The following is a 57,671-nucleotide window of genomic DNA, read 5'->3' as shown; positions in this document are numbered from 1 at the left end:
TGCCCCGGACCTCGCGAGCGGGCCTTCGAGGGTCGCTCCGGGAGCCGTCGACGGGCCGTCCCCGGCCGCTGCGGCCATGGCGGAGGACCCCGGCAGGCCCGAAGGGGCGGACGGGCCCCTGCCGGGCGCGCGCGGCGGCCGGTCCGCGGCGGCGAGCGCCGTCATCGTCGACCAGCCCCGCGCGACGGTGCGGCTCGCCGGCTGCTGCACACCCGTGCCGCCGGACGAGATCACCGCGTTCGCCGTCCGCGGGGGAGTGGTGACCGTGCACCGCGTCGAGTGCGACACGGTGACCCGCATGACGGGCGCGGGGCGTCCCGAGGTCGGCGTGCGCTGGGGCGAGACCGCCGCGTGCCGTGTCACGCTGCTCGCCGAATCGTTCGGCCGTCCCCGTCTGCTCGCGGACCTGACCGAGGCCATCGCCCTGGAAGGCGTCGAGATCATCTCCGCGACCGTGGCCCCGCCGACCCAGCAGCGCGTCCACCACACCTACACCCTGCAACTCCCCGACGCGGCCCGCCTGCCCGCCCTCATGCGGGCGATGCGCAACGTCCCGGGCGTCTACGACGTCAGCCGCGCCCAGCTGCAGCCACAGCCTCAGCCGCCGGGGAGCTGAGCCGGGACGGGGCGGGGGCGCGGGCGCGCCAGGGAGCCGAAGCGGGACGGAGCGGGGCGAAGCGGGACGGAGCGGATGCGCTCCGGGGCCGGGTCGGGCGCCACCCCGTCCGCAACTTGGAGGGCCCCGTTCGGGTGGGCCGGGCGCGCGTCGTCGCCGTACCACCGCCGGGCGCTGATAGCCGTGGGTGCATGCCGCGCACTCTCCGTCACCGTCCCACGCGTCGCCTGAAGGCGACCGTTCTCGCGTCCGCCGTCTCCGTCTGCCTCCTCGGCGCGAGCGCCCCGCCCACTCCGCTCGGCGTCGGCGACCGGCTCTTCCCGTACCTGGGCAACCCGGGCTACGACGTCGCGTCGTACGACCTCTCCTTCGCCTACTCCGGCGACAACGGCAAGCCGCTCCAGGCCGTCACCACCATCGACGCCCGCGTGACGAGGACGCTGCGGGGCGTGAACCTCGACTTCGGGCACGGCAAGGTCTCCTCCGTGGAGGTCGACGGCCGGCCGGCCACGTTCACCACCGCCGGCGAGGATCTCGTCGTCACCCCGAAGGCCCCGCTGCCCGAGCACAGCCTGACCCGGATCACCGTGCACCACACCAGTGATCCCGGGCCGGCGAAGGGCCGCGACGGCGGCTGGGTGCGCACCACGGACGGCCTCGCCCTGGCCAACCAGGCCGACGCCGCGCACCTGGTGTTCCCGTGCAACGACCACCCCTCCGACAAGGCGATGTTCACCATCCGGGTCACCGCCCCGGAGGGGTACACGGCCGTCGCCAACGGCCTGCCGGAGGGTGTCGCCCGTTCCGGCGGCCGGGCCACCTGGACGTACCGCACCCGGCACCCCATGGCCACCGAACTGGCCCAGGTCTCCATCGGCCGCTCCACCGTGCTGCACCGCACCGGCCCGCACGGTCTGCCCGTCCGCGACGTCGTCCCCAGCAAGGACCGCAAGGCGCTCGAACCGTGGCTCGACAGGACCCCGGACCAGATCGCCTGGATGGAGAGCAAGGTCGGACGCTACCCCTTCGAGACGTACGGCCTGCTCATGGCCTCGGCCACCACCGGTTTCGAACTCGAGACACAGACCCTCTCTCTCTTCGAGAGAGATCTGTTCACCGATCCCGCCTACCCGAAGTGGTACGTGGAGTCGGTCATGGTGCACGAGCTGGCCCACCAGTGGTTCGGCGACAGCGTCACCCCGCGCGCCTGGTCCGACCTGTGGCTCAACGAGGGGCACGCCACCTGGTACGAGGCCCTGTACGCCGAGGAGAAGGCGCACAAGTCCATGGAGGTCCGGATGAAGGCCGCCTACGGGGCCTCCGACCAGTGGCGCGCGGCCGGGGGCCCGCCCGCGCTGCCCAAGCCGCCGGGGGCCGGCCAGAAGACCGGGATCTTCCGCGCGAACGTCTACGACGGGGCGGCCCTCGTCCTGTACGCGCTGCGTCAGCAGATCGGCGAGGCGGCGTTCGAGCGCCTGGAGCGCGCCTGGGTGCGCGGCAACCGGGACTCCACGGCGACCACGGCCGACTTCGTGCGGCTGGCCTCGGACGTCGCCGGACGCGACCTGAGCGGCTTCTTCAAGGCCTGGCTGTACGGTGCGAAGACCCCGCCGATGCCGGGTCACCCGGACTGGAAGCCGGCCCCGCGGCAGAAGTACGCGCCGCGGACGCTGAAGCGGTGACGGCGGCAGGTCACTCCGATTGCCGCGGACGGTGAGAAGGCATGTGCCGACCGGTGAGGAGGCGGCCGCCGCGGCGGAGAAATAACACCATGACGAGACGGGCCGTCCCGTGCGACCATCTTCGCGTCGGCACGGCACGGTGCACGGGGAATCTCCCGGGGCACTCGTGCGTTGACAGCAGTGACGGAACCGCCGCGGACAGCCCGTCGGACTCCTCCGCGGCCCCGTCACCGCACCACGGATTCCCAACGACGTAAGGACCCAATGACCTCCTCTTCTTCCTCTTCCCAGGCCACCAAGCGCCTCGCGCACACCTATCCCGAAGGTCTTCGGGCCGATGCCCTGATGGAAGAGGACGTCGCCTGGAGCCACGGGATCGACGGAGAGCGGGACGGCGACCAGTTCGACCGCTCCGAGCGCGCGGCCCTGCGCCGTGTCGCGGGCCTCTCCACCGAGCTCGAGGACGTCACCGAGGTCGAGTACCGTCAGCTCCGCCTGGAGCGGGTCGTCCTCGTCGGCGTCTGGACCTCGGGGACCGTGCAGGACGCGGAGAACTCGCTGGCCGAGCTCGCCGCCCTCGCGGAGACCGCCGGCGCGATCGTGCTGGACGGCGTGATCCAGCGCCGCGACAAGCCGGACGCGGCCACCTACATCGGCTCCGGCAAGGCCGACGAACTGCGCGACATCGTCCTGGAGACGGGCGCGGACACCGTCATCTGCGACGGTGAGCTGAGCCCCGGTCAGCTGATCCACCTCGAGGACGTCGTCAAGGTCAAGGTCATCGACCGTACGGCCCTGATCCTGGACATCTTCGCCCAGCACGCCAAGTCCCGGGAGGGCAAGGCGCAGGTGGCGCTGGCGCAGATGCAGTACATGCTGCCGAGGCTGCGCGGCTGGGGTCAGTCCCTGTCCCGCCAGATGGGCGGCGGCAGCGGCGGCCTCGCCACCCGTGGCCCCGGTGAGACCAAGATCGAGACGGACCGGCGCCGGATCCGCGAGAAGATGGCGAAGATGCGCCGGGAGATCGCGGACATGAAGACCGGCCGCGAGATCAAGCGCCAGGAGCGCCGCCGCCACAAGGTGCCCTCCGTCGCCATCGCGGGTTACACCAACGCCGGCAAGTCATCGCTGCTCAACCGCCTCACCGGCGCGGGCGTCCTGGTCGAGAACGCGCTGTTCGCGACCCTGGACCCGACCGTGCGCCGGGCCGAGACCCCGAGCGGGCGGCTGTACACGCTGGCCGACACCGTCGGATTCGTCCGGCACCTGCCCCACCACCTGGTCGAGGCGTTCCGCTCCACGATGGAGGAGGTCGGTGACTCCGACCTGATCCTGCACGTCGTGGACGGCTCACACCCGAACCCGGAGGAGCAGCTGGCCGCCGTGCGCGAGGTGATCAGGGACGTCGGCGCCACCGACGTGCCCGAGATCGTCGTGATCAACAAGGCGGACGCGGCCGACCCGCTGGTGCTCCAGCGGCTGCTGCGGATCGAGAAGCACTCGATCGCCGTCTCGGCCCGCACCGGCCGGGGCATCGCCGAGCTGCGCGCCCTGATCGACAACGAGCTGCCCCGCCCGTCCGTCGAGATCGAGGCGCTCGTGCCGTACACCCACGGCAAGCTGGTCGCGCGCGCCCACACCGAGGGCGAGGTGATCTCCGAGGAGCACACCGCGGAGGGCACCCTGCTCAAGGCCCGGGTGCACGAGGAGCTCGCCGCGGACCTGGCGCCGTACGTGCCGGCGGCCGCGCTCTGAGCCGTCCGGCTCCTAACGCACAGCACAACAGCACGAGGGCCCGCCCCCTGCGACAGGGGGCGGGCCGCCCTCGTCATGCCGCCGGCGTCACCGGCCGCCGTACGTCCTGCTCATGTTCTGGTACAGCGCCTCGGCGCCCCGGCCCAGCTGCGGGCCCGCGAGCCAGGTGTTGTCGGACGGGCCGATCGAGGTGTTGGAGACCAGCTCCGTCTTCCCGCCCACCACGCGGAACCAGCCGCCGCCGGACGAGCCACCGGTCATGGTGCAGCCGATCCGGTACATCGTCGGCAGGGACGGGCTGAGCGAGAACCGGCCCGGCCGGTCCAGGCACCGGAACATCTTCAGACCGTTGTACGGCGGGGCGGCCGGGTAGCCCCAGGCGCCCATCGTGGTGACCTCGGTGGCCGACGGCGCGGAGAAGTCCACGTCCAGCGCGGCCCCGACGGTCTCCTCCAGCGACTTCGAACCGGACTCCGGCTTCACGTGCAGCACGGCGTAGTCGTACGCGGCGCCCGCGCCGCCCGTCTCCGAGCCGCCCTGGATCCACTGGTTCGAGGTCGAGGCCCAGTCGGCCCACCAGGCGCCGTACGGGGCGACCTCGGACGGGCCCGCGTCGCTCAGCTCGGACGCGGACTCGCCGAGGTCGTTGTAGGCCGGGACGAACGCGATGTTGCGGTACCAGCCGCCGCCCTGGCCCGCGTGCACACAGTGGCCCGCCGTCCACACCAGGTTGGACTTGCCCGGGTGGTTGACGTCCTTGACGACCGTGCCGGAGCAGACCATCGAACCCTCGGGCGAGTCGAAGAAGACCTTGCCCACCGGAGCGGCGTGCTCGTGGTACGGGGTCTTCTCGGCCTGGGCCTGGACGGGTTGCGGCGCCGGGTCGCTGACGCCCTGGTCGGCGGCGGCGTCCTTGGTGGAGACCGTCTTGTTGGCCTCCTTGGCGGACTTCATCCGCTCGGGCTTCCACAGCCCCTTGATCACCGGGTTGACGAAGTCCTTGGCGGCGCTGAGCCACTTGTCCTTGTCCCAGTCCTTCCAGCCGCCCTTCTGCCACTGGTCGACATCGATCCCGTGCTCCTTGAGCCGGTCCGCGATGTCGGCCGGGACGTGGACCTTGCCGTCGCCGCCACCGCTGCCATCATCGACGGCCTGCGAAGCGGTGGCGCCCGGCTTGCCGCTCGCATCGTCCTTGCCCGAGTCGTCGCAGGCGGTCGCGGTGAGCGTCAGGGTCGCGGCCAGGGCGGTGGCGGCGAGGACGGCGCGCCGGCGTCCGTGCCGGAGCGCGGACGGCGTACGTGTGGAACGCATGGTGCGGAGAACCCCCGTTGGTTCGGTTGCCTGCCGCGCGCGCCGTGCCTGACGGCCGCGCGGGTTGTCGGTGAACGTCGTTGATGTCATGCGCCCGTTGGTGTCATGCGCTTGTCAGGACTGCATCGGCGCTGATCCCCGTGCGGTGTGCACCGGAACCGGCCGGGCGCGACATCCCACTATGCACGTGCGGATGAGGGCGAACGGCGGTGGGCTGGTGAAGGTTTCTGTCGAACACCCCACCGCCGTCGGCGAATCCCCCGGCTTCGCCGGGCGCTTCTCACTGCTAGGCGCGTTTCTCACTGCCCGGCGAACTTCTCACTGCCTGGCGCGCTTCTCACTGCCCGGCGAACTTCTTGCTGACCGAGTCGTACACGCCCTTGGCCACCGGACCCAGCCGCGGACCGGCCAGCCAGCCCGCCGTCACCGGGCCGATCGAGGTGTTGGACACCAGTGCGGGCTTGCCGTCCGTGCCCCTCTCGACCCATCCGCCCCCGGACGAACCACCGGTCATGGTGCAGCCGATGCGGTACATCGTCGGGTCGGAGGCCTTGACCGACAGCCGTCCCGGCTTGTCCTGGCACTGGTACAGCAGTTGTCCGTCGTACGGCGGCGCGGCCGGGTAGCCGGTCGCGGTGATGCTCTCCACCTTCGGCACGGCCGGGGCATCGAAGTTCACCGGCAGCGCCGAACCGACGGTCTCCTCCAGCGACTTGCCGCTGCCGCCCTTCTCCGGCGTCACATGCATGACGGCGTAGTCGTACGACGCGCCCTGCCCGCCGGTCGCACCGCCCTGCTCGATCCACTGGTCGGAGGTCTGCGCCCAGTCGACCCACCACACACCGTAGGGAGCGACCTCCTCCCGGGTGGCGTTCTGCAACTGGGCCGCGCTTTTGCCCGCGTTGTTGTACGACGGGACGAAGGCGATGTTGCGGTACCAGCCGCCCTTCTTGCAGGCGTGCACACAGTGACCGGCCGTCCACACCATGTCGGACTTGCCCGGGTGGGCCGGATCCTCGACCACCGTCGCCGAGCAGACCATCGTGCCCTCGGGGGAGTCGAAGAAGAGCTTGCCCGCCGTCGCGGCGTTGTTGTGGTACGGCGGCGCCACCGCCTGGGCCTTCACCGGCGCCGGGGTCGGGTCGGTGACACCCTGGTCACCGGAGATGTCGTTGTCGTCGACACCCTTGTCCGGATCCTCGGCCCGGCGCATGCGGTCCGGGTCCCACAGCCCCTGGATGATCGGGTTGATGAAGTCGTTGGCCTCGCGCAGCCAGTCGTCCTTGTCCCAGTTCTTCCAGGCCCCGTTCTTCCACTTGTCGAGGTCGATCCCGTGCTCCTTGAGCTTGTTGCGGATGTCGTCCGGGATCTTGATCTTGCCGTCACCCCCCGAACCGCCCGCGTCGTCGGCGCTCGCGGAGGGCTTGCCGTCCGCGTGGGTGTCGTCCCCGTTGCAGCCGGTGGCGGTGAGCGCCAAGGCCGAGACCAGAGCGAGGGCGGCCAGCGCCGGGGAGCCCGGACGCCGGGCGCTCCCCCTTCGGCGAGCGGTGACGGACGGGCGTATGGGTCGCATGCTCTGACTCCCCCTGGTGTGACGGGACTTGCTGGTGCCGCCGTGGCCCCCGCAGCCACCCCGAGCCGACGGGCCGAGGGCGTGCGCGCTCACAGCGGTGCGGAACGGCACCACACACTATGCGCTCGCTGTGGGGGACTGCCGACGGAACGGCAACGGTTCCGTCACGGCAAGGATCTTGAAGCAACCCGTAACCCTGTGAGCGATTGGCGGTTGTAACGGTGAGGGGCCTGCTGTCCAGGCCCGGGCCCCTGCGCCGACGGTGGGCGACTCGCCGCCGACAGCGCCGATCACAGCGCCGATCACAGCGCCGACCGGCAGGTCGCAGGCGGCAGCGGGACGACGCCTTGCGGCAGTTGGGAGGCGGGGCCCTCGGGACAGGTGGAGGCCGACGCCTTGGGACAGCGGGAGGACAGGGAGCCGTGACCGTGACGGAGTCTGCGCCCGGGGGGTCTGGGCCACGTGGGCCTGGCCCACGGGGGTCTGGATCACGGGGGTCTGGACCACGGGGGTCTGGACCACGGGGGTCTGGGCCCGGTGGGAGTGCTTCTGGGGAGTGTGCGCCTGCCGGGAGTTCGCCTGCGGGGGCGCACGCCCTGCACGAGGGGATCCTGCGGCGCCAGTCGGCGCGCGAGTCGGCGGCCCGCACCTACGCGCGCGCTCTGCCGATCGTTCCGGTCCGGGCGCGCGGGCTCACCATCGAGGGCGCGGACGGCCGCCGCTATCTGGACTGTCTCTCGGGCGCGGGCACCCTCGCCCTCGGGCACAACCATCCCGTCGTCCTCGAGGCCGTTCGCAAGGTCCTCGACTCCGGCGCACCGCTGCACGCCCTCGACCTGGCCACACCGGTCAAGGACGCCTTCGTCGACGAACTGTTCCGCACCCTGCCCGCCGGGCTCGCCGACCACGCGCGCGTGCAGTTCTGCGGCCCGGCCGGGACGGACGCGGTGGAAGCCGCCTTCAAACTCGTCCGGGCCGCCACCGGCCGCGCCGGGATCATGGCGTTCGCGGGCGCCTACCACGGGATGACCGCCGGAGCGCTCGCCGCCTCCGGACACGCTCCTGACGTCCGGGTCGCCCGGCTGCCCTACCCGCAGGACTACCGCTGCCCCTTCGGCGTCGGCGGCCCCCGCGGAGCCGAACTCGCGGCCCGCTGGACGGAATCCGTACTGGACGACCCCAGGTCGGGGGTGCCCCTGCCCGCCGCGATGATCCTCGAACCGGTGCAGGGGGAGGGCGGGGTGATTCCCGCGCCGGACGACTGGATGCGGCGGATGCGGCGGCTCACCGCGGAGCGCTCCGTTCCGCTGATCGCCGACGAGATCCAGACCGGGGTCGGCCGCACGGGCGCGTTCTGGGGGGTCGAACACAGTGGGGTGACACCGGATGTGATGGTGCTGTCCAAGGCCATCGGCGGCAGTCTGCCGCTGGCCGTCGTGGTCTACCGCGACGACCTCGACGTCTGGGAACCGGGCGCCCACGCGGGAACCTTCCGCGGCAACCAACTCGCCATGGCCGCAGGCACGGCCACCCTTGCCCATGTCCGCGAGAACCGCCTCGCCGAACGCGCCGCGACCCTGGGCTCCCACATGCTCTCCCAACTCGGCGCACTGGCCGATGCGTACCCGTGCATCGGCGAGGTACGGGGGCGGGGTCTGATGATCGGCCTGGAACTCGTGGACCCGGCCGGCACCGCTGCCGAAGACGACGTCACACCACCGACGCTCGGAGCCCGCGTGCCCAGACCCGCGGCCCCCGAACTCGCGGCCGAGGTCCAGCGGGAATGCCTGCGCCGGGGCCTCATCGTCGAACTCGGCGGCCGGCATGCGAGCGTCGTACGACTCCTGCCCCCGCTGACGATCACCGACGAGCAGTCGGCTGCCGTGCTCGACCGGCTGGCGGACGCGGTCGAAGCGGCGGTCCGGACACATACCGACCGTGACCGCCGGACCGGGCCACCCCGGCGACAGCGACGATCCTCCGGACGCGCGGCGGGAGCGGGATAGCGCCGTCGGGCCGCCCGAGCCGCCGGACTGCCGAGTCGCGGTGTCGCGACGGCGAGCAGGTCGGCGGGCCTGTCGGCCAGGGCAGCCGGTCGGCGGAGCCGTTTGGTGGGCCAGAGCAACTGACTGGCCAGAGCAACTGGCGGGCCGGAGCAGCCGGTCGGCCGAGGCAGCCGGTCGGCCGAGGCAGCCGTCCAGCGAGCGAGCGCCTCGGCTGGCTTTCCGGGCGAGTAGGTCACGCGGAGGCGGCCGGAGCTCCCCGAGCCCGAAGCCGGACGAGCCCGAACCGGACGAACCCGGACCGGACGAACCCGAACCGGACGAACCCGGACCGGACGAACCCGAACTGAATGAGCCCGGACCGGATGAGACCGGATCGCACGAAGCCATCCCGTCCGATCCGGGTCCGAGGCCGGTCCGGGCGGGGCGGGTCGGGACACGGCGGGGCGGCCGGACCGATCTCGGCCGTATCGGGAGAACCCGGGGGGAGAGGAGGACCGGCGCGCCCCCGGAGGACAGGGGGCTTCGGCTCCCCGGCCCCGCACCACCCGAGCCCTCGCCACCTGAGCTTCACACCATCCGAACCCCCCACCATTTGAACCCCACACCGTCCGACCCGCGGACGCGGCCCCGGACCCGAGTCCCGAAGCCCCGAAGCCCTGAAGCCCCGAACAACGCCCACAAGGAACCCTCTTGAACGCAACCCCGACAACGCACGGTCACCGCTCCGCCTCCCAGGGCGCGACCGAGACGGTCCCCCGCCAACCCCATGGCGCACCCCGCCTTGCGCATCCGGACCGCACGGCCGCGGACCTTCTGGACCATCCCGACCCGCACACAGCCGCCCGAGCCGCAGCCGTGGAGAGCCTCCTGCGCTGCTGGGTACGCGAGACCGGCATCGCCGACCCCGGCAGCGACACCCTGCGCGTCCCGCTCCCGGCCAGCGGTACGGCCCTCCTCGTCCCGGTCCACCACTGGTCGCCGACCGGCTGGCACCGCTTCGGCCTGCCCCGCCTGGCCGGCGCCCCGGCCGCCTCGGCCCCGGCCGATGCCGTCACGGTCGCCACCCTGCTCGCGCGGGAAGCGGTGATCCCACCCGCTGTCCCCGTCGGTGCCCCTCCAGCCGTTCCCGCAGCCGGTGTTCCGCCGGCTGCTCCCGTCGGTGACGAGGCCGTCGATCTCGTCGCCCGTGTAGCCGACTCGGTTCGGCGCACCACCCTCTTTCTCACCGACCGCCGCGAACACCCCGCCGACGGTCCCGACCACTTCCTCTCCGCGGAGCAGGCCCTCGTGCTCGGACACCCACTGCATCCGGCCCCGAAGAGCCGTGAGGGTCTGTCGGAGGCCGAAGCCCGTCCCTTCTCACCGGAGTTGCGAGGCTCCTTCCCCTTGCACTGGATGGCGGTCGCCCCCTCCGTGCTCGCCACCGACTCGGCGTGGACCGAGAGCGGCCGGCCCGTCCCGGCCGACCGGCTCATGGCCCGACTCGCCGGAGCGGACCTGCCGCTGCCCGAGGGGTACGCCCCCCTGCCCCTGCACCCGTGGCAGGCGCGCGACGTCCGGCACCGCCCGGGCACCAGGGCGCTGCTCGACGCGGGACTCCTCCGCGACCTGGGCCCCCACGGACCCTCCTGGCATCCCACCTCCTCCGTACGGACCGTTCACCGCACCGGCGCACCGGCCATGCTCAAACTGTCGCTGGGCCTGCGTATCACCAACTCCCGTCGCGAGAACCTCCGTAAAGAACTGCACCGCGGCGTCGAGGTCCACCGCCTCCTGCGCGGCGGCCTGTCCCAGCGGTGGCGGGCGGCGCACCCCCGCTTCGACATCGTCCGCGACCCGGCCTGGCTGGCCGTCGACGACCAGGACGGCGCCCCCGTGCCGGGGCTGGACGTGATGATCCGGCACAATCCGTTCGGCCCGGCGGACGACGTCTGCTGCATTGCCGGTCTCGTCGCGCCCAGGCCGTATCGCCAGACCGGAGCCGACCCGGTCGTCCGGTCCCGTCTGGCCGACGTCGTCAGGTGCCTCGCCCTGCGCACCGGACGTCCGCGAGACGCCGTCGCCGCCGAGTGGTTCCTGCGCTATCTCGAACAGGTGATCCGTCCGGTGGTGTGGCTCGACGGCGAGGCAGGGATCGCCCTGGAAGCCCATCAGCAGAACACACTGGTGGTGCTGGACGCCGACGGCTGGCCCGCAGGCGGCCGCTACCGCGACAACCAGGGCTACTACTTCCGCGCCTCCCGGCGCGCGGAGCTGGACGCCCTGCTGCCCGGCATCGGTGAGCGCAGCGACACCTTCGTCTCCGACGAGGTCACGGACGAACGCTTCGGCTACTACGTCGCCGTCAACAACGTCTTCGGTCTCATCGGTGCCTTCGGCTCCCAGGGGCTCGCCGGCGAGCGGCTGCTCCTGGCCGCTTTCCGTCGCTTCCTCAGCGCTCTCGCCTCCGGCCCTGCCCGTACCCGCTCCAACCTGCCGGCCCGCCTGCTCGACTCACCGGTCCTGCGCTGCAAGGCCAACCTGCTGACCCGGCTGCACGGCCTCGACGAACTCGTCGGCCCGGTCGACACCCAGTCCGTCTACGTCACCATCGCGAACCCCCTGCACTCCTGAAACGAATCCCTTGCCGAGAGGAGCGCGCCATGTCTCCCTCCGACGCCGGCGCAGCCACCGACCAGGCCCCTGCCACCATCGGTGCCCCCGACCTGGATGCCGAACCGATCCCCGTGGCGGTCGCCACCGCGGCCGACCCGGGCGCGATCGGCGCCGATCTCCGCCCTGGGCCGGCCGAGACGGGCACCGACAGCGAGGACACGCTCGACCTCCACCTGCCCGACGACTTCGTCGCACTCTTCGCGGAGAGGACCGCGGCCGGATCCGCCGTGGACGATCTCCTCGACGGCGTCGGCGACTGGGGTGCCATCGCCACCCCCGTCGGCGCCTTCCAGCTGGTCCCCGTCCAGGTCGAACGGGACCTGCCGGTCATCGTCCGGTGGATGAACGACCCGGCCGTCGCCGAGTACTGGCAGCTGGCCGGACCGCAGAGCATGACCGAGGCCCACCTGCGCGCGCAGCTGGACGGCGACGGACGCAGCGTCCCCTGCCTCGGCCTCCTCCGGGGCACACCGATGAGCTACTGGGAGATCTACCGGGCCGATCTCGACCCGCTGGCCCACCACTATCCCGCCCGGCCGCACGACACCGGTGTCCACCTCCTCATCGGCAGCGTCACCGACCGCGGCCGAGGACTCGGCAGCGCTCTGCTCCGAGCCGTGGCCGACCTGATCCTCGACAAACGCCTCAGCTGTTCCCGCGTCGTGGCGGAACCCGACCTTCGCAACGCACCCTCCGTAGCCGCCTTCCTGACCGCCGGCTTCCGCTTCGCGGCCGAGGTCGACCTGCCCGACAAGCGGGCCGCCCTCGTGATCCGGGACCGGTCCTTGCGGGAGCTGCTGTGATAGTCGGTCGCAGCCCCGTCACAATCAGCAACGTCCGCCGGGCTGGTCCGGTTCCCGTCGCGCAGAACCGATCGAAGAAGCGCGGAACCCCTGGTCCGCGGCTCGACCGCCCGTTTGTCAGTCCCGAGCCGTAGGGTGGTCGCGCTATGACGAAGCCCTCTCTCCCCGAACTCCTGCATGCCGCCGTCGCTGCCGTCGGCGGTGCGGAGCGCCCCGGCCAGGTGACCATGGCCCAAGCCGTCGCGGACGCGGTCGACGACGGCTCGCACCTGCTGGTCCAGGCCGGCACCGGTACCGGTAAGTCGCTCGGTTACCTCGTGCCCGCGCTCGCGCACGGGGAGCGGGTCGTGGTGGCGACGGCCACCCTGGCGTTGCAGCGCCAGCTCGTCGAGCGCGACCTGCCGCGCACGGTCGACGCGCTGCACCCCCTGCTGCGCCGTCGACCGGAGTTCGCCATGCTCAAGGGCCGCTCGAACTACCTGTGTCTGCACCGCCTGCACGAGGGCGTCCCGCAGGACGAGGAGGAGGGCCTGTTCGACCAGTTCGAGGCGGCCGCGCCCACCAGCAAGCTGGGGCAGGACCTGCTGCGGCTGCGCGACTGGGCGGACGAGACCGAGTCCGGTGACCGTGACGACCTCACCCCCGGTGTGTCCGACCGCGCCTGGGGGCAGGTCTCGGTCTCGTCGCGGGAGTGCCTGGGCGCCTCCAAGTGCGCCTACGGCGCCGAGTGCTTCGCCGAGATGGCCCGCGAGCGCGCCAAGCTCGCCGAGGTCGTCGTCACCAACCACGCGCTGCTCGCGATCGACGCCATCGAGGGCGCGCCGGTCCTGCCGCAGCACGAGGTGCTGATCGTCGACGAGGCCCATGAGCTGGTCTCGCGGGTGACCGGTGTCGCCACCGGCGAACTCACGCCGGGGCAGGTCAACCGTGCGGTGCGCCGCGCCGCGAAGCTCGTCAACGAGAAGGCCGCGGATCAGCTGCAGACGGCCGCCGAGGGTTTCGAGCGGCTGATGGAGCTGGCCCTGCCGGGCAGGCTGGAGGAGATCCCCGAGGACCTCGGCTATGCCCTGCTGGCGCTGAGGGACGCGGCGCGCAACGTCATCTCGGCCCTCGGCGCGACGCGCGACAAGTCGGTCCAGGACGAGGACGCGGTCCGCAAGCAGGCGCTGGCCTCCGTGGAGAACGTGCACGACGTGGCGGAGCGGATCACGAACGGCTCCGAGTGGGACGTCGTCTGGTACGAGCGCCACGACCGCTTCGGCGCCTCCCTGCGCGTCGCCCCCATGTCTGTCTCGGGCCTTTTGCGCGAGAAGCTCTTCGCGGATCGCTCCGTCGTCCTGACCTCGGCGACCCTCAAGCTCGGCGGCGACTTCAACGGTGTCGGCGCCTCCCTCGGCCTCGCCCCGGAGGGCACGGAGGGTGATGACGTGCCGCAGTGGAAGGGCGTGGACGTCGGTTCACCCTTCGACTACCGCAAACAGGGCATTCTGTATGTCGCCAAGCACCTGTCGCGCCCCGCGCGGGACGGTGACCGCGGGGACATGCTCGACGAGCTGACGGAACTGATCCAGGCGGCGGGCGGCCGCACACTCGGCCTGTTCTCGTCGATGCGGGCCGCCCAGCTCGCCGCCGAGGAGTTGCGGGCGCGCATCCCCGAGTTCCCGATCCTGCTCCAGGGCGAGGAGACCCTGGGCGAGCTGATCAAGAATTTCGCCGCGGACCCGAGGACGTGCCTGTTCGGCACGCTGTCCCTGTGGCAGGGCGTCGACGTCCCCGGCCCCAGCTGCCAGCTGGTCGTCATGGACAAGATCCCGTTCCCGCGCCCGGACGACCCACTGATGAGCGCCCGCCAGAAGGCGGTCGAGGACGCCGGCGGCAATGGCTTCATGGCGGTCGCCGCGACCCATGCGGCCCTGCTGATGGCCCAGGGCGCCGGCCGTCTCGTCCGCGCCTCCGGGGACCGCGGGGTGGTCGCCGTACTCGATCCGCGGCTGGCCACAGCGCGTTACGGCGGCTATCTGAAGGCATCACTGCCGGACTTCTGGTACACCACCGACCGCAATCAGGTGCGGAAGTCGCTGGCGGCCATCGACGCCGCGGCCCGGCGGGCGGAGGAGGAGCAGCCGGCGGCCGGCTGAGCGCGCACAGCACAGAGCCCCGGAACCGGCGCAGAGGTTCCGGGGCCCGATCAAGGGGCGGGTCGACAGGCCCGCCGCTGCGCTCCTCAGACGCGCCGCAGGACGGCCACCACCTTGCCGAGGATGGTGGCGTCGTCACCCGGGATCGGCTCGTACGCCGCGTTGTGCGGCAGGAGCCAGACATGGCCGTCCTCGCGCTTGAAGCGCTTGACGGTCGCCTCGCCCTCGATCATGGCGGCCACGATGTCGCCGTTCTCGGCGACCTGCTGGCGGCGGACCGTGACCCAGTCGCCGTCACAGATGGCGGCTTCGATCATCGAGTCGCCGACGACCTTCAGGACGAACAGCTCACCGTCGCCGACCAGCTGCCGGGGGAGAGGGAAGACGTCCTCGACCGACTCCTCGGCCAGGATCGGGCCACCGGCGGCGATCCGGCCGACCAGGGGGACGTACGACGCGGCCGGCTTGCCCACCGTGTCGGTGGGCTGCAGCGTGGCGGCCTGGTCCGAGCCACGGACCTCGTAGGCGCGCGGGCGGTGCGGGTCACGGCGCAGAAAACCCTTGCGCTCGAGCGCCATGAGCTGGTGTGCCACCGAGGAGGTGCTGGACAGGCCGACCGCCTGGCCGATCTCCCGCATGGACGGCGGATAGCCGCGCCGCTGCACCGAGTCCCTGATGACCTCGATCACCCGGCGCTGCCGCTCGGTGAGGCCCGAGCTGTCCGCCCGGATGCCTGGAGGTCGGCCCGGAAGGGAGCGCTTGGGTCCCTCGGGATTCGCGGCTTCGTTCATCGCATGCACCGGCTCGAGTCGGCCCTGGGAGCGGTCCTGGGCAGTGATGGTGGCACTGTCTGCGGTGGTGGTCACGTCGTCGGCCCCTCTCGATGGTCTCCCTCCGGCACAACGGTAGTTGCTTTCGAAAGGTTGCGCCAAACACACGTTCGAGTGAAAAAGTGTGGATCACCAGACTTGATCACGTGTCTGGGTGTATGGCCGACGTGGTGCCCGGCGGGCAAAAAGGCCTGTTGCTGTACTCTTCACCGCCGGAGTGCAGACCTTGTGGGTCGCCGCCCCAGTCTGCCATCCGGCGCCTCGTCGACCGAGCGCCGGTTCCCTTCTGCCCGGGAGTCCCACGCGTCCTCCCCGCGGCGCTCACGGTATCTCCCTGGGTCCGCCGGCGATACGGGTGTGCGTCGGCGTGTCCGGCGCCGAGGCGCCGGGGCCGGGACCTCCGCGTGTCCGGCATGGTGCCGCGGGCGCGCCGGTCCGGGCCGTACGCGCGCGACACGCGTAGCGCGGCACGCGACACGCGTGGCGAGCTGGGTGTACGGTCCAGGCCCTACATCTAGTGGTTGGATGGCTACAGCGGCCCACAAGTTGTGGTCCCCGGTCTCCGGGGCCCGGATCATCGCCTATGCTTGGGGCTGCTTCGCGGGGCCCATGAGGCCTGGCGAGGCTATCGAGTCTGCTGTGAGGAGGGTTGGAGTCCATGCACTGCCCCTTCTGCAGGCACCCCGACAGCCGCGTCGTCGACAGCCGTACGACGGACGACGGCACGTCCATCCGCAGGCGCCGCCAGTGCCCCGAGTGCTCCCGACGGTTCACGACCGTGGAGACGTGCTCGCTGATGGTGGTCAAGCGGTCCGGAGTCACCGAGCCGTTCAGTCGTACCAAGGTCATCAACGGCGTGCGCAAGGCGTGCCAGGGACGGCCTGTCACGGAGGACGCGCTCGCGCAGCTCGGCCAGCGGGTCGAGGAGGCGGTGCGCGCGAGCGGATGCGCCGAGGTGGCCGCCCACGAAGTGGGACTGGCCATACTCGGCCCCTTGCAGGAGCTCGACCTCGTCGCCTATCTGCGGTTCGCGTCCGTGTACCGGGCGTTCGACTCGCTCGAGGACTTCGAGGCCGCCATCGCGGAACTCAGGGAAGCCACACGACGCCCCGCCGCGGAGCAGGAGGACGGCGACGGCGCCGTCGCGGGGAGCCAGGAAGACGACCGCGGGCGCGGTGGGACGGCCGAGGTCCCCGTGCCCGCACGTGCCGCCGACTGAGCGGCGGACGGGTCCGGACCGCGTTCCGGGTCCGGCTCGGCGGCGGCGAGGAAGACGGCTGCGGGTGGCGGCGACGCAGGTGCCCGCAGCACCAGACAGAACACCGTGTCTCCGGAACATCGGGGCACTTCAGGGCGTTTTCGCCCGTACAGGGAGGCGGCATGACAGAGACGGCGAGCGGTCCGGCACGAGGTTCCCGAGCCAAGGGCTCCAAGGCGGGGAACAAGGGACTGCACATCGAGCGCGTCCACACCACCCCCGGCGTACACCCGTACGACGAGGTGGCCTGGGAGCGCCGTGACGTCGTCATGACCAACTGGCGCGACGGCTCGATCAACTTCGAGCAGCGTGGCGTCGAGTTCCCCGACTTCTGGTCGGTGAACGCGGTCAACATCGTCACCAGCAAGTACTTCCGCGGTGCCGTCGGCACCCCGCAGCGCGAGACCAGCCTGAAGCAGCTGATCGACCGCATCGTGAAGACGTACCGGAAGGCCGGTGAGGACCACAAGTACTTCGCCTCGCCCGCCGACGCCGAGATCTTCGAGCACGAGCTGGCCTACGCCCTCCTGCACCAGATCTTCAGCTTCAACAGCCCCGTCTGGTTCAACGTCGGCACGCCGCAGCCCCAGCAGGTCTCCGCCTGCTTCATCCTGTCCGTCGACGACTCCATGGAGTCGATCCTCGACTGGTACAAGGAAGAGGGCATGATCTTCAAGGGCGGCTCCGGCGCCGGCCTCAACCTCTCCCGCATCCGCTCCTCCAAGGAGCTGCTCTCCTCCGGCGGCAACGCCTCCGGCCCCGTCTCCTTCATGCGCGGCGCCGACGCCTCCGCCGGCACCATCAAGTCCGGTGGTGCCACCCGCCGCGCCGCCAAGATGGTCATCCTCGACGTCGACCACCCCGACGTGGAGGACTTCATCGAGACCAAGGTCAAGGAGGAGGAGAAGATCCGCGCCCTGCGCGACGCGGGCTTCGACATGGACCTGGGCGGCGACGACATCACCTCCGTCCAGTACCAGAACGCCAACAACTCCGTCCGCGTGAACGACGAGTTCATGAAGGCGGTCGAGCAGGGCGGGAAGTTCGGCCTGCGTGCCCGCATGACCGGCGAGGTCATCGAGGAGATCGAGGCCAAGTCCCTCTTCCGCAAGATGGCCGAGGCCGCCTGGGCCTGCGCCGACCCGGGCATCCAGTACGACGACACGATCAACCACTGGCACACCTGCCCGGAGTCCGGCCGCATCAACGGCTCGAACCCGTGCAGCGAGTACATGCACCTGGACAACACGTCCTGCAACCTCGCCTCGCTGAACCTGATGAAGTTCCTCAAGGACGACGGCAAGGGCAACCAGTCCTTCGACGTCGAGCGCTTCTCCCAGGTCGTCGAGCTGGTCATCACCGCGATGGACATCTCCATCTGCTTCGCGGACTTCCCGACCCAGAAGATCGGCGAGAACACCCGCGCCTTCCGCCAGCTCGGCATCGGCTACGCCAACCTCGGCGCCCTGCTGATGGCGACCGGCCACGCCTACGACTCCGACGGCGGCCGCGCCCTCGCCGGTGCCATCACCTCCCTGATGACCGGCACCGCCTACAAGCGTTCCGCCGAGCTGGCCGCCGTCGTCGGCCCCTACGACGGCTACGCCCGCAACGCCCAGCCGCACCAGCGCGTCATGAAGCAGCACGCCGACGCCAACGCCCGGGCCGTCCGCATGGACGACCTGGACACCCCGGTGTGGGCCGCCGCCACGGAGGCCTGGCAGGACGTGCTGCGTCTCGGCGAGAAGAACGGTTTCCGTAACTCCCAGGCATCCGTCCTCGCCCCCACCGGCACCATCGGCCTGGCCATGTCCTGCGACACCACCGGTGTCGAGCCCGACCTCGCCCTGGTCAAGTTCAAGAAGCTGGTCGGCGGCGGCTCGATGCAGATCGTCAACGGCACCGTGCCGCAGGCCCTGCGCCGCCTGGGCTACCAGGAGGAGCAGATCGAGGCGATCGTCGCCCACATCGCCGAGCACGGCAACGTGATCGACGCCCCCGGCCTCAAGCCCGAGCACTACGAGGTGTTCGACTGCGCCATGGGCGAGCGGGCCATCTCCCCGATGGGCCACGTCCGCATGATGGCCGCCATCCAGCCGTGGATCTCCGGCGCCATCTCCAAGACAGTCAACATGCCGGAGTCGGCGACCGTCGAGGAGGTCGAGGAGATCTACTTCGAGGCCTGGAAGCTGGGCGTCAAGGCGCTGGCGATCTACCGCGACAACTGCAAGGTCGGCCAGCCGCTGTCCGCGAAGAAGAAGGAATCCGAGGAGAAGGCGGAGGCCGCCGAGGAGCCGCAGGCCAAGGTCGAGAAGGTCGTCGAGTACCGCCCGGTCCGCAAGCGCCTTCCCAAGGGCCGTCCCGGGATCACCACCTCCTTCACCGTCGGTGGCGCCGAGGGCTACATGACCGCCAACTCCTACCCGGACGACGGTCTCGGCGAGGTCTTCCTGAAGATGTCCAAGCAGGGCTCGACCCTCGCGGGCATGATGGACGCCTTCTCCATCGCGGTCTCCGTCGGCCTCCAGTACGGCGTGCCCCTGGAGACGTACGTCTCGAAGTTCACCAACATGCGCTTCGAGCCGGCCGGCATGACCGACGACCCGGACGTGCGGATGGCGCAGTCGATCGTCGACTACATCTTCCGCCGTCTGGCGCTGGACTTCCTGCCCTTCGAGACGCGCTCCGCGCTCGGCATCCACTCCGCCGAGGAGCGCCAGCGCCACCTGGAGACCGGCTCCTACGAGCCGATCGACGAGGACGTCGACGTCGAGGGCCTGGCCCAGTCGGCGCCGCGGCAGACCGACCTGAAGGCCGTCGCCGCGCCGAGGCCCGAGGCCGAGGCGGCCAAGCCCGCCCCGAAGCAGGCGCACACCAGCGCCGAGCTGGTGGAGATGCAGCTGGGCATCCAGGCGGACGCCCCGCTCTGCTTCTCCTGCGGCACCAAGATGCAGCGGGCCGGCTCCTGCTACATCTGCGAGGGCTGCGGCTCGACCAGCGGCTGCAGCTGAGTCGGCTGATCTGACGGAAACGTCGTGAGGTAAGGGGCGTCGGCCATGGCCGACGCCCCTTACCCGTGCCTACTCTTACCGGCTGCGACCGCGGCGCACGCGTATCGACTACGACGGACGCGCGCGGCCCATGTGGCGGGTGAACGTCGCCGGATCGTCCTCGAAGCCGTGGACGCCGGGGCGGAAGGCCCAGTCGCCGGACCCGTCCCGCGCGAACTCCGCGACGGTGGCCGCCGTCGCGCCCAGGACACCGCCGAAGTCGTCGTCGGCAAGGACGGTGTACCCCTCACGGATGCGCAGCCCCGGGTTCAGCACGTTCACGAACGTGCGGTGCGCCGTGCGCTGCTGGATCACGACGCCGACCACCACGCGCGCGTACCGCTCGGCGAGCCGGTCGAGCTCCAGCGTCATGACCTCGTCCCAGCCGAAGCCCTGACCGTCCTGGCTGTCCCGGTCGAGGTAGATCGTGCCGTCCGGGGAGCGGCTGTCGAAGTGGACCAGGTACGCCGGAGCGCCGTAGGGGTCGCCGGCCTCGTAGGTGGCGGCCACGAGGTCCAGGTCGGTGGGTGGCGCTCCCGCCGGACTCGGATCCCACCTGAGCGCGACCTCGACCTTGCGGATGCCCTTGCTGAGCCCGCTCACCGGACTCCCCCTTCCCGGTCCTCTTGCGCCCCTTCCTGCCTCAACTTCCGGCTCATGGGCGCTCGTTGTCCATCGTGCCACGCGCGCGGGGCCGCCTGCGCGGGCGCTGTCCCCGCGAGAGCGACCGACGCCACGCCACTGGGCCTTACCATGGCGCGGTGCTGGTCAAGTGGATTCGCTGCACCGTGGTGGACCGCCGCGGCTTCGAGCGGGGGCAGCGGAAGTGGGCGGGGCTTCTGGGGGAGCCGGGGTTTCGGGGGCAGGGGGGTGGCTGGAGCCGGGGCCGGCAAGGGGTGGCGCACATCTTCGCCTTCTGGGAGAGCCGTGCCTTCTACGACTCCTTCATGGCCCGTTCCCACGACCGCCTGGCGGCTGCCCAGGCCGGTACTTTCAAGGAGGCCCAGGTCCGGCTGTTCGACCACCGGTTCGACGTGAAGACCGGGTTCCAACCGCGCTTCACGGACACCGACCTGCTGCGGGTGGCGCTGTGCCGGGTCCACGAGGAGCGGGCCGAGCACTTCACGCTGATGCAGGAGAAGGTCTGGAACCCGGCTATGGCCGGATCGCCCGGCATGGTGCGCGGCCTGTTCGGGGAGGCACCGGGCAGCGAGTTCCTGGTGCTGTCGATGTGGCAGTCGTCCGCCGAGCACGGCAAGTACCGCACGGAGCGTGTGGAACGCCTCGCGCTGCGCGCCCAGACCGAGGCCGACATCGCGGCCCTCACGGGCGACATCGTGGACCTGGAGCCCTCCTGGACCGTGTGATGCGGCGTCTGCGCGCCGCACGGTGCCGTACCAGGGCGGTGGCGCGCCGCACGGTGCCGTACCCGGGGGCGGTGTGCGCCGTGTGTGGCCCATGGTGCACGGTGCGTGTGACGTACGCCGTATGAGGGCCGCTGGAGTCTTCGATCGGCCCTCACCCGATCTAGTGTTCTGGCATGGCACGACCACGGCGCATCGTCCTTGTCCGGCACGGCGAGTCAACGGGCAATGTTGATGACACCGTGTACGAGCGCGAGCCGGATCACGCGCTGGCCCTGACCGAGCGTGGTCGGCAGCAGGCCGAGCAGACGGGCAAGGAGCTGCGCGAGCTGTTCGGACGGGAGCGGGTGAGCGTGTACGTCTCTCCCTATCGCCGCACGCACGAGACCCTCCGTGCCTTCCACCTCGATCCCGATCTCATACGGGTGCGCGAGGAGCCGAGACTGCGCGAGCAGGACTGGGGCAACTGGCAGGATCGCGACGACGTCCGTCTCCAGAAGGCCTACCGGGACGCCTACGGGCACTTCTTCTACCGCTTCGCCCAGGGCGAGTCCGGGGCCGATGTCTACGACCGGGTGGGGAACTTCCTGGAGAGCCTCTTCCGCAGCTTCGAGGCCCCCGACCACCCGCCCAACGTGCTCCTGGTGACCCACGGCCTGGCGATGCGGCTGTTCTGCATGCGGTGGTTCCACTGGACCGTCGCCGAATTCGAGTCGCTGTCCAATCCGGGGAACGGCGAGATGCGGATGCTCGTTCTGGGGGACGACGGCAAGTACACCCTCGACCGTCCGTTCGAGCGGTGGCGGGATCCGGAACCGTACGGGATCACTGGATAGAGTGGCTGAGCAATGACCTTCGACTCCTCTCCCGGCGGGCGCCTGGAGCGCGCCCTGGCCGGCCTGCGCGGACTCTCGGTGGGGGACGCGCTGGGCTCGCAGTTCTTCGTACCGGCGAACTACCCGCTGCTCAAGCGCCGCGAGCTGCCGTCCGGCCCGTGGCAGTGGACGGACGACACCGAGATGGCCTGTTCCGTGGTCGCCGTCCTGGCCGTCCACCACCGAATCGACCAGGACGCCCTGGCCCAGTCCTTCGCCCGGCACCACGACTTCGACCGGGGATACGGTCCCGCGGTCAACCGCCTCCTGCGCCTCGTCCGGGAGGGCGGGGACTGGCGGGAGCTCGCCGCCGCGCTCTTCAAGGGCCAGGGGTCCTGGGGCAACGGCGCCGCGATGCGGATCGCCCCCCTGGGCGCCTGGTACGCGGACGACCCGGAGCAGGCCACCCACCAGGCCGAGATCTCGGCCTACCCCACCCACCAGCATCGAGAGGCCGTGGTGGGTGCCATGGCCGTCGCCGCGGCCGCCGCGCTGGCCGCCGCGGAGAGCAGCCCGCCGAGCGCGGAGGCCCTGCTCGACGGCGTCATCGCCCTCGTGCCGGCCAGGAGCGCCGTCGGCGCGGGCCTGCGCCGCGCCCGCGACATGCTCGACTACGGCGACGCGGCCACGGTCGCGGCCGTCCTCGGCTGCGGTCGGCGCACCACGGCCCACGACACGGTGCCCTTCGCACTCTGGTCGGCCGCGCGGAGCCTCGGGGACTTCGAGGGTGCCTTCTGGACGACCGCCCAGGTCGGCGGGGATGTGGACACCACCTGCGCCATCGTGGGCGGTGTGCTGTCCTCGGCGAAGGCGGGGGCGCCGCCGGCCGAGTGGGAGAGGCGCACGGAGGCGCTGCCCGGCTGGGTGCCGGCCTCGGACTGACCGGACGGGAAACTCTCCGTGTTCACCGGGAACTCTGCGTGACCATCGCCCGTTGTGCCGGCATCGGCTTCGCGTCGCATGGACGTGCCGGTGCCGGTGACGGCTGGGGAGGGGCGCGTGGGGGTGGTCATGCGGTTGTCGTGGGTCCTGGTAGTCGTGCCGTTCGTCGCGGCCGCCGCGGTCGCCGTGGACGGGGGGTGGCGGGTTTCTCCGTTCATCCGTTCCGGCTGCGGGTGGACGCGGCGCGCGGACCGGGCGGGCGGCCTCGGACGTACCCCTGTGCCGTCCGCGGGTGAACGGTCCCGGCCGATCCGCGCCGTCCTCCCGTCAGCCCACTCCGGGACCAGCCGTTCCGGCCAGCGCGGCCAGGTCGCTCTTGCGGACGCGTATGACCAGCCCGGCGGTGACCAGGGCGAGCACGGCCATCGCCGCGGCCGGTACGAACGCGGTCGAGATGCCGTGGGCCAGGACGTCGTGGCCCCATGGAGCGGGCAGCTGATGGCTCTTGGCGAACTGGGCCTTCTGCTCCGGCGAGGCGTCGGCGAGGAACTTCGGCAGTTGCTTCTTGGCCTCGTCCGTGCTGGCCGAGCCGAACACCGTGGTGAGGATGGACAGTCCGAGGGAACCGCCCACCTGCTGGGTCGCGTTGAGCAGGCCGGAGGCGGCGCCCGCCTCGTGCGGGGCGACGCCGGAGACAGCGGTGACCGTGACGGTCACGAAGTTCAGACCCATGCCGGCGCCGAAGACGAGCATCGGCCCGAGCACCCCGCCGAGGTAGGAGCTGTCGGGACTGATGAAGGTCAGCCAGACGAGCCCGACCACCGCCAGCGATGCGCCGGTGAGCATGAACGGCTTGGGGCCGAGCACCGGAAGGAGCCGCTGCGACAGACCCGCACCCACCGCGATGGCGGCGGTGACCGGGAGGAAGGCCAGTCCGGCCTTGATGGGGCTGTAGCCGAGCACGTTCTGCACGAAGAGGACGATGTAGAAGAACATGCCGAACATCGCCGCGGCCAGGCTGAGCATGATGACGTACGTGCCCGACCGGTTGGGGTCGGCGAACATCCTCAGCGGTGTGATCGGCTCCTTGGCGCGCCGCTCGGTGAGCGCGAAGGCAAGCAGGAGGACCACTGCGGTGGCGAAGGACCCGAGTGTCAGGCTGTCCCGCCAGCCCTCCTCCGACGCGCGGATGAAGCCGTAGACGAGAGCGGCCATGCCCGTCGTCGAGGTCAGTGCGCCCGCGATGTCGAAGCGGCCCGGGTGCCGCTCGGACTCGGCGATGTACCGGGGCGTGAGCGCGGCGATCAGTACGCCGATGGGCACATTGACGAACAGCACCCAGCGCCAGTCCAGCCACTCGGTGAGCATGCCGCCGGCGAGCAGGCCGACGGCGCCACCGCCGGCGGAGACGGCCGCGAAGACGCCGAACGCCCGGTTCCGCTCCGGTCCTTCGGGGAACGTGGTCGTGATGAGCGCCAGCGAGGTCGGCGACGCTATCGCGCCGCCCACGCCCTGAAGGGCCCGTGCGGCCAGCAACTGCCACGGCTCCTGGGCGAGTCCGCCCAGCAGGGAGGCGAAGGTGAACAGCAGGATGCCGGTCATGAACACCCGACGGCGTCCGAGGATGTCACCGGCTCGGGCGCCCAGGAGCAGCAGGCCGCCGAAGGTGAGTGTGTACGCGCTGACCACCCAGGTGAGGTCTGTGGTGCTGAACCGGAGCGCGTCTTGAATGTGCGGCAGCGCGATGTTCACAATCGTCGCGTCGAGTACCACCATGAGTTGGCAGGCCGCGATGACGGTGAGCGCGATGCCGGGGTGCCCCTCCCGGCGGGCCGCACCCTGTTTCTGGTCCTGGATCAACTGAGAGGTTGTCACTATGGGTCCCCCACAACAGGCTTAGTGAACGAGGCCGTTCACTACCGCGTCAACGGTAGTGAGTCCCCACTAGTGAACGCAAGCGTTCACTTAGCGGCTCCGTACTGTGGCGTGTCCCCCCGCCACCCCGCACTCCCCGAAAACCCCCGCTCACCGCTCGTTGGAGACGACAGATGGTTACCTCGCGCTGGACGGCCGCCCCCGCTCGGGCCGCCGGGCCTCGTCGGCGCGGCGCCGTACTGGAGCGCGCGATCCTCGACGCCGCGCTGGAACAGCTCGGCACGGTCGGATGGAAAGGCCTCACCATGGAGGGCGTGGCCGCCGGCGCCCAGACCGGGAAGGCCGCCGTCTACCGCCGCTGGCCGTCCAAGGAGGATCTCGTCGCAGACGCCCTCGAAGCCGGACTGCCGCGTGTCGAGGAGGCGCCGGACCTGGGAGGCGTGCGCGAGGACCTGCTGGCCCTCTGCCGGCAGGCTCGTGACGCCATGTTCTCGCGCTCCGGATCGGCGCTACGCGCAGTCATTCACGAATGCGACCCGGATCAGGCGGAGCGCTTCCATGGAGTGATCTTTGACGGGGTCGTGGAGCCGACCATTCAGCTCCTCCGGGAAGTGATCACCCGTGGAATAGGGAGGGGGGAAGTGCGGTCCGACGCCGCGAACGGCTATGTCTTCGACGCCATCCCGGCCATGATGATGTACCGGTCAAAGATGTGCACGAGTGAATGGACGGACCAGGATCTCGAGGACATGATCGACCAGCTGATGGTCCCGCTGCTGCGCCCGGTCGGACCCTGACCGCCGGGTCCCGCGGGCGGTGCGTCCACAGGGGGAAGCCGGGGTGTCGCGGCGGGATCCGGGCGGCGTAGGCTAAGGGCGCCATGCCGTACGAACCACCTACTCACACCGTCGAGCGCTCCCTCCGAGCCACGACCGGAGCGAAGGTCATTGCCGGTGTCGACGAGGTGGGGCGCGGCGCGTGGGCCGGGCCCGTCACCGTCTGCGCGGCGGTCACCGGACTGCGCCGGCCTCCCGTGGGTCTCACCGATTCCAAGCTGCTCACCATCAAGCGACGCACCGAGCTCGACATGGAGCTGCGGAAGTGGGTCACGGCGTACGCCCTCGGGCATGCCTCGCCGGAGGAGATCGACGACCTGGGGATGACGGCCGCACTGCGGCTCGCGGCCCTTCGCGCCCTCGAGGGACTGCCCATCCGGCCGGACGCGGTCATCCTCGACGGGAAGCACGACTACCTCGGTGCCCCTTGGATGGTTCGTACGGTCATCAAGGGCGACCAGTCGTGCGTGGCCGTGGCGGCGGCTTCGGTGATCGCCAAGGTTCACCGCGACAAAATGATGGCCGAACTGGGTGTCGACCATGCAGACTTCGGGTTTGCGGCCAATGCCGGATACCCGTCGCCCGTGCACAGGGCCGCGCTGGAGGAGCGGGGACCCACCCCGTACCACCGGCTGTCGTGGGCGTATCTTGATGCGCTGCCCCGGTGGCGGCACCTCAAGAAGGCCCGCGCCTGGGCAGACGGAGGCGTTCCAGAGATCGAGGGTCAGCTCGGCTTCGACTTCTGACGGTTCTGCTTGCCCCGATGGGCCACCCGCCCACGTGAGCCGCACCAACGTTTGATAAATATCAGCCCATGCCTCTCATTCCCGAGGAGCCTCAGATTCACGAGAGTGCCCAGGGTCCCCGCGTCACTCCGGCCACCGGCCGCACCGCGCCGACCCCCCGTCCCGTACCAGGCCCCCGCCCCGCGGCCCCGCCGCGCCCCGGACGTCCAGGCCCCCTGCGGCCCGCGTCGCCGGTGCAACGTACGCCGCGGGACGTGGCCGCGACCAAGCCCGGGCCCTCGGGTCCGGCTGCCCCCGCCGCCTCGGCGACCCCGCAGATCCAGCTGATCCCCGCCTCGGTCGAGGGTGCGCTCGACGCGGCCGATGAAGCGGTCGACCTGCTTCTCGAGTCGGGTCGCGCCCCCGGAGATGTGCTGGTGATCACCACCGGTGAGCCGCATCCCTGGGCCGCTCATGAGCTGTCCTTCGGCGAAGCGTCCTACTGGGCTCAGCACGACGCCGGTGACGACGTCTTCTACACGGACGCTGCCGCGGCCTCCCGTGCCGCCTCCCGTCCCGTGGTCGTGGTCGCCGTCAACGGCGGTACCGACGTCACCGCCGCCACGGCCCTGCCTCTGGCACACTCCCGGGCCGGCGCGTTGTTGATCGTCTGTGGTGACCCTCAGAAGATCAACTCGGTGCTCGGCGCGGGCGTCTGAGTCGCCTCCGGCGCGTCCGGGTCGCCCGGTCTCCCGTCCGGGGCCGTGCACGGCGACAGCCGTCGCAGTGGGGTCACCACGCGGCGGCTGCTTCGGCGTGCCCGGAAGCGGCGGTGGCTGCCTCGGCAGGGCGTGTCCGGCCACGGAGGGCCTGGGGCGGGCGAGACGTGCGAAGCCGTGCCACCGGGAGCGCTGCCTCGCATGGCTTCATGCCGTCGGCGGCAGCGGCCGGCATCCTCGGCACGCCCCTGCGCGCGGTGCTCGGGCTCGTTGGACGCGGTCGCGTGGGCCGCATGGCTCCGGCGACACCGGTGCCGTACGGCCTCGGATGCCGACGAGCGGCCCCGGAAACCGGAGGCCGACGCACCACGGCGTGTGTTCAGCGAGCCGCCACGCGGCGCAGCACTTCGGACGCGGCGCCCCCGGTGCGGGGCGGCGCGGGCGGTATCACGGTGCTGTCGAAGGGCTCGGGCGCCGAGCCGGCGTTCGGGCGGCGGCCGCCGCGGCCCTCGCCGAGCACCTGCCAGCCGTCCCGGGTCAGCGTGATGTACGCCCCGCAGCGCAGACCGTGCAGGGTGCAGGCGTCACGCAGGCCCCACATCCACGCACCGTCCTCCTCCGTCCAGCGCGCGTCGCCGTCGCGGCAGTAGAGCAGCACGGCGGTCCGCACCGGAGTGCGGCGCCGCAGGTCGTGCGGGATGACCCGGCGCAACTGGGCGAGCAGCGCGTTGCGGAACATCCAGCCGTCGGCGGGCGCCGGACGGCGCACGAACGAGGCGCTCGCGCGCAGCCGCTCGTCGGGGTCGAGGACCGCGACGACGGCGGTGGCCGGTCCGGGAAGGTGCCGGGCGTGCAGTCCGCTGACGACCTCCCGCGGATTGCGCAGCAAAGGGATGCCCGCGGCGGCCCACTCCGCGGGTTCGAGCACGCGATGGGCGGAGGCGGCGGACGTCGACAACGAGGCCGCCGATGAAGGAGCGAATCCGAAGGTCACGTTCCTCCCTTCGGCTACGCGCCCACGCACGGGCGGGGTCGGATTCGGGGGAGCGCACACCGCAGCGGAGCCCTACCGGACCACGGCCGAGCCGTGCGGGGAGCGGACTTCAATTCTTCCTGTCGAACTGGGATGCGGCAACGAGCAATTGGGACCGCCGACCGTTATCGGGTGACCCGTGTCTTATATCCCTACCCCGTGTGTCGTCGCGCGACGCCTGAGCAGCCGGTCCGGCACGCTCGGTACGCGCTCGGTGCGGACTCGGCCCTGACCGGCGAGGACCAGCGACATCACCCCGCCGTGACCGGCGCCGATGGTGTCTTGTGAGCCGGTTGTCACGCGGTGTGAAGTGGCCGATTGTCAGTGGCGTCGGGTTGCATGGGGGCATGGACGATCTGAAGCTCCGCGCCGAAGCCGACACCATCCTCGCCGAACTGGTCGGTCACCCCGGAGCGTCGGCGCGGCTGCGGGAGGATCAGTGGCAGGCGGTGGCGGCTCTGGTGGAGGAGCGCCGCCGCGCTCTGGTCGTGCAGCGCACCGGCTGGGGCAAGTCCGCGGTGTACTTCGTCGCCACCGCGCTGCTGCGCCGGCGTGGATCCGGTCCCACGGTGATCGTCTCACCGCTGCTGGCGCTGATGCGCAATCAGGTCGAGGCGGCGGCGCGGGCCGGTATCCGGGCGCGCACCATCAACTCGGCCAATCCGGAGGAGTGGGAGGCCATTCACGCGGAGGTCGAACGCGGCGAGACCGACGTTCTCCTCGTCAGTCCGGAACGCCTCAATTCGGTGGATTTCCGTGATCAGCTGCTTCCGCGGCTCGCGGCCACGACCGGTCTGCTGGTGGTCGACGAGGCGCACTGCATCTCCGACTGGGGGCACGACTTCCGCCCCGACTACCGCCGGCTGCGGGCGATGCTGGCGGAGCTGCCGGCCGGCGTGCCGGTGCTGGCCACGACGGCGACGGCCAACGCGCGGGTCACCGCGGACGTGGCGGAGCAGTTGGGTACGGGTGCCGGTGAGGCCCTGGTGCTGCGCGGCCCACTGGACAGGGAGAGCCTGCGGCTCGGTGTGGTCCGGCTGCCGGACGCCGCGCACCGCCTGGCGTGGCTGGCCGAGCACCTGGACGAGCTGCCCGGCTCCGGGATCGTCTACGCGCTGACGGTGGCCGCGGCCGAGGAGGCCGCCGCCTATCTGCGGCAGCGCGGCTTCCAGGTGGCCTCCTACACCGGGCGCACGGAGAACGCCGACCGGCTGCAGGCCGAGGCCGATCTGCTGGACAACCGGGTCAAGGCGCTGGTCGCCACGTCGGCGCTCGGAATGGGCTTCGACAAGCCGGACCTGGGTTTCGTGGTGCACCTGGGCTCGCCGTCCTCGCCGATCGCCTACTACCAGCAGGTCGGCCGCGCGGGGCGCGGTGTGAAGCACGCGGATGTGCTGCTGCTGCCGGGCAAGGAGGACGAGGCCATCTGGCGCTACTTCGCCGATACCGCGTTCCCGCCCGAGTCGCAGGTCCGTCAGACCCTCTCGGCCCTCGCCGACGCGGGACGACCGTTGTCCGTGCCGGCTCTGGAGGCTCTCGTCGATCTCCGGCGCACCCGCCTGGAGACCATGCTGAAGGTGCTCGACGTGGACGGCGCCGTCAAGCGCGTGAAAGGCGGCTGGATCTCCACCGGCGAACCATGGGTCTACGACTCCGAGCGGTACGCCCGGGTGGCGCGCCAGCGGGCGGCCGAGCGGCAGGCCATGCGCGACTACGCGAGCTCGACCGGGTGCCGGATGGAGTTCCTGCGGCGGCAACTGGACGACGAGGGGGCTGTCCCGTGCGGCCGTTGCGACAACTGCGCCGGGGCCTGGACCGATTCCTCCGTCTCGCCGGAGGCCCTGGCCGGGGCGGCGAAGGAACTGGATCGCCCGGGGGTGGAGATCGAGCCGCGCCGCATGTGGCCGACGGGCATGGCCGCACTGGGCATCGACCTCAAGGGACGCATCCCGGCCGGTGAGCAGTGCTCCACCGGGCGCGCTCTGGGGCGGCTCTCGGACATCGGCTGGGGCAACCGGCTGCGCCCGCTGCTGGCCGAGGGTGCGCCCGACGGCCCGGTCCCCGACGACGTGCTGCGGGCCGCGGTGGCGGTCCTCGCCGACTGGGCGCGCTCTCCGGGCGGCTGGGCGTCCGGCGCCCCGGACGCCTCGGCGCGGCCGGTAGGGGTCGTCGCCGTGCCGTCCCTGACCCGGCCGCACCTGGTCGATTCTCTTGCGCAGGGCATCGCGTCCATCGGCCGCCTGCCCTTCCTGGGCACCCTGGCGTACACCGCGCCGGGCGGCGCGCACGCGGCACACCGCAGCAACTCCGCCCAACGTCTCAGGGCGCTGTCCGCCGCCTTCACCGTTCCCCAGGACCTGGCTGACGCCCTGGGCAGCTCTTTCGGCCCCGTCCTGCTCGTCGACGACTACACCGACTCGGGCTGGACCCTCGCCGTCGCCGCTCGCCTTCTCCGTCGGGCGGGCAGCGAAGGCGTTCTTCCGCTGGTACTTGCCGCGACTGCCTGAGCCTGCCCGCTTCACCGGGGTTCCAGGCGCGATGAGCCGACTTGATTGATGTGTCCCTGATGGGAGTTATCCACAGGCTTAAGCGGAGATCGGAATTCCGCGAGATCGTCGACGCATGACGAACCACAGCGAAACGACCGGACCTTTCGGAAACGGCGACGTCTCCTACGAAGGCCCCGGCTCCTACGAAGGCCCCGGCCCCGAGCACCAGGTCACCCTGCGCACCCCGGCCGAGCTCGCGGACGCCCTGCCGTATCTGCTCGGGTACCGACCTGAGGACAGCATCGTGCTGGTCGCGCTGCACGACCAGGGCGGGCGCGGCCGGTTCGGTGGCCGTGCCAGGCTCGGCATCCCTCCAAACAGCGACGACTGGCCGTCGGCGGCCCGTCAGCTGGCACAGGGCCTGATCACGGGCGGCGAGCGCCGGGGCGCCAAGCCCGAACAGATGGTCGCGTTCGTGTGCCAGGAACCCTCGGCGGGTGAGTCGGGACGCGAGGTCATGCGGCGGCTGCGGCCGCTGGCCCAGAAACTGCGCACGGAGTGCGGCCGCCTCGACGTTCCGGTGATCGAGGCGCTGTGCGTCTCGGGTGGCCGCTTCTGGTCCTACTGCTGCCCCAACGACAGGTGCTGTCCCGACGAGGGACTGCCCATGGGGCTGCCCGGCACCTCCGTGCTGGCGGCCGCGGCGGCCTACGCCGGAATCCAGGTGCGGGGCAGCCTGCGGGAGTTGCGCGTCAGGCTGCTCCCCTGGGAGACCTCCGCCGCCCGGAGCCAGGAGATCGCACTGGACGCCGCCGGCAGGGCCCTGGTGCCCAGGATCCTCGACGAGGCCGACCGCGCCGCCGTGGCCGAGGAGACGCTGGTGCTCGCCGAATCCGTGATGCGGCGGTTCGCCGAGGCGCCCGCCGCTTCCAGGACCGATGCCGCCGATCTCCGAGACGACCGACTGCTCCAGGACGAGGAAGCCGCCACGTTGATCCTCGGCCTTCAGGACCGCACCACGCGCGACCGCGCCGCCGAGTGGATGGAGGGCGACGAGGCGGGCCCGGCGCTGCGGCTGTGGCGAGCCCTGGCCCGCCGCTGCGTCGGCCCGTACGGCGAACACGCCGCCGCGCCGCTGACCCTCGCGGGCTGGGTGGCCTGGTCCGTCGGTGACGGCATCGAGGCACGGGAGGCCCTGGCGATGGCACTGGGCGCGGACCCCGACTACCTCTTCGCCCGTCTTCTGCACCAGGCCTGCAACGAAGGCCTGGACCCGGAATCGGTCCGCCGCTGCCTGCGCGCGGAGCGCGAGGCGCGGGCGCGGTCCGCTGCCGGAGAGGCCGACGCCGGGAGCTCAAGGCAGGGCACGCTCCAGACGGGCGACGGGGGAGACGGCGACCTGGGAGACAGCGCGGAGACGGTCGGCGCGCGAGGCCTCGACCAGGGAGACAGCGTGACGACGGAAGACACGACGACGGAAGACGCGGCGGAGGACGGAGCGGCGGAGGACGGAGCGGCGGAGGACGGCGCCGGGGAGTACGGGCGCAGCGCGGAAGCCGTCGCCGACCCCGTGGCCCGGCACACCGCGACCGGCACCGGGGCCGGTTGTCCCTCGACGCCGGATGCGTCGCCCTCCCGACCCTCTCGGTCCCGCCTCGAGGGATCGGGCCCGACCCGGCCGAGTGGTGATGCGACGCGCCCGGCGACGGGCCGGACCGACGGCGCACACCCCGGCTCGTCCCGGGAGCCGGGCCGCGTCCGCACGCGTGGCACGGCCAGGGGCGGTACCCGCCGCCGAGGAGTCTGCCGCACGGTCGCCGACCCGCGGCGCGACACCCGTCGGCACGACACATGAGCAGACCGCGGGCGGAGGGGGCCGGAGGACCGGGCAAGTGGCCCTCGACATGCGACCAGCCGCCGTTCGGTCGTCTTCCCGGGCCACGGGCGTGACCCGGACGAGGCGTGGCCCGTTCACCTGAGTGGCGGAGCGCTTGATCAGTACCCTCCGCCGCCTGGTCCCTCGTCCTCCGGACCCCAGGCCCGGCACCGAACACGTCCCAGACCCACTGAGCGCACAGGAAGCCCCCATGCACCAGCCGACTCCGCACCGCACCGCCGGCGACCCCGCGGTTCTCGGCGACCCCGTACCGACCGCCAGGGAAGCGGACCGTCCTCCGTGGCCCCGGACCGACAGCGGCGAACGACGTCCGCCGCCGACGTACCGACGGACCGGGTCGGCGCCGCCGTCGGCTCAGCGCCGTGCCGTGGATCTGCCCTCGACCCACGACGCCATGATCTGCGTGGCCCTGCCCGGGCTGGTGATCTCCACCGCGCAAGGGCAGCTGAGCGGCCGGGGTCTGGAGGGGTTCTACCGTGCGGGCCGGCGCCTGCTCTCCCGCTGCCAGGTCAGGGTCGCCGGGCGCGAGCCGCTGGTGGTCCAGGCCCGGATGACCGCGGCCGACCGCGCCCGCTTCGTCGGCATCCTGCGTGCCTCCCCCGGCACGGGCCCGGACCCGGACGTGGTCGTGGAACGCACGCGTGACGCGGAGGGCGCGGAACGGATCACGCTGCGCAGCGCCTCTCCCCGGCGGCTGCGTCTGCCCCTCGAGGTGGCCCTCGGCACGGACCTGGCGGAGCTGGGCGAGATCGCCTCCGGCCACGCGGGCGGTGAAGTGCCCGCGAGCGTCCGCGGCTCGGGTCTGCGCTGGTCCCGCGCCGGCGCCAGCGCCTCGGTCACCGCCGACCCGCCTCCTGCGGACGCGCTGGCGTCCGGGGGGCTGCTGCGCTGGGAGCTCGAACTTGACCCCGGCGGCACGGCGAGCGTGGAACTGCGCGTACGTCAGGACGGTGCGGGACCGGTCCGGGCGGCCGGTCGCACGGCGACGAGTCCCCTCGCCACCGCACGGGCCATCGGCGACGCCCCGGGAGTGGCGGAACTGCTGCGCACCAGCATCGACGACCTCCAGGCCCTGCTGCTGCGCGATCCGGTGCACCCCGCCGACCTGCACCTGGCGGCAGGGGCGCCCTGGCGGTGCGGTCTCGCCCCGGCCGAGGCGCTCGTCGCGGCCCGCATGGTGCTGCCCCTCGGGACCCGGCTGGCCGCCGGCACGCTCCGAACCCTCGCCCGTACCCAGCACACCGGTGTCGGCCGGCACTCCGGCCTGATTCCCGGGGCCCGGCGGGACGCGGGCCCACACCTTCCGCCCGGCTGCACCGGGACGGAAGCCACCCTGCTCTTCCCGGCCCTCCTCGCCGAAGCCCGCCGCTGGGGACTCGCCGAGCGGGAGACGGAGGGCCTGCTGCCCGCGGCGGAGCGCTGCCTGACCTGGCTGAGCACGGCCGTGGGCGACGGCACGTACCTGTGCGACCCGCTGCCCGGCCAACCGGTCCGCTGCGAGACCCAGGCGCACGCCCATCGCGCGGCCGTGCTCGGGGCCGATCTGCTCGACGCCTTCGGCCGCCCCGGCGCCACAGAGCTGCGGCAGTGGGCGCAGCAGTTGCGGACCGCGTTCCGGGAGGACTTCTGGATCGATGACCGCGGCGGTGGCAGACCGGCCGCCGGCCGCGCACCCGACGGCCGTCCGCTGCCGCACCTCGACGCGGCCGCCGTCCACCTCCTGGACACGGGCCTGCTGGGCGGGGGCGAGCCGGCGCCCGGGCTGCTCGACAAGGTGCAGACCGAGCAGCTCGCCCGCCTGCTGGGATCACCGGCCATGGATTCGGGCTGGGGCCTGCGCGGACTCGCCGTGAAGGAGGCGGGATACAACCCCTTCGGTCACCGCGCCGGAGCCGTACGGGTGGCGGAGACGGCCCAGGCCGTCGCCGGACTGGCCGCCGCGGGCTACGAGAAGGAGGCCGGTTCGCTGCTGCGCGGCGTCCTGGCGGCGGCCGAGGCCTTCGGCCGCCGGTTGCCCGACATGTTCGCCGGGGAGCGGCGCACCGAGGGCGGCAGCCCCCTGCTCCACCCCGCCGCCTGCCGCCCGTCGGCCACGGCAGCGGCCTCCGTCGTCCTGCTGCTGACCACGCTCGCGGGTATCCGTCCCGACACCCCGGCCCGGACGGTCACGCTCCGCCCGCTGCGCACCGCGCCCCTCGGCGAGATCGGATTCACGGGACTGCGGGTCGCCGGTGCCCCCTTCTCCGTACGGGTCAGCAGACTCGGACTCGCCCTGGTCGAGGAGGCGGCCGACGGGCTGCAACTGGGAGTGTGACCTCGTACGACGCGGCGGCGGACGGAGCCGGGAGGCGGTCCGTGAGGCGTACGGCGGGGCACCGTGGACCAGCCGTCGATGCGGTCGGCGAAGGGAGTGTTTATCGTCAGGCAGACGACTATGATCGCCGCATGCCCTACGACCCGTCAGCCTTTCCGCCCTTCGCCGTCACCGTGGACCTGGTCGTGCTGACCGTGCGCCGCCATGCCCTGTGCGCGCTGGCGGTGCGCAGGGGAGAGCCCCCGTTCCAGGGACGCTGGGCACTCCCCGGCGGCTTCGTGCGGGCGGACGAGGACCTGGCGCAGGCAGCGGCGCGTGAGCTGGCCGAGGAGGCCGGACTTCAGGTGCACGACGCGTCCACTCCCGTCCAGGACCATGGCGCCCACCTGGAGCAGCTCGCGACCTACGGTGACCCGAAGCGCGACCCTCGCATGCGCGTCGTCAGCGTCGCCCATCTCGCCCTCGCTCCCGACCTGCCCGCGCCCCGGGCGGGGGGCGACGCCAGCAACGCCCGCTGGGCGCCCGTGGAAGAGCTGTTGCAGCCGAGTGCCTACGACCGCGACGGCGAGGCGTTGGCCCCGCTCGCCTTCGATCATGCCCAGATCCTCGCCGACGGAGTGGAGCGCGCCCGTTCCAAGATCGAGTATTCGTCGTTGGCGACAGCGTTCTGCCCACCCGAGTTCACCGTCGGGGAACTGCGCCGTGTCTACGAGGCGGTGTGGGGTGTGGCGCTCGACCCGCGCAACTTCCACCGCAAGGTCACCGGAACCCCGGGCTTCCTGGTGCCCACCGGGGGCACGACCACCCGCCAGGGCGGCCGGCCGGCCCAGCTCTTCCGGGCGGGCGGTGCCACCCTGCTGAACCCGCCGATGCTGCGCCCCGAGGTCTGAGCGTACGGCGCGCACGCGTGCGGCTCCACCGACCGGCTCTTCTTGCGAAGGGCGAACACCAGGTCGGACGAGGTGCCGACGATGTCGAACGCGCGCCGCGATACCCGAAAAAACGGACATAACGCGCTATCTTGCTGCGGGTGATCCAGGCCTTCGGACTGACCAGCGACTCCCGTAAGGACCTTCCGCCCGCCGTCGACGACGTGACCTTCGAAGCACAGGCGGGGCGAGTCACCGCGCTCCTCGGAACGGTCGGCGCGGGCAAGACGACGACGCTCAGACTCATGCTCGAACTCCAACAGGGCCGAGGCATCACCTACTTCAGGGGCCGTCCCCTGCACCGCATCTCCCACCCTTCGCGTGAGGTCGGTGTCCTTCTGGGCGACGTCCCCGGACACCCGTCGCGCACGGTCCGCGGTCATCTCCGCATGCTCTGCGCGGCCTCGGGCCTTCCGGCCCGGCGCGCCGACGAAGTCCTCGAGGTCGTCGGGCTGGTCAGCTTCCGGGAGGAGCGCCTGGGCACTCTGTCCCGCGGTATGGACCGCCGCCTGGGCCTGGCCTGCGTCCTGCTGTCCGACCCGCACACGCTGGTCCTCGACAACCCGGCCGGCGGGCTCTCCCCCCGGGAAGGCCGCTGGCTGCACGGCATGCTGCGGGCCCACGCGACCCAGGGCGGCACGGTCCTCTTCACCACCGCCGACTCCAAGGAGGCGGCCCGGACGGCGGACCGTGTCGTCACGCTCGATCGCGGCACTGTCATCGCCGACCAGGAGGTCACGGACTTCGCCCGCAACCGGCTCCGCCCCCGTGTCGCGGTCCGCAGCCCGCACGCCACCCGCCTCGCGGCCCTTCTTGCGAAGGAGGCCCGCACCGCCCAGCGCTCCGTGGAGGTCGTGCGCGAGGAGGGCAACCGTCTGTGCGTCTACGGCAGCACATGCGCCGATGTCGGCGAGATCGCGTTCCGCCACGGCATCCCCATTCACCAACTCGCCGACGAGGTGGGCGACATGGGCCCGGGTGCGGGAGTGGGCGCGGGTACCGGTGCCGGCACCCATGGTGCTCGGTCCGTCGCGGCACGGGCCACCAAGGGGGTACGGGCGGCGGTCGCCGCCGCCGCGGCAGGCGTGTCCTCGGTCTCCGACCCCGGATCCTTCACCACGGGTGACGAGGAGACGTTCACCGCCGGGCTCTCGGACGACGGGAGCGTGCCCGAGCGGCGGGAAGCGGGGTCGCCCGACCGAGCGGCCGAGAAGGCGTCCGTCACCGCCACGGAGGCGGCCTCGGTCTCCCTGCGCAGCGGCGGAGCCTCCGGTCCGGCACACGCCGACGACGCGGCGCCCGACCAGGCACCCCTGGACCAGACGCCCCCCGCTGAGACGCTCCTCGCCGAGGCGCCCCCGGCGGCGCGTGTCAGGAGTGGCCCCGGGCGCAGCCCCCTCGACGGCCGCGTCCGGGACGTGGGCGCCGACGCCGCGGACCCGGCGGCCGGGAGTCACCCCGACGCCTACTCCACCGGCACTCACCCCGAGGCACCCTCCGCCATGGCCCGTCAAGAGGCCTCGCCCACCACGGGCGCGGACGTCCGGGCCACGACGGCCGACAGCGACAACGACTCCGTCGGCACCCGCCGCGACCCCCCGCTCCTGCTCCCGCACTCCCCGGAGGCTTCCGTCCTCACCGAGGTCAGGGACTCACCCGCCTCCGCGGCGCCCATGGAGGCCCCCGGCCGCGCGGAGACCCCCGAGGCGCTTCCCGCGGCCGCATCACACGCCTCGTCCCCGAAGTCCCCGAAGTCCTCGGAGTCCTTGAATTCCGCGAAGTCCTCGGAGCCCCCGAAGTCCTCGCACCCGCGGTCCTCACCCGCGCAGCGCTCCACTCCCGGCCGCACGGATCCCCGCCCCGCGCGGTCCCGGCGCGGCACCCCGCACGCCGCTGCCACCACCGGCGACCGGTCCTCGACCGCTCAGCCGGCGTCCGGCCACCCGACGCCCGCGCAGCCCTCGCCCGCGCAGCCCTCGATCCCGACCCCACGTCCACGTCCGGTGGAGGCCGTCACGCTCGGCACCTCCTCCCCGCTCCCTCCTCCGATCTCCGTCCGCATCGGACCCAGCCCTCTGCGTCCTCTGCGCTATGAGCTGCGCCGTGCCTCCGGCGTCGGCACGGGTTTCGTCACCGCGGCCGTCGTCCTCGTCGTCTCCGTCGTCACGGCCCTGATCATGGGACGGCTCGGCCACACCCCCCAGCCCCGGCTGCTGGCGGCATGGCCGCAGGAGTTCCCCCTGCCGCCCGCGGCGCTGGGCGCCGGGCTGCTCGGCGCGTTCTCCTTCGGCGACGAGTTCCGCCACCCCGCGCTCGCCGCGGACCGCGGCACCGTGCCCCGTCGTCTCGGGCTGCTCGCCGCCAAGCTCCTCGTCGCCGGCGCCACGGCGCTGCTCCTCGCCTTCCTCACGATCGGCTGCAACGCCGAGGCGCTCTACATCGTCTACGGACGGGAGCTCACCCAGGTTCCCGGCGACTGGCTCTGGCTCGGCACGAGTTGGATCGGCCTCATGGTGGGGTGCGCCTGGGCGGGCGTACTGGCCGCGGGACTGTTCCGGTCCACCACCGCCGGACTCGCGGCCGTCCTCGCCGTTCCGGTCGTCGTCGTACCCGCCCTGGAGAAGGCCCTGGGCGGGGCGGCCGGGGACGCGGCCGGTCTGCCCGCGCGGCTGCGCCGGACGTTCCTGCTGGAGTGGCCCTTCGGGGGAGACCGCTATCTGGCCGCCGCGGCTCGCGTGATCGCGCAACCTGTGGGCAGTGCGCTCACGTTGTCCCTGGCCGCGCTGCTCGGCGGGTATCTGGTGCTGACCCTGCGAAGCAGGCTCAGATGACAACCGTTCGCGCTCTTTCGGTCGCGCATTGTGCGCAACTCCCCACGGAAAGCACATTTCTTTCCGATAAGGCGTCAATTGCGACGGAGTGAGCGATCACCCTTTCGTGTGCTTTTCACCAAAGACCTCAAGGGAGTTGGAAGCGACGCCGACAAAGGATCCGTGAGTACCCTTGCGCACACCATGATGACCGCCGCCCGCAACTCAGACTCCGGTCTGGCCGGCCCGGGCGAACTCGACCGCTACCCGTACGCGGAGGCGCATGTCCCCGACCGCGTCGCAAGCCCCTCCTGGGAGGGGACGGACCCGGAGCTGGGGCGCGTGGGCCGGCGTGCCGCGGGCAGCCGCGGCCGCGGACTGCACGGCCAACTCGTCCAGCAGCTGGGTCAGATGATCGTCTCCGGAGACCTCGGCGCCGACCGCCCGCTGGTGCCCGAGGAGATCGGCCAGCGCTTCGAGGTGTCCCGCACCGTCGTCCGCGAGTCGCTCCGCGTCCTGGAGGCGAAAGGCCTGGTCAGCGCCCGGCCGAACGTCGGCACGCGCGTGCGCCCGGTCAGCGACTGGAATCTCCTCGATCCGGACATCATCGAGTGGCGGGCCTTCGGGCCGCAGCGCGACGACCAGCGCCGTGAGCTGAGCGAGCTCCGCTGGACGATCGAACCGCTCGCCGCGCGGCTCGCCGCCGGACACGGGCGCGAGGACGTCCAGCAGCGCCTCTCCGACATGGTCGAGATCATGGGGCATGCCCTGGGGCAGGGCGACGCGCTCACCTTCTCCCGCGCGGACGCCGAGTTCCACAACTTGCTGATCCAGATCGCGGGCAACCGGATGCTGGAGCACCTCTCCGGGATCGTCTCGGCCGCTCTTCAGGTCTCCGGCGGCCCCGTCACGGGCTGCGACCGGCCGAACGAGACGTCCCTGGCGCAGCACACCCGGATCGTGGACGCGCTGGCCGCCGGCGACGGGGCGGCGGCCGAAGCCGCCATGCGCCAGTTGCTCACGGTGCATCCCGAGATCGAGCGGGTGGTTCCCGCGCCGCGCGAGCACTGAGCGGCGAGCGCTGCCCCGGGCGCGGACGGCATGGCAGGCTCTGCCGTCCTTCCGCGGTCTCGTCCGGCCGGTGAGCGGCCTCTCGCAGGGCCCCGCCGGATCTTCCGCGCACTCGGCGGGGTCCGCGCATGGGGAGCGGGCGAGGCCCTGAGGGGTCCCGCCGGCGGGCCCGGGCTCGGTGGGGGCCCGGGAGGTCCCGCCGGAGCGGCCTGCCGGTGGCGACAGGTGAACTTTTATGCCCGCTTATGACAACTTTTGAGTGCTTACGGGGTGTGACTCGGGCCACGCGGAATGGGCGTAACGCTCGTGGGAACAACGCGATGACCTAAGAGGTGACAGCCGCGGAGGGAATACGGACGCCGTTCATGGCGCTGTGCATCTTCCCCGGCCCCCGCCCGCGCCGTCGGCCCAATCCCCAGGCCGGTGGTCGGCTCCTGTCCACTGTGGACGGGGCCGGAAGCCGTTTTCCAACGTTCCGAGAGGTTGTTCGTGTCGGCCAGCACATCCCGTACGCTCCCGCCGGAGATCGCCGAGTCCGTCTCTGTCATGGCGCTCATTGAGCGGGGAAAGGCTGAGGGGCAGATCGCCGGCGACGATGTGCGTCGGGCCTTCGAAGCTGACCAGATTCCGGCCACTCAGTGGAAGAACGTACTGCGCAGCCTCAACCAGATCCTCGAGGAAGAGGGTGTGACGCTGATGGTCAGTGCCGCGGAGCCCAACAAGCGCACCCGAAAGAGCGTCGCAGCGAAGAGTCCGGCCAAGCGCACCGCCACCAAGACGGTCGCGGCCAAGACGGTGACCGCCAGGAAGGCCACCGCCACCGCCACCCCGGCGGCGCCTGCCGTCGACACACCCGTCGAGGACGACGCTCCCAAGAAGGCCGCTGCCAAGAAGGCGGCCCCCGCGAAGAAGACGGTGGCGAAGAAGACGACCGCCACCGCGAAGAAGACGGCGGCCAAGAAGACCGCCGCCAAGAAGGACGACGTCGAGCTTCTCGAGGAAGAGGTGCTCGAGGAGCCCAAGGGCGCGGAGGAGCCGGAGGGCGCCGAGAGCGCCGGGTTCGTGCTCTCCGACGAGGACGAGGACGACGCCCCCGCCCAGCAGGTCGCCGCGGCCGGCGCCACCGCCGACCCGGTCAAGGACTACCTCAAGCAGATCGGCAAGGTCCCCCTGCTCAACGCGGAGCAGGAGGTCGAGCTGGCCAAGCGCATCGAGGCGGGTCTCTTCGCCGAGGACAAGCTGGCCAACTCCGACAAGCTCGCCCCGAAGCTCAAGCGTGAGCTGGAGATCATCGCCGAGGACGGCCGTCGCGCCAAGAACCACCTCCTGGAGGCCAACCTCCGTCTGGTGGTCTCGCTGGCCAAGCGGTACACCGGCCGCGGCATGCTCTTCCTGGACCTCATCCAGGAGGGCAACCTCGGTCTGATCCGCGCGGTCGAGAAGTTCGACTACACCAAGGGCTACAAGTTCTCCACGTACGCCACCTGGTGGATCCGGCAGGCGATCACCCGGGCGATGGCCGACCAGGCCCGCACCATCCGTATCCCGGTGCACATGGTCGAGGTCATCAACAAGCTCGCCCGCGTCCAGCGCCAGATGCTCCAGGACCTGGGCCGCGAGCCCACCCCGGAGGAGCTGGCCAAGGAGCTCGACATGACCCCGGAGAAGGTCATCGAGGTCCAGAAGTACGGCCGTGAGCCCATCTCGCTGCACACCCCGCTGGGTGAGGACGGCGACAGCGAGTTCGGTGACCTCATCGAGGACTCCGAGGCCGTCGTCCCCGCCGACGCCGTCAGCTTCACGCTCCTGCAGGAGCAGCTGCACTCCGTGCTGGACACCCTGTCCGAGCGCGAGGCCGGCGTCGTCTCCATGCGTTTCGGCCTCACCGACGGTCAGCCGAAGACCCTCGACGAGATCGGCAAGGTGTACGGCGTGACGCGTGAGCGGATCCGCCAGATCGAGTCCAAGACCATGTCGAAGCTGCGTCACCCGTCGCGTTCGCAGGTCCTGCGCGACTACCTCGACTAGGCCACGGTCCCAGGTCACCGAAGGCCCGGCCCCCCGACGGGGGGCCGGGCCTTCGTGCTGCGGCTCGCGCCGGTCTGCCCGACTCTGGGTGTTCAACGATCACCCCAGAGTGAGGAGTGCGTATGCGACGCCGTATTGTCCGGGCCCTGGCCCGGCCGCTCGTCCTTGCGGCGGCGGGGGCCGCGATACCGCTGGTGAACGCGGTCCCGGCGGTTGCTGACAGCGTTGTCATCGGAGGCTTTCCCGTCGATGTGTCGCAGAGCCCCTGGACCGTGGCGCTCTCCAGCCGTGACCGGTTCGGGGGTACGCGCGCGGGGCAGTTCTGCGGGGGCGTGGCCATCAGCCGCACCGCAGTGCTCACCGCGGCCCACTGTCTGGGCGGGGACGTGGTGGGCGCGCCACCGACACGGGACCTGAAGATCATCACGGGCCGTACGGATCTGCTCTCCGGCGGGGGCAAGGAGATCCGGGTGCGCGCCATCTGGGTCAATCCGCGGTACGACACGGCCACCAACGCGGGCGACTTCGCGGTGCTCACCCTCGCCCAGCCGGTGCCGCGGAGCGCCGTCATCCCCATGGCGGGCCCGGGTGACCCGGCGTACACGCCTGGCACGCGTGCCGTGGTCTACGGCTGGGGGGACACCACCGGTGCCGCCGCCTACGCCCACAGCCTGCACGCGGCACGGGTGCACGTCCTTTCCGACGCCCAGTGCGAGCGGGCCTATCCGGGCAGTGCCGAGGGGGCGTACAAGCCCGGGACGATGCTGTGCGCGGGTGAGACCAGAGGGGGCCGGGACGCCTGTCAGGGGGACAGTGGGGGTCCGCTGGTCGCCAGGGGCCGGCTGATCGGGCTGGTGTCGTGGGGGAGCGGCTGTGGACGAGCGGGGAGCCCGGGCGTCTACACGCGGGTGTCCGACGTCGTACGAACGCTCGCACGGGCGGACGGTCCCCGGGCGCCTCACCAGGGGGACGGTAAGGCCTGACCGGGATCACCGGGCATGACCATGGGCCGGGATCGGCGGTCATGAGCTGTGGACCGGGAACCCCGGCCATGAGCCGTGGACCAGGAGCTCCGGTCCTGAGGCCGTGAAAACGGGCGGCCGCTCCCATGTGTCGGGAGCGGCCGCCCGTTGGCCGGCCTGGCCGGCAGCTGGCTCGTCGTGCGAGGGATCAGCGCTCGTCTTCGGACGCGCTTGCCGGAACAGACGTCAGGCGCTCGGTCTCGTCCTGTATCTCAGCGGCGATCTTCTTGAGTTCCGGCTCGAACTTGCGACCGTGATGGGCGCAAAAGAGCAGTTCTCCGCCGCTCAGCAGGACGACGCGCAGATATGCCTGGGCGCCGCAGCGGTCGCAGCGATCAGCGGCCGTCAGCGGGCTCGCGGGGGTCAGAACAGTAGTCACGTCGCCTCTTCTCTAGCTCGACGAGCTGTCGTACCAGGGTCAACATCCAACCAGCCCCAAACGTTCCCGCTCGCGGCATTTCCTCGAAAAAATCTTCCCGAGAGGCTGTCCGTTGCCGGTTTGGCGGCGAATGTGCCGTATTACGTCTGTATGTCTTACGGGTTCGCGCTGTCGGTCATGGTCGGTCCTCCCCCGGCCGGGTTGCCGGTTGTTCAGGAGGACGTGCCCGGAGCCTAAATGGTTCATGCCTCGAAGGGAACGTGATATGTGCTTCACTCCATCGAGGTATCGAACGTGCATGCGACTCTCGACTAGTCTGTGTCGATGCAGAGGGTTGCGTTACAACGGCTCTACCAGGCCTCGGTACCCTCTGAGCGGCAACCGAAGCCGCGCCCTTACCCACCAGGGCCCAACCTGAAATTCAGCGAGGAGCGAACCGCGTGACCGCCGATACGTCCGTGCCGTCCACAGCGCTGCTGGCAGGAGCAGACCGGGACGGTTCCAACTACACCGCGCGGCACCTGCTCGTCCTCGAGGGCCTCGAAGCCGTGCGCAAGCGCCCCGGCATGTACATCGGGTCCACCGACAGCCGTGGCCTGATGCACTGCCTGTGGGAGATCATCGACAACTCCGTGGACGAGGCCCTGGCGGGCGTGTGCGACCACATCGAGGTGGTCCTGCACGACGACGGTTCGGTGGAGGTGCGGGACAACGGCCGCGGCATCCCGGTCGACGTCGAGCCCAGGACCGGACTGTCGGGCGTCGAGGTCGTCATGACCAAGCTGCACGCCGGCGGCAAGTTCGGCGGCGGCTCGTACGCGGCCTCCGGCGGTCTGCACGGCGTCGGCGCCTCCGTGGTCAACGCCCTGTCCGCCCGGCTGGACGTCGAGGTGGACCGCGGCGGCCACACCCACGCCATCAGCTTCCGGCGTGGCGTGCCCGGAGCATTCACGGGCAACGGACCCGACGCCAGGTTCGAGGCCAAGGGCGGCCTGCGCAAGGCCAAGAAGATCCCCAGGACCCGCACCGGCACGCGCGTGCGCTACTGGGCCGACCGCCAGATCTTCCTCAAGGACGCGAAACTCTCCCTGGAGACCCTGCACCAGCGCGCCCGCCAGACCGCGTTCCTGGTGCCGGGCCTGACCATCGTCGTCCGCGACGAGTACGGCCTCGGGGAGGGCGGCAGCAAGGGCGAGGAGTCCTTCCGCTTCGACGGTGGCATCAGCGAGTTCTGTGAGTACCTGGCGAGCGACAAGCCGGTCTGCGACATCCTCCGCTTCAGCGGTCAGGGCACCTTCAAGGAGACCGTTCCGGTCCTCGACGAGCACGGTCAGATGACGCCCACCGAGGTCACCCGTGAGCTCGGCGTGGACGTCGCGTTGCGCTGGGGGACCGGCTACGACACGACGCTGCGGTCCTTCGTCAACATCATCGCCACCCCCAAGGGCGGCACCCACGTCGCCGGCTTCGAGCAGGCCGTCGCCAAGACGCTCAACGAGGTGCTGCGGGCCAAGAAGCTGCTGCGCGTCGCGGAGGACGACATCGTCAAGGACGACGCGCTGGAGGGCCTCACCGCGGTCGTCACGGTCCGCCTCGCGGAGCCCCAGTTCGAGGGCCAGACCAAGGAGGTCCTCGGCACCTCGGCGGCCCGTCGCATCGTCAACAACGTGGTGACCAAGGAACTCAAGGCGTTCCTGACCTCCACCAAGCGCGATGCCGCACAGCAGGCGCGTGTGGTGCTGGAGAAGGCCGTCGCCGCCGCCCGTACGCGTATCGCCGCCCGCCAGCACAAGGACGCGCAGCGCCGCAAGACGGCTCTGGAGTCCTCCTCGCTGCCGGCCAAGCTGGCCGACTGCCGCAGCGACGACGTGGACCGTAGCGAACTGTTCATCGTCGAGGGCGACTCCGCCCTCGGTACGGCGAAGCTGGCCCGGAACTCCGAGTTCCAGGCGCTGCTGCCCATCCGCGGAAAGATCCTCAACGTCCAGAAGTCGTCCGTCACGGACATGCTGAAGAACGCCGAGTGCGGCGCGATCATCCAGGTCATAGGAGCGGGCTCGGGCCGCACCTTCGACCTCGACGCGGCCCGCTACGGCAAGATCATCATGATGACCGACGCGGACGTGGACGGCTCCCACATCCGGACCCTGCTGCTGACGCTGTTCCACCGCTACATGCGGCCGATGGTCGAGTCGGGCCGGGTGTTCGCCGCGGTGCCGCCGCTGCACCGGATCGAGCTGATCCAGCCGAAGAAGGGCCAGGACAAGTACGTCTACACGTACTCGGACCGTGAACTGCGCGACAAGCTGCTCGAGTTCCAGAGCAAGAACATCCGGTACAAGGACACGATCCAGCGGTACAAGGGCCTCGGTGAGATGGACGCCGACCAGCTGGCGGAGACCACCATGGACCCCCGCCACCGCACCCTGCGCCGGATCAACCTCTCCGATCTGGAAGCCGCGGAGGGCGTCTTCGACCTGCTGATGGGCAACGAGGTGGCGCCCCGCAAGGAGTTCATCGCGAGCTCAGCGGCCACGCTGGACCGCTCCCGCATCGACGCGTAGCCGCCCGGCCGGCCTCCCGGCCGGGCACGACGCAGGCAGGGCGCTCCGGCGCGGCCGTCATCGGAGGTTCGCGCCTTGGCTTGCCCTGCACTGCCCTGCTCTGCTCTGCTCTGCCCTGTCTTGGCCCCTGCCGGGTCTCGGTGCGGAGCCGTGCGGAACCGTCCGGCCGTGCCCCCGGCGCCCCGAGCCTGTCGCGGCCCGGCGCCTGCCTGGCCTTGTCCGGGCTCGGGGGTGCCTGTGCTTGCCTCGCTTCGGCTCAAGGCTGCCTGACGGGCTTCGTTCCGGCCGGGGGAGCCTGTCGGTCTCGTTCCGGCCAGGGGGTGTCTGACGGGGCTCGTTCCGGCCGGGGGCCTGGCGGTCGCGTTCCGGCTCGGGGGTGCCTGCCCGGCCTCGTTCCCGCCGGGGGGTGCCTGATGGCCTCGTCCCGGTCGGGCGGGGCCTGACGGCCTCGTCCTGGCCGGGGGGTGCCTGACGGTTTCGTCTCGGCCGGGGGCGGCCTGTTCCTGCCCCGTCCAGGCCGGCCGGGCTCGCTCCGTTACGGCCTTGTCCGGGCTCGCCTCCGTTCCGTTCCGGTCCGATCCTGTTCGGCCCGGCTGTGCCCCCTGTTGTCTCGTGCCTCGGCCGTACCTCGTTCCGGCGGGGGCTCGTCCGATCGGCTGCCCTGTTTCCCGCCATGCCCTGACCCCGCGCGGGCCTGCTTGGCTCTGCCTCGTCCAGCCGTGAATCCTTGTCCACTCCTGTCCTGTATCGGGCCCGGCCTGGCCCCTGTTCTGGCCCTGCTCCGCCCCTCGCACTGTGCCGTCCGGTCCCGGCTCCGCCCGGCCCGCAGGGCACGGGACAGGCCCCGTCGGCCCCGGACAGGGCGGGTTCTCCACCTGGGGGTGGAGATCGACAAGGTGCGGTTTCCACCCGCGATCCACCCCGGCTCCGATCAGCCGGACCGCGGTTTTCCGTAGCGTCGAAGACGTCGACGGCACCGTGCCGTCGGCTTCTCCTTTCCGCTCACGGAGGCTGAAGATGTCCGGGCTCGTCAACGCGCTGGTGATCGTCGCCGTCGCCGCCCTGGTGATCGTGCGGCAGTTCGCGGCACGCAGGCTCGACGCCGATCGACGCTGGTGGGTCCTGCCCGCGATACTGGCGTTCGTCGCCCTTCGCGAACCCGGCATCATCGACCCCCACCACCGAACCGAGTCCGTCGCGCTGCTCGCCGCCGAACTGCTCATAGGCCTCGGCACGGGGGCCGGCTGGGCCTGGACCACCCGCATATGGGCGGAGCCGGACGGCACGGTGTGGACCAAGAGCACCAAGGCCAGCGCGGCCGTCTGGATCGGCGGTATCGCCCTGCGTGCCGCTCTCTTCGCGCTCGGTGCCGTGCTCGGCGTGCACCAGGAGAGCGGGGCCCTGATGATCGCCCTGGCCGGCACCCTGCTGGTCCGCTCCGGGCTCCTCGTCTGGCGCACGCGTGCGCTGACCTCGGCATCCGCACCGGTCACGGCGTACCGTGGCGGCAAGCCCCGACCCGCGTGGAAGGAGCGTGTGTGACGGAGAACGCCTGGACGCGCTGGCCCTCACCGGAAGCGCTGGGCCGCGTGGGCCTCTCACAGCCCCGACGCCTGCTCAGCTGGGTCGTGCGGGTGCTGGTGGCCGGCGGGCTGCTGTGGGGCGCCGTCAGCAGCAGACGGATTCCCCTCTGGGGGGAAGTCCTGGCGGCTGCGGGTGTCCTCGTGGTGGCGGCCGCCGCCTGGGCCTTCTTCCGGACCACGCTCGCGCACCGGCTCCTGCCCTCCCTGGCCCTCATCGCGGTGCTGCTGGGCATGGCGGTCGCAGCCGATGCCACCGGCTTCAAGGTGCCCGCCCTCGTCATCTGGTGCGGTTGCGCGGTAGGCGCGCTGGAGAGAATGCCCCTGACCGCCGCCGCGCCCGTGACAGCGGTCTCCCTGACCGCGTACAGCCTGGTCAATGACGACAAGTTGCTGACAACCGTCGTCACGAGCGTCGGCCTCGCCCTCGCCGGGTATGTCCTGCGGCTCGACGCCGAGGCCCGCGGGAACGCCCAGCGGCTGCTCGCCCAGGAGCGGGCCGCGCGCGCGGCGGAGGCGGAGTCGGCGGCACTGGCCGAGCGGGCCAGGATCGCCCGGGAGATCCACGACGTGCTGGCCCACAGCCTCTCGGCGCAGCTCGTGCACCTGGAGGCCGCCCGGCTGCTCGTCGAGCGCGGGGCGGACCGCGAGCAGATCCTCGAGCGGGTGGTGGCGGCGCGGGGCATGGCCCGTGACGGTCTTGCCGAGACCCGGCAGGCGCTGTCCGCCCTGCGCGGCGACCTGACCCCGCTCGAGGACTTTCTCGACGAGCTCGTCGGGGTGAACGGCGGTGCCGAGGTCACCATCTCGGGTGAACGCAGACCGCTGCCCGCCGAGGCCTCACAGGCCGTGCGCAGGGTCGCGCAGGAAGCCCTCACCAACGTCCGCAAGCACGCGCCGGGCGCCAAGGTGCGGGTCCGGCTGGACTACGGCGAACACCAGGTGATGCTCGACGTACGGGACTCGGGGGGCAAACCGGGCGAGCTCGCCGCAGCCGGAGGCGGGTACGGTCTGCTGGGCATGCGGGAGCGTGCGGAGCTGCTGGGCGGTTCGCTGGAGGCGGGACCGCACGAGGAGGGGTTCGCGGTGACGTTGAAGGTGCCGGTGTGAGCGAGGAGGCCGGCAGGAAGCCCGCGCGGGTGGTGGTGGCGGACGACCAGACGGTTGTCCGGGAGGGCATCGTGATGCTGCTGGGTCTGCTGCCCGGGATCGAGGTCGTGGGCTCCGCGGGGGACGGGCACGAGGCGGTGCAACTCGTCGCGGAACTCGCTCCCGACGTGGTCCTGATGGATCTGCGGATGCCCCGGTGCGACGGTGTGGAGGCCACCCGGCGTATCCGGTCGGAGCACCCGGGGACACAGGTCGTGGTCCTGACGACCTACGCGGACGACGAGTCGTTGTTTCCGGCCCTCCGCGCGGGAGCCCGCGGGTATCTCACCAAGGACGCGGGTGGTGACGAGATCGTCCGGGCGGTGGAGAGCGTGCTCTCCGGTGACGCCGGGCTGTCGCCGAGTATCCAGCGGCGGCTGCTGGAGCGGCTGTCCGAGCCGGAGCCCGCGCCCGAGTCGGCCCCCGCCGCCGAGGCGCCGGACGGACTCACGGCACGGGAGTGCGAGGTGCTGGTCCTGATCGCGGAGGGCCTGACCAACCAGGAGATCGCCCGCCGGCTGCATGTCTCCACGGCGACGGTGAAGACCCACATCAACAATCTCTTCGCCAAGGCCGGCCTCAAGGACCGGGCGCAGGCGGTGCGTTACGCCTACGCGAACGGGATGGTGCGGCCGCCGACCAGGTGAGTCACCTGATGGGGTGAAGAGCGGGGAGAAGAGAAGTCGTGGAACTTCCCGTTCTGTCCATCCTTGGGCATGCAGTCGAGCAACGGCCGTCCCCACGGGGACGGGGGCGGTCCCGAGAACACGTCGGGGCACCAGGACGGGCAGGACCCACCACCCGAGGACATGAGGTTCCGCGACCCCTGGTACGACGCGCTGGCTTCCGGATGGGGTGAGGGAGACGCTACCGGTGCTCCCGTGGCACCCGTGCCGGCGGCACGCCGGGAGGGACAAACCGCGCCGCGTGTCGGCGCGGCGGCCGAGGTGTACCTGGAGGTGCAGCGCAGCGCGGCGTTCCAGGAGGTGCGCAGCCGCTACCGGAGGTTCGTGGTGCCGGCGGTCGCGGTGTTCTTCGTCTGGTACGTGGCGTACGTCGTGGCCGCGACGACCGCGCCGGGGTTCATGGCGCGGCCGGTGGCGGGCGCGGTGAACGTGGCGCTGCTCGCGGGGCTGGGACAGTTCCTCACCACCTTCCTGTTCGCCTGGGCCTACGCACGGCACGCCCGGCTGCGCCGGGACCGGGCCGCGCTGGAACTGCGCTGGGACACCCAGGAACTCACGCGGGGCGCCGCCCAGGGCGGTGCGTCGTGACCGGAGACCACCAGACCCTGGCACTGCTGCTGTTCAGTGTGTTCGTCGCGATCACGCTGGCCATCACCACCTGGGTGAGCCGCCACCGGCACGGTTCGGCGGAGGAGTTCTACGCGGGCGGCCGGCTGTTCTCTCCCATGGAAAATGGTTTTGCCATCGCGGGTGACTACGCCTCGGCCGCCTCCTTCCTCGGGGTCCCCGGACTGATCGTGCTGTTCGGCTACGACGGCGTGCTCTATGTGGTGGGCTTCCTGGTCGGCTGGCTGGTGGTGCTGTTCCTCGTCGCGGAACTCGTCCGCAACTGCGGCCGGTTCACGCTCGCCGACGTGGTCGCGGCACGGATGAGCGAACGGCCGGTGCGGATCGCGGCGGGAACCTCCTCGGTCACCGTGTCCGTTCTGTACCTGGTGGCGCAGATGGTGGGCGCGGGCAGCCTGGTGGCCCTGCTCCTCGGACGCACGGGCGGGGCGGCGCAGGCATGGACCGTCATCGGTGTCGGCGCGCTGATGGTGATCTATGTGTCGTTGGGAGGGATGCGCGCCACCACCTGGATCCAGATCGTCAAGGCGGTCGTGCTGCTGGGCGGCACCGTCGTGCTGACCGTGCTCGTCATGGTCCGGTTCCACGGCGACATCGACCGGCTGCTGGTCACCGCGGCCGAGCACAGCGGCCACGGGGACGCCTTCCTGGCACCGGGGCTCAAGTACGGCGGGGACTGGACGGCCCGCCTGGACTTCATCAGCCTCGGCCTCGCGCTGGTGCTCGGCACGGGCGGGCTGCCGCACATCCTGTCCCGCTTCTACACCGTGCCGACCGCGCGCGCCGCCCGCCGTTCGGCGATCTGGTCCATCGGGCTCATCGGCGCCTTCTACCTGATGACGATCGTCCTCGGCTTCGGCGCCGCGGCGATCGTCGGACCGGAGGCGGTCCGGGGGTCGAACGCGGCCGGGAACACCGCGGTTCCGCTGCTCGCCCTGAATCTGGGTGGCGGCGCGGCTTCCACGGGCGGCACCGTCCTGTTCGCGGTCGTGGCCGCCGTCGCCTTCGCCACCATCCTCGCGGTGGTCGCCGGGATCACGCTCGCCTCCTCGGCATCGGTGGCCCACGACCTGTACGCGTCGCTGCGGCGCCGAAGCGGACGGCAGCGCGGTGAGGTCGCCGTGGCACGGGTCGCAGCCGTCGGCATCGGCGTGGTCGCCATCGGCCTCGGTCTGCTCGCCCGCGATCTCAACGTCGCGTTCCTGGTCGGTCTCGCCTTCGCCGTCGCCGCCTCCGCGAACCTGCCCGTACTGCTCTACTCGCTCTTCTGGCGCGGTTTCACGACCCGCGGCGCGGTGTGGGCCGTCTACGGCGGGCTGATCCCGGCCCTGGTGCTGGTCGTGCTCTCACCGGTGGTCTCCGGCAGCCCCGACTCGCTGTTCCCCGGTGTCGACTTCCAGTACTTCCCGTTGCAGAACCCGGGCATCGTCTCCGTCCCGCTGGGGTTCCTCGCCGGCTGGCTCGGCACCGTCAGCTCCGCCGAGCCGCCGGACGAGGCCAAGCACGCCGAGACGGAGGTACGGTCGCTGACGGGAGCGGGGGCCGTTTAGCGCCTCTCGTCCGGGCCAGGACTTTCGTCCGGGCCAGGACTTTCGTCCGGGCCAGGACCGGCGGGCACCGGGAAACGGCCGGCCCCGCGGTCGTCGCAACGCCGAGCGGACCGCACGACGCGCCCTACGGTGCCACCCAGGCGTAGCGGTGCTCCGGGCGTCCGGTGTCGCCGTACTTCAGGGACAGGCGCAGGCGGCCGGCCTGTTCCAGGTGGCGGAGGTAGCGCTGGGCGGTGGAGCGGCTCAGACCGGTGCGGGCGGCCACCTCGTGGGCCGACAGCGGCTCGTCTGCGCCGTGCAGCACACCGCAGATGAGGTCCGTCGTCGGCTCCGAGTGGCCGCTGGGCAGCCCGGGGGTGGACGGCGCGGGTGTGGTGCGCAGCGCACCGAAGATCCGGTCCACCTGCTCCTGCCCGGCCACCCCCCGCCCGCCGACGCGGTCGACGGTGCGGCGCAGCGCGGCGTAGGACTCCAGGCGGGTGCGCAGCGCCGCGAACGTGAAGGGTTTGACCAGGTAGTGCAGCGCTCCCAGGCGCATCGCCTGCTGCACGGTCGCCACGTCGCCGGCCGCCGTGATCATGATGACGTCGGTGCCCAGACCCTGCTCCCGCATGCGGTGGACGAGTTCGAGGCCCGTCCGGTCGGGCAGGTAGTGGTCGAGCAGGACCAGGTCGATGCCGCCGCGCTGCACGCTGGTCAGTGCCTGCGCGGCACTGTGCGCGCGGGCGGTCACCCGGAAGCCGGGAACCTTTCCCACGTACTTGGCGTTGATCTCGGCGACACGGAAGTCGTCGTCGACCACCAGGACGTCAATCATCGGGCCTCTTTCTCCCAAGGCCAGGCGAGCGTTCAGCCCGTGTTTCGGCTCCGTTGTTGTAGCGCGAGCAAAACGAGCACAACAGATGCTTGCGAGCAAAAGAACGGCTTGTGCCCACAAGACTGCTGCTGTGGCCGGGGCCACACCTACCGTCCCGGGCCATGAGCACAGACACCAGCCCCGCCATCGAGCTACGGGGCGCGAGCAAAACCTTCAGGACCCCGTCCGGGGGCCTGCACACCGCTGTCAGAGACCTCGACCTCACCGTTCGGCGGGGCGAGTTCGTGGCGGTGGTCGGCCCCACCGGCTGCGGCAAGTCGACCACGCTGACCCTGGTCAGCGGCCTCGAGGAGCCCACTCACGGCGATGTGCTGGTGGCCGGCGAACCGGTGAGCGGCGTCGGCGGCAAGGTCGGCTTCGTCTTCCAGCAGGACGCCACGTTCCCCTGGCGTACGGTGCTGTCCAACGTGATGGCCGGACCCCGCTTCCGCGGCGTACCGAAGGCGGAGGCGAAGGAGAAGGCGCGCGCATGGCTGGCGCGGGTCGGGCTCGCCGCCTTCGAGGACCGCTACCCGCACCAGCTCTCCGGCGGTCAGCGCAAGCGCGTCGCCCTTGCCGCCACCTTCGTCAACGACCCCGAGATCCTGCTGATGGACGAGCCGTTCTCGGCGCTCGACGTGCAGACCCGGGCGCTGATGTCGGACGAGCTCCTGGAGCTGTGGGAGGGCACGGGCGCCTCGGTCGTCTTCGTCACCCACGACCTGGAGGAGGCCATCGCGCTGGCCGACAAGGTCGTCGTGATGACGGCCGGTCCCGCGACCGTCAAGCAGATCTTCGACATCGACCTGCCCCGCCCGCGCAAGGTCGAGCAGGTGCGCCTGCAGACGCAGTTCATCGAGATCTACCGCGAGATCTGGGAGTCCCTCGGCGAAGAGGTCCGGATCACCCGCGAAAGAGGTGCCGCCCATGTCGCCTGAGGTCCTCAGCACACCGGTCGCCGACACGGCGAAGACCCCCGACCGGGCGCACTCCCGGGCCCGGGCGGCCCGCAGGCGCAAGGCCGTCATCACCTTCGCGCGCGTGCTGCTGCTGGTGGCCGTCCTCGGTCTGTGGGAGGTGCTCTCCCGCGCGAAGGTCATCGATCCGTTCAACTTCTCGATGCCCTCGCAGATCTGGGACCAGATCTGGACCTGGATCACGCACGGCACGGCGCTCGGATCGCTCGGCGAGCAGATCTGGTACACGCTCTACGAGGCGCTGCTCGGCTGGGTGTTCGGTGTCGTGGCGGGTGTGGTCCTCGGTATCGCGCTCGGACGCATCAGGTTCCTCGCCGATGTGCTCGGCCCCTACATCAAGGTGCTCAACTCCATCCCGAGGATCGTCCTCGCCCCGATCTTCGTGATCTGGTTCGGGCTCGGGCCGATCTCCAAGGTCGCCTCGGCGGTGGTCCTCGTCTTCTTCCCGGTGTTCTTCAACGCCTTCCAGGGCGCCCGTGAGGTCGACCGCAACCTGGTGGCCAACGCCCGGATCCTGGGCGCCAGCGACCGCAGGGTGACCTTCCAGGTGGTCATTCCGTCCGCGACCTCGTGGATCTTCACCAGCCTCCACGTCAGTTTCGGCTTCGCCCTCATCGGTGCCATCGTCGGTGAGTACATCGGCGCCACCCGGGGCATCGGCCTGCTCGTCGCGCAGTCCCAGGGCACCTTCAACGCCGCCGGTGTGTACGCCGCGATGGTCATCCTGGCCGCGGTCGCGCTCGTCGCCGAGGGCCTGCTCACCTTCGCCGAGCGGCGCATCTTCCGCTGGAAGCCCGCGGACTCCGGGCACTGACCCCGACCGCCGCCGCGACCACCGTCCCGTCGAAGCCCGTCTTTCGAAGCCTTTTCTCCCGCTTTCTCCCGCTCTCGACGCCTTTTCTCCCGCACCGCCCTCTCACAAGGACGTGAAACCGCCATGCGCAAGTCCGCCAGATTCGCCGCTTCGGCCGCCGCCGGCCTGCTCGCCCTGTCCTCCCTGACCGCCTGTGCCAACGACGCGGCCGGCTCGACCGCCGACAGCGGCGGGGGCGACGGCAAGGGCGAGCACGTCAAGATCATGGTCGGTGGCCTGGACAAGGTCATCTACATGCCCGCGATGCTCACCCAGCGCCTCGGCTACTTCTCCGCGGAGGGCCTCGACGTCGAGCTGCTGAGCGAGCCCGCCGGTGTCCAGGCCGAGACCGCGCTCGTCTCCGGCCAGGTGCAGGGCGCCGTCGGCTTCTACGACCACACCCTCGACCTGCAGGTCAAGGGCAAGGCCGTCGAGTCCGTGGTCCAGTTCTCGCACGCCCCCGGCGAGGTGGAGGTCGTCTCCAGCAAGGCGGCCGGCAAGATCAGTTCACCGAAGGACTTCAAGGGCAAGAAGCTCGGCGTCACCGGCCTCGGCTCCTCGACCGACTTCCTCACCAAGTACCTCGCGGTCAAGAACGGTGTGAATGTCAGTGAGTTCTCTCCGGTCGCCGTCGGGGCCGGACCGACCTTCATCTCCGCCCTCCAGAAGGGCTCGATCGACGCCGGTATGACGACCGACCCGACCGTCGCGACGATCCTGGACAAGAAGGCCGGCAAGGTCCTGATCGACATGCGGACCCCGGAGGGATCGCAGGCGGCGCTCGGTGGCCCGTACCCGTCGTCAAGCCTGTACATGCAGACCGACTGGGTCAACGGTCACAAGGAGACCGTCCAGAAGCTGGTCAATGCGTTCGTCAAGACGCTCAAGTGGATGTCCACCCACAGCGCCTCCGAGATCGCCGCCAAGATGCCCGCGGACTACTCCCAGGGCAACAAGACGCTCTACGCCGAGGCGATCAAGAGCACCCTGCCCATGTTCACCAAGGACGGCGTCATGCCGGCGAACGGCCCGGAGACCGTCGAGAAGGTCCTCAAGGCGTTCAACCCCAACATCAAGAACGCCAAGGTGGACCTGAGCAAGACATTCACCACCGAGTTCGTCGAGAAGGCCACCGGCTGACATCCGTATGCACAGGGGGACACGCGCTCTTCCCCCGCCCCACGAGCCGTGTCCTCAGACGCGGGTCGCCCACACGTAACGGTGTTCCGGGCGGCCCGCGTCGCCGTATTTCAGGGTCAACCTGACCTGCCCGGTGCGCTCCAGCAGCTTCAGATAGCGCTGGGCCGTCTGCCGGCTCACCCCGGTCCGGTCGGCGATCTCCTGGGCCGACAGGGGGCCCTCGGCCGCCATCAGCGACTGGCGGACAAGGGCGGCGGTGGTGGGGGAGTGCCCCTTGGGCAGCCCGGGATCGGCCGGGGCGGACAGTGCTCCGAAGATCCGGTCCACCTCGGACTGCTCCGCCTCGCCGCCGCCGTCCAGCGTGCGGCGCAGCCGGGCGTACGCCTCCAGCTTGGACCGCAGTCCCGCGAAGGCGAACGGCTTGACCAGGTACTGCAACGCGCCGTGCCGCATCGCGGCCTGGACGGTCGCCACGTCCCGGGCCGCCGTCACCATGATCACGTCGGTCTGGTGCCCGCGGCGGCGCATCTCCCGCACGACCGCCAGACCCGTCTCGTCGGGCAGGTAGTGGTCCATGAGGACCAGGTCCATGCGCGGCAGCGTCTCCAGCAGGCGCAGCGCCTCGGCCGCGCTGTGCGCCTGCCCCGCGACGTGGAAGCCCGGCACCTTCTCGACGTAGGCCGCGTTGACCCGCGCCACCCGGGCGTCGTCGTCCACGACCAGCACCTCGATCACCGCGACTCCTCCCCGGCGGTCTCGACGGTGGCGGTGAGGGAGGGTTCCGGCCCTGCGGACGCGGGGCCCGCGGACGGCGGATCCATGGACGACGGATCCATGGACGCCGGGTCCACCGGCGCCAGGTCCGGCTCCGCGAGCGCCTCCGGGAGCACGACCGTGAACTCCGCGCCGCCGCCGGGTGCCTCGCCCACCGCCGCACGGCCTCCCTGCCGCTCGGCGAGCCGGCGCACCAGGGAGAGCCCGATGCCGCGCTGGCCGTGCGCGGGAGGCTGCTTGGTGGACCACCCTTCCGTGAAGATCAGGTCCCGCTGGTCCGCCGGGATCCCCGGCCCGGTGTCACGCACCCTGAGCACGGCGGTACGTCCCTCGGCGCGCACTTCGACCTCCACGCGCGCGTGCGGGGTCGCCGCGACGGCGTCGAGCGCGTTGTCGACCAGGTTGCCGACGACCGTCACCAGGCCCCGGGGATCGACCAGCCGGTCCGGCAGCCGGGTCCGGTCCGAGACCCACAGTGCGACGCCGCGCTCGGCCGCGACGGTCGCCTTGCCGACCAGAAGGGCGGCGATCAACGGGTCCTGGATCTTCTCGGTGACCTGTTCCGCCGTGGCCCGGTGGTCGCCGACGACCTCCCCGACGAACTCCACCGCGTCGTCGTACATCTCCAGCTCCAGCAGCCCGAGCAGGGTGTGCATGCGGTTGGCGTGCTCGTGGTCCTGCGCGCGCAGGGCGTCGATCAGACCGCGGGTGGAGTCCAGTTCCCGGCCCAGCTGCTCCAGCTCGGTGCGGTCGCGCAGCGTGGCGACGGCGCCCCCGTCGTCGGTGGGCATGCGGTTGGCGACCAGGACGCGCTGCCCGCGCACGGTGAGCAGGTCGGTGCCCGTGACCCGTCCGGCCAGGACGTCGGTCGTACGGCCGTCGCCGAGCGCCTCGTCCAGCGACAGGCCGACCGCCTCGTCACCGATGCCGAGCAGGCGCCGCGCCTCGTCGTTGAGCAGCCGGACACGGCCGTCGCGGTCGAGGGCCACGACGCCCTCCCGGATGCCGTGCAGCATCGCCTCGCGCTCGGCGAGCAGGGCCGCGATGTCCGAGAAGGCCAGATCCCTGGTCTGCCGCTGGACCCTCCGGGAGATCAGCCAGGCGGCCAGCGCGCCGACCGCCAGCGCACCGCCCGCGTAGGCGAGCAGCCCCGGTATGGCGTCGATCAGCCTGGCGCGGACGCTGTCGTAGGCGATGCCCACCGACACCGCCCCGATGATGCGGTGGTGGTCGTCGTACAGCGGCACCTTGCCGCGGGCGGAGCGGCCCAGGGTGCCGGTGTCGATCTGCATGACCTTCCTGCCCGCCAGTGCGGGAGTGGGGTCCGTCGAGACGATCCGGCCGATCTGCTTCGGATCGGTGTGCGACCAGCGCACGCCCCGCACGTCCATCACCACGACGTACTCGGCGGAGGTCTCCTTCCGGATCCGCTCCGCCTCCCTCTGCACCGGCCCGTCGACGGCCGGCGCGGTGTTCTGGAGGTCGTGTGCGACCTGAGGGTTCTGTGCGGTGGTCTCGGCGATGGCGAGCGCGCGGCGCATCGCCTGGTCGTCCAGCTGGTTGCTGAGCGGCGCGAGGAACAGCCCGGTGGCCAGCACCGCCACTCCCGCGGCGATCGCCAACTGCATCACCAGCACCTGCGAGAACACCCGTCGTGGCAGGCCAAGGCGCAGGCGGCGGGCGGGGGGAGTGGGGCTCATGCCCATGACGGTACGTCGGCGAGCGGGCGCTGCCCCAGGGGGTTGTGGCGTGGATCTCGTGACCGGATCCCGATCGTGGCGCGGGTCGCGTCCGCAGCACACCCGGCCCGTGCACCGGGACCCGGCGCGGTCACATGGTCGGGTGTCAGCGAGCGGGCGCACCGGGACCCGGCGCGGTCACATGGTCGGGTGTCAGCGAGCGGGCGCACCGGGACCCCGCGCGGTCACATGGTCCGGTGTCAGCGGCCGGGCGCCGACCGGGCGACCGTCGGTTCGCGTACGGCCGTCAC

General features: G+C 71.5%; 42 protein-coding genes (1 of these 42 running past the window's edge). 32 read left to right on the top strand and 10 right to left on the bottom strand.

Annotated features, from left to right (window positions below):
* From ABZ484_RS14765 to hflX, 3 genes are all read left to right on the top strand, one after another.
* Positions 1-616: the end of an HD domain-containing protein gene (locus ABZ484_RS14765; RefSeq protein WP_358866259.1), read on the top strand. 1,634 nt of this gene lie to the left of the window's left edge; the window shows 616 of its 2,250 coding nt (coding positions 1,635-2,250); the start codon falls outside the window, past its left edge; its stop codon occupies positions 614-616.
* A 191-nt stretch (positions 617-807) separates the two neighbouring features.
* The gene (locus ABZ484_RS14760) at positions 808-2,298 is read left to right on the top strand and encodes a M1 family metallopeptidase (RefSeq protein WP_358866258.1); all 1,491 of its coding nucleotides are present in this window, start codon (positions 808-810) and stop codon (positions 2,296-2,298) included.
* Positions 2,299-2,562: 264 nt separating this feature from the next.
* Complete coding sequence (gene hflX, locus ABZ484_RS14755; RefSeq protein ID WP_358866257.1) at positions 2,563-4,053, top strand: GTPase HflX; 1,491 nt, start codon at positions 2,563-2,565, stop codon at positions 4,051-4,053.
* An 87-nt stretch (positions 4,054-4,140) separates the two neighbouring features.
* Here hflX and ABZ484_RS14750 read toward each other — a convergent pair whose 3' ends face one another.
* Together ABZ484_RS14750 and ABZ484_RS14745 are read right to left on the bottom strand one after the other, a co-directional pair.
* Positions 4,141-5,364: a hypothetical protein gene (locus ABZ484_RS14750; RefSeq protein ID WP_358866256.1), complete on the bottom strand. Its 1,224-nt coding sequence runs from the start codon at positions 5,362-5,364 to the stop codon at positions 4,141-4,143.
* Between the two features lie 337 nt (positions 5,365-5,701).
* The gene (locus tag ABZ484_RS14745; protein WP_358866255.1) at positions 5,702-6,937 is read right to left on the bottom strand and encodes a hypothetical protein; all 1,236 of its coding nucleotides are present in this window, start codon (positions 6,935-6,937) and stop codon (positions 5,702-5,704) included.
* 596 nt (positions 6,938-7,533) lie between these two features.
* Between ABZ484_RS14745 and ABZ484_RS14740 the strand changes: the two genes are divergently transcribed.
* The 4 genes from ABZ484_RS14740 to ABZ484_RS14725 all read left to right on the top strand — a co-directional run bounded on the left by ABZ484_RS14740 (position 7,534) and on the right by ABZ484_RS14725 (position 14,539).
* Positions 7,534-8,943, top strand: a complete 1,410-nt coding sequence (locus ABZ484_RS14740; protein ID WP_358866275.1) for a diaminobutyrate--2-oxoglutarate transaminase family protein — start codon at positions 7,534-7,536, stop codon at positions 8,941-8,943.
* 690 nt (positions 8,944-9,633) lie between these two features.
* Positions 9,634-11,556, top strand: coding sequence for an IucA/IucC family protein (locus tag ABZ484_RS14735; RefSeq protein ID WP_358866254.1), 1,923 nt, complete (start codon positions 9,634-9,636; stop codon positions 11,554-11,556).
* A gap of 29 nt (positions 11,557-11,585) precedes the next feature.
* A complete protein-coding gene (locus ABZ484_RS14730) occupies positions 11,586-12,401 on the top strand; it encodes a GNAT family N-acetyltransferase (RefSeq protein ID WP_358866253.1) in 816 nt (271 codons plus the stop codon).
* 146 nt (positions 12,402-12,547) lie between these two features.
* Positions 12,548-14,539 (top strand): ATP-dependent DNA helicase, encoded by a 1,992-nt coding sequence (locus tag ABZ484_RS14725; protein ID WP_358866252.1) that lies wholly within the window; start codon positions 12,548-12,550, stop codon positions 14,537-14,539.
* Positions 14,540-14,625: 86 nt separating this feature from the next.
* Here the strand turns inward: ABZ484_RS14725 and lexA are convergent, their stop codons facing one another.
* Entirely contained in the window at positions 14,626-15,405 is a 780-nt protein-coding gene (gene lexA / locus ABZ484_RS14720) for a transcriptional repressor LexA (protein WP_189907219.1), read from the bottom strand.
* 622 nt (positions 15,406-16,027) lie between these two features.
* Here lexA and nrdR point away from each other — a divergent pair.
* Both nrdR and ABZ484_RS14710 read left to right on the top strand, forming a co-directional pair.
* Positions 16,028-16,588, top strand: coding sequence for a transcriptional regulator NrdR (nrdR, locus tag ABZ484_RS14715; protein WP_030171980.1), 561 nt, complete (start codon positions 16,028-16,030; stop codon positions 16,586-16,588).
* Positions 16,589-16,749: 161 nt separating this feature from the next.
* Positions 16,750-19,638, top strand: a complete 2,889-nt coding sequence (locus ABZ484_RS14710) for a vitamin B12-dependent ribonucleotide reductase (RefSeq protein ID WP_358866251.1) — start codon at positions 16,750-16,752, stop codon at positions 19,636-19,638.
* 108 nt (positions 19,639-19,746) lie between these two features.
* Here the strand turns inward: ABZ484_RS14710 and ABZ484_RS14705 are convergent, their stop codons facing one another.
* Positions 19,747-20,280 (bottom strand): TerD family protein, encoded by a 534-nt coding sequence (locus tag ABZ484_RS14705; RefSeq protein WP_358866250.1) that lies wholly within the window; start codon positions 20,278-20,280, stop codon positions 19,747-19,749.
* A 158-nt stretch (positions 20,281-20,438) separates the two neighbouring features.
* Between ABZ484_RS14705 and ABZ484_RS14700 the strand changes: the two genes are divergently transcribed.
* The 3 genes from ABZ484_RS14700 to ABZ484_RS14690 all read left to right on the top strand — a co-directional run bounded on the left by ABZ484_RS14700 (position 20,439) and on the right by ABZ484_RS14690 (position 22,798).
* Positions 20,439-21,044, top strand: coding sequence for a YdbC family protein (locus ABZ484_RS14700; protein ID WP_358866249.1), 606 nt, complete (start codon positions 20,439-20,441; stop codon positions 21,042-21,044).
* A gap of 173 nt (positions 21,045-21,217) precedes the next feature.
* Entirely contained in the window at positions 21,218-21,877 is a 660-nt protein-coding gene (locus tag ABZ484_RS14695; protein ID WP_358866248.1) for a histidine phosphatase family protein, read from the top strand.
* Between the two features lie 12 nt (positions 21,878-21,889).
* Positions 21,890-22,798 (top strand): ADP-ribosylglycohydrolase family protein, encoded by a 909-nt coding sequence (locus ABZ484_RS14690; RefSeq protein WP_358866247.1) that lies wholly within the window; start codon positions 21,890-21,892, stop codon positions 22,796-22,798.
* A 327-nt stretch (positions 22,799-23,125) separates the two neighbouring features.
* Here the strand turns inward: ABZ484_RS14690 and ABZ484_RS14685 are convergent, their stop codons facing one another.
* Positions 23,126-24,673, bottom strand: a complete 1,548-nt coding sequence (locus ABZ484_RS14685) for an MFS transporter (protein WP_358866246.1) — start codon at positions 24,671-24,673, stop codon at positions 23,126-23,128.
* A 173-nt stretch (positions 24,674-24,846) separates the two neighbouring features.
* Between ABZ484_RS14685 and ABZ484_RS14680 the strand changes: the two genes are divergently transcribed.
* The 3 genes from ABZ484_RS14680 to ABZ484_RS14670 all read left to right on the top strand — a co-directional run bounded on the left by ABZ484_RS14680 (position 24,847) and on the right by ABZ484_RS14670 (position 26,953).
* Positions 24,847-25,470 carry a TetR/AcrR family transcriptional regulator gene (locus ABZ484_RS14680; RefSeq protein WP_358866245.1) on the top strand — a complete coding sequence of 208 codons (624 nt, stop codon included), beginning with the start codon at positions 24,847-24,849 and terminating at the stop codon, positions 25,468-25,470.
* Positions 25,471-25,553: 83 nt separating this feature from the next.
* Entirely contained in the window at positions 25,554-26,255 is a 702-nt protein-coding gene (locus ABZ484_RS14675) for a ribonuclease HII (RefSeq protein WP_358866244.1), read from the top strand.
* 68 nt (positions 26,256-26,323) lie between these two features.
* Positions 26,324-26,953, top strand: coding sequence for a hypothetical protein (locus ABZ484_RS14670; protein WP_358866243.1), 630 nt, complete (start codon positions 26,324-26,326; stop codon positions 26,951-26,953).
* A 379-nt stretch (positions 26,954-27,332) separates the two neighbouring features.
* Here ABZ484_RS14670 and ABZ484_RS14665 read toward each other — a convergent pair whose 3' ends face one another.
* Positions 27,333-27,947 (bottom strand): hypothetical protein, encoded by a 615-nt coding sequence (locus ABZ484_RS14665; RefSeq protein WP_358866242.1) that lies wholly within the window; start codon positions 27,945-27,947, stop codon positions 27,333-27,335.
* A gap of 386 nt (positions 27,948-28,333) precedes the next feature.
* On the opposite strand from ABZ484_RS14665, the gene ABZ484_RS14660 reads away from it, so the two are divergent.
* The 8 genes from ABZ484_RS14660 (at position 28,334) to ABZ484_RS14625 (ending at position 42,507) form a co-directional block, all read left to right on the top strand.
* Positions 28,334-30,493 (top strand): RecQ family ATP-dependent DNA helicase, encoded by a 2,160-nt coding sequence (locus tag ABZ484_RS14660; protein WP_358866241.1) that lies wholly within the window; start codon positions 28,334-28,336, stop codon positions 30,491-30,493.
* 115 nt (positions 30,494-30,608) lie between these two features.
* Complete coding sequence (locus tag ABZ484_RS14655; RefSeq protein ID WP_358866240.1) at positions 30,609-32,330, top strand: DUF4192 domain-containing protein; 1,722 nt, start codon at positions 30,609-30,611, stop codon at positions 32,328-32,330.
* A gap of 436 nt (positions 32,331-32,766) precedes the next feature.
* A complete protein-coding gene (locus tag ABZ484_RS14650; protein WP_358866274.1) occupies positions 32,767-34,686 on the top strand; it encodes a glycogen debranching N-terminal domain-containing protein in 1,920 nt (639 codons plus the stop codon).
* Positions 34,687-34,817: 131 nt separating this feature from the next.
* Complete coding sequence (locus ABZ484_RS14645) at positions 34,818-35,576, top strand: NUDIX domain-containing protein (RefSeq protein WP_358866239.1); 759 nt, start codon at positions 34,818-34,820, stop codon at positions 35,574-35,576.
* Between the two features lie 131 nt (positions 35,577-35,707).
* Positions 35,708-38,446, top strand: coding sequence for an ATP-binding cassette domain-containing protein (locus tag ABZ484_RS14640; RefSeq protein ID WP_358866238.1), 2,739 nt, complete (start codon positions 35,708-35,710; stop codon positions 38,444-38,446).
* 162 nt (positions 38,447-38,608) lie between these two features.
* Positions 38,609-39,496 (top strand): FCD domain-containing protein, encoded by an 888-nt coding sequence (locus ABZ484_RS14635; protein WP_358866237.1) that lies wholly within the window; start codon positions 38,609-38,611, stop codon positions 39,494-39,496.
* A gap of 489 nt (positions 39,497-39,985) precedes the next feature.
* On the top strand, positions 39,986-41,524 hold the full coding sequence (locus tag ABZ484_RS14630; RefSeq protein ID WP_358866236.1) for an RNA polymerase sigma factor: 1,539 nt from the start codon (positions 39,986-39,988) through the stop codon (positions 41,522-41,524).
* Between the two features lie 122 nt (positions 41,525-41,646).
* Complete coding sequence (locus ABZ484_RS14625; RefSeq protein ID WP_358866235.1) at positions 41,647-42,507, top strand: serine protease; 861 nt, start codon at positions 41,647-41,649, stop codon at positions 42,505-42,507.
* Positions 42,508-42,694: 187 nt separating this feature from the next.
* On the opposite strand, the gene ABZ484_RS14620 is transcribed toward ABZ484_RS14625, so the two are convergent.
* The gene (locus ABZ484_RS14620) at positions 42,695-42,925 is read right to left on the bottom strand and encodes a hypothetical protein (RefSeq protein ID WP_030171920.1); all 231 of its coding nucleotides are present in this window, start codon (positions 42,923-42,925) and stop codon (positions 42,695-42,697) included.
* Positions 42,926-43,365: 440 nt separating this feature from the next.
* Between ABZ484_RS14620 and ABZ484_RS14615 the strand changes: the two genes are divergently transcribed.
* The 6 genes from ABZ484_RS14615 (at position 43,366) to ABZ484_RS14590 (ending at position 51,081) form a co-directional block, all read left to right on the top strand.
* Positions 43,366-45,489, top strand: coding sequence for a DNA topoisomerase IV subunit B (locus ABZ484_RS14615; RefSeq protein ID WP_358866234.1), 2,124 nt, complete (start codon positions 43,366-43,368; stop codon positions 45,487-45,489).
* Between the two features lie 1,017 nt (positions 45,490-46,506).
* Entirely contained in the window at positions 46,507-47,031 is a 525-nt protein-coding gene (locus tag ABZ484_RS14610; RefSeq protein ID WP_358866233.1) for a DUF1453 domain-containing protein, read from the top strand.
* Complete coding sequence (locus ABZ484_RS14605; protein WP_358866232.1) at positions 47,028-48,179, top strand: histidine kinase; 1,152 nt, start codon at positions 47,028-47,030, stop codon at positions 48,177-48,179. Before ABZ484_RS14610 ends, ABZ484_RS14605 begins: the two co-directional genes overlap by 4 nt.
* Positions 48,176-48,865 (top strand): response regulator transcription factor, encoded by a 690-nt coding sequence (locus tag ABZ484_RS14600; protein ID WP_358866231.1) that lies wholly within the window; start codon positions 48,176-48,178, stop codon positions 48,863-48,865. Before ABZ484_RS14605 ends, ABZ484_RS14600 begins: the two co-directional genes overlap by 4 nt.
* Positions 48,866-48,934: 69 nt before the next feature.
* A complete protein-coding gene (locus ABZ484_RS14595) occupies positions 48,935-49,492 on the top strand; it encodes a DUF485 domain-containing protein (RefSeq protein ID WP_358866230.1) in 558 nt (185 codons plus the stop codon).
* Positions 49,489-51,081, top strand: a complete 1,593-nt coding sequence (locus tag ABZ484_RS14590; protein ID WP_358866229.1) for a cation acetate symporter — start codon at positions 49,489-49,491, stop codon at positions 51,079-51,081. Before ABZ484_RS14595 ends, ABZ484_RS14590 begins: the two co-directional genes overlap by 4 nt.
* 124 nt (positions 51,082-51,205) lie before the next feature.
* Here ABZ484_RS14590 and ABZ484_RS14585 read toward each other — a convergent pair whose 3' ends face one another.
* Positions 51,206-51,898: a response regulator gene (locus ABZ484_RS14585; RefSeq protein ID WP_358866228.1), complete on the bottom strand. Its 693-nt coding sequence runs from the start codon at positions 51,896-51,898 to the stop codon at positions 51,206-51,208.
* Between the two features lie 161 nt (positions 51,899-52,059).
* Here ABZ484_RS14585 and ABZ484_RS14580 point away from each other — a divergent pair, with 161 nt between their 5' ends.
* From ABZ484_RS14580 to ABZ484_RS14570, 3 genes are all read left to right on the top strand, one after another.
* The gene (locus ABZ484_RS14580) at positions 52,060-52,875 is read left to right on the top strand and encodes an ABC transporter ATP-binding protein (protein ID WP_358866227.1); all 816 of its coding nucleotides are present in this window, start codon (positions 52,060-52,062) and stop codon (positions 52,873-52,875) included.
* Complete coding sequence (locus tag ABZ484_RS14575) at positions 52,865-53,728, top strand: ABC transporter permease (protein ID WP_358866226.1); 864 nt, start codon at positions 52,865-52,867, stop codon at positions 53,726-53,728. Before ABZ484_RS14580 ends, ABZ484_RS14575 begins: the two co-directional genes overlap by 11 nt.
* 123 nt (positions 53,729-53,851) lie before the next feature.
* A complete protein-coding gene (locus ABZ484_RS14570; RefSeq protein ID WP_358866225.1) occupies positions 53,852-54,907 on the top strand; it encodes an ABC transporter substrate-binding protein in 1,056 nt (351 codons plus the stop codon).
* 54 nt (positions 54,908-54,961) lie between these two features.
* On the opposite strand, the gene ABZ484_RS14565 is transcribed toward ABZ484_RS14570, so the two are convergent.
* Entirely contained in the window at positions 54,962-55,642 is a 681-nt protein-coding gene (locus tag ABZ484_RS14565) for a response regulator (protein WP_358866224.1), read from the bottom strand.
* On the bottom strand, positions 55,639-57,381 hold the full coding sequence (locus tag ABZ484_RS14560; RefSeq protein ID WP_358866223.1) for a sensor histidine kinase: 1,743 nt from the start codon (positions 57,379-57,381) through the stop codon (positions 55,639-55,641). Before ABZ484_RS14560 ends, ABZ484_RS14565 begins: the two co-directional genes overlap by 4 nt.
* Between the last annotated feature and the right edge of the window lie 290 nt (positions 57,382-57,671).

This window comes from Streptomyces sp. NPDC006393, from assembly GCF_040628575.1.
Lineage (GTDB): Bacteria > Actinomycetota > Actinomycetes > Streptomycetales > Streptomycetaceae > Streptomyces.
Note: the sequence above shows the minus strand (reverse complement) of the source record. Positions and strands in the feature narration are given on the sequence as shown.

What these genes read in the sequence shown, in the direction of transcription:
- ABZ484_RS14595 (WP_358866230.1), top strand. Translation starts at nt 48,935, where the DNA reads ATGCAGTCGAGCAACGGCCGTCCCCACGGGGACGGGGGCGGTCCCGAG.
- ABZ484_RS14625 (WP_358866235.1), top strand. Translation starts at nt 41,647, where the DNA reads ATGCGACGCCGTATTGTCCGGGCCCTGGCCCGGCCGCTCGTCCTTGCG.
- ABZ484_RS14660 (WP_358866241.1), top strand. Translation starts at nt 28,334, where the DNA reads ATGGACGATCTGAAGCTCCGCGCCGAAGCCGACACCATCCTCGCCGAA.
- ABZ484_RS14750 (WP_358866256.1), bottom strand. Translation starts at nt 5,364, where the DNA reads ATGCGTTCCACACGTACGCCGTCCGCGCTCCGGCACGGACGCCGGCGC.
- ABZ484_RS14610 (WP_358866233.1), top strand. Translation starts at nt 46,507, where the DNA reads ATGTCCGGGCTCGTCAACGCGCTGGTGATCGTCGCCGTCGCCGCCCTG.
- nrdR (WP_030171980.1), top strand. Translation starts at nt 16,028, where the DNA reads ATGCACTGCCCCTTCTGCAGGCACCCCGACAGCCGCGTCGTCGACAGC.
- ABZ484_RS14730 (WP_358866253.1), top strand. Translation starts at nt 11,586, where the DNA reads ATGTCTCCCTCCGACGCCGGCGCAGCCACCGACCAGGCCCCTGCCACC.
- ABZ484_RS14560 (WP_358866223.1), bottom strand. Translation starts at nt 57,381, where the DNA reads ATGAGCCCCACTCCCCCCGCCCGCCGCCTGCGCCTTGGCCTGCCACGA.
- ABZ484_RS14580 (WP_358866227.1), top strand. Translation starts at nt 52,060, where the DNA reads ATGAGCACAGACACCAGCCCCGCCATCGAGCTACGGGGCGCGAGCAAA.
- ABZ484_RS14585 (WP_358866228.1), bottom strand. Translation starts at nt 51,898, where the DNA reads ATGATTGACGTCCTGGTGGTCGACGACGACTTCCGTGTCGCCGAGATC.
- ABZ484_RS14645 (WP_358866239.1), top strand. Translation starts at nt 34,818, where the DNA reads ATGCCCTACGACCCGTCAGCCTTTCCGCCCTTCGCCGTCACCGTGGAC.
- ABZ484_RS14680 (WP_358866245.1), top strand. Translation starts at nt 24,847, where the DNA reads ATGGTTACCTCGCGCTGGACGGCCGCCCCCGCTCGGGCCGCCGGGCCT.
- ABZ484_RS14745 (WP_358866255.1), bottom strand. Translation starts at nt 6,937, where the DNA reads ATGCGACCCATACGCCCGTCCGTCACCGCTCGCCGAAGGGGGAGCGCC.
- ABZ484_RS14710 (WP_358866251.1), top strand. Translation starts at nt 16,750, where the DNA reads ATGACAGAGACGGCGAGCGGTCCGGCACGAGGTTCCCGAGCCAAGGGC.
- ABZ484_RS14675 (WP_358866244.1), top strand. Translation starts at nt 25,554, where the DNA reads ATGCCGTACGAACCACCTACTCACACCGTCGAGCGCTCCCTCCGAGCC.
- ABZ484_RS14670 (WP_358866243.1), top strand. Translation starts at nt 26,324, where the DNA reads ATGCCTCTCATTCCCGAGGAGCCTCAGATTCACGAGAGTGCCCAGGGT.
- ABZ484_RS14575 (WP_358866226.1), top strand. Translation starts at nt 52,865, where the DNA reads ATGTCGCCTGAGGTCCTCAGCACACCGGTCGCCGACACGGCGAAGACC.
- hflX (WP_358866257.1), top strand. Translation starts at nt 2,563, where the DNA reads ATGACCTCCTCTTCTTCCTCTTCCCAGGCCACCAAGCGCCTCGCGCAC.
- ABZ484_RS14695 (WP_358866248.1), top strand. Translation starts at nt 21,218, where the DNA reads ATGGCACGACCACGGCGCATCGTCCTTGTCCGGCACGGCGAGTCAACG.
- ABZ484_RS14570 (WP_358866225.1), top strand. Translation starts at nt 53,852, where the DNA reads ATGCGCAAGTCCGCCAGATTCGCCGCTTCGGCCGCCGCCGGCCTGCTC.
- ABZ484_RS14690 (WP_358866247.1), top strand. Translation starts at nt 21,890, where the DNA reads ATGACCTTCGACTCCTCTCCCGGCGGGCGCCTGGAGCGCGCCCTGGCC.
- ABZ484_RS14725 (WP_358866252.1), top strand. Translation starts at nt 12,548, where the DNA reads ATGACGAAGCCCTCTCTCCCCGAACTCCTGCATGCCGCCGTCGCTGCC.
- ABZ484_RS14760 (WP_358866258.1), top strand. Translation starts at nt 808, where the DNA reads ATGCCGCGCACTCTCCGTCACCGTCCCACGCGTCGCCTGAAGGCGACC.
- ABZ484_RS14655 (WP_358866240.1), top strand. Translation starts at nt 30,609, where the DNA reads ATGACGAACCACAGCGAAACGACCGGACCTTTCGGAAACGGCGACGTC.
- ABZ484_RS14650 (WP_358866274.1), top strand. Translation starts at nt 32,767, where the DNA reads ATGATCTGCGTGGCCCTGCCCGGGCTGGTGATCTCCACCGCGCAAGGG.